Source organism: Brevundimonas nasdae (genome assembly GCF_016654005.1).
GTDB classification, from domain to species: Bacteria; Pseudomonadota; Alphaproteobacteria; order Caulobacterales; family Caulobacteraceae; genus Brevundimonas; species Brevundimonas nasdae.
This window is the reverse complement of the sequence record NZ_JAEPWN010000003.1, coordinates 226,841-283,732: the sequence shown is the minus strand read 5'-3', so window position 1 is coordinate 283,732 and position 56,892 is coordinate 226,841. Positions and strand designations below refer to the sequence as shown.

Here is a 56,892-nt window from a genome sequence, read left to right as displayed (position 1 = left end):
CACGGTCACGGCCATTTCGGCCACTTCATGAAGCGCGGCATGCGCGGCGGCGGCTTTGGCCGCGGCTGGGAACGCGGCGAGGGCGATGCACGGGGCCACGGCCGACGCGGCGGCGGCCGCCTGTTCGACCACGGAACCCTGCGCTGGCTGCTGCTGTCGCTGATCGCGGAAAAGCCCAGCCACGGCTATGAGCTGATCAAGGCTGTCGAAACCAAACTGGGCGGCGCCTATTCGCCCAGCCCCGGCGTCATCTACCCCAGCCTGACCCTGCTCGAGGAAATGGGCGCCTTGGTCTCCGTCACCGAGGGCGGCAAGAAACAGTATTCGATCACGGACGCCGGCCGGGTTCTGCTGACCGAGAACGCCGAGGCCATTGCTTCGGTCCAGGCGACGATGGCCAAATTCTCCGCCCACGCCCTGCGTCCGGAAGCCATCCAGACCGCCATCGGGCGGCTGCGCAACACCATTCAAGGCCGTCTGGCAGGTGAAACGGCCCTGACCGAGGCTCAGATCGAAGCCATGGCCGCCATTCTGAATGAGGCTGCAGATCGGATTGAAAAGGCATGACGGACGCTCTGCGCATACCCCGCCGTGTCCGCCACGACCTGAAGTTCCGCGCCCTGAAGGTCGTGTCGATCGAAGATCTGACGCCCAGCCTGCGCCGGATCGTGCTGGGCGGCGACGCCCTGGAAGGCTTCACCTCCCTGGGCTTCGACGACCATGTGAAGCTGTTTCCGCCCAAGCCGGGCAAGCCGCTGGCCCTGCCGACGGTCGGACCTGACGGACCGGTCTTTCCCGAGCCGCGCCCGGCGGCGCGCGACTACACCCCACGCGCCTACAATCCCGCGACAAGACAGCTGACGATTGATTTCGTCACCGGCCACGGCGGTCCGGCGACCGAGTGGGCCGAGATGGCCGGGCCGGGCGCCATCGTCGGGGTCGGCGGCCCGCGCGGCTCGCTGATCGTGCCGACAGCCTTCCAGAATCATCTATTGATTGGCGACGAGACCGCCCTGCCCGCCATCGCCCGGCGGCTGGAGGAGCTGCCTGCAACGGTGCGCGCCCTCGTCATCGTCGAGGTGGATGACGCCGCGTCGAAACTGCCCCTGACCAGCGCCGCCGACCTGACCCTGGTCTGGGTCGAACGCAATGGCCGCCCGCGCGCTCAGGCCGACGCGCTGATCGAGGCCGTGACCCAATCCGCCGCCGCCGTCGATCCGGCCGACGCCTATGTCTGGATCGCCGCAGAATCCCTGGTCGCCAAGGCGCTGCGGGCGCAGGTCGTGGCCATGGGCTTCAACCCCAAGACCATGAAGGCCGCAGGCTACTGGCGCAAAGGCGCGGTCGGGGCCCACGAAGTCATCGAGGACTAGATTCCAATCGACATTCGGTTGCTTCACCCCTCAACTCGTCATTCCGGGGCTGCGCGGAGCGAAGAACCCGGAACCCAGGAGGCGCGCATCCGGCGTCGAATGCATCCAGCGGTGCGATTGTGGCCCTGGGTTCCGGGTTCGCCCTTCGGACGCCCTGGAATGACGATTCTAGGGCGAATGTCGATTGAACCTAGCCAAGTCAAAAATCGGGAAAGAAAGCGTTCAGGCCGCGCGCGACCGCGTCGTGATCCTTAGCGCCTTCTTTCTCCATTGGGTGTCAGTGCCTAAAGACCCGCACGCCGGTGAAGGCCATGGCGATGCCCTTCTCGTCGGCGGCGGCGATCACCTCGGCGTCGCGCATCGAACCGCCCGGCTGGATCACCGCCGTGGCGCCTGCCGCGACCGCTTCCAGCAGGCCGTCGGCGAACGGGAAGAAGGCTTCCGACGCACAAGCCGAACCCTCGGCCAGCGATTGGGTCAGACCCTTGGCCTCACCCGCCTCCTTGGCGCGGATGGCGGCGATGCGGGCGCTATCGCGGCGGTTCATCTGGCCGGCGCCGATGCCCGCCGTCTGACCATCCTTGGCGTAGACGATGGCGTTGGACTTGACGTGCTTGGCCACGGTGAAGGCGAACAGCATGTCCTGGATCTCGGTCGGCGTCGGCTGACGCTTCGTAACGATCTTCAGGTCGCTGGGCTTGATCAGGGACCGGTCGCGCGACTGGACCAGGAAGCCCCCGGCGACCGAACGGAACACCTCGCCCGGACCATGCGGATCGGGCAGGCCGTTGGTGATCAACAGGCGCAGGTTCTTCTTGGCGGCGAAGACGGCCTTGGCCTCGTCGTCGGCGCCTGGCGCGATGACCACTTCGGTGAAGATGCCGGTTATGGCGCGGGCGTCATCGCCGTTCAGCGGACGGTTGACTGCGATCACGCCGCCGAAGGCCGAGACCGCATCGCATTCCAGCGCGCGGGCATAGGCCTCCGACAGATCCTTGCCGACCGCCACGCCGCACGGGTTGGCGTGTTTGACGATGACGACGGCGGGCTGCTCGAACTCGGCGACCAGCTCATAGGCGGCGTCGGCGTCGGCGATGTTGTTGTAGCCCAGCTCCTTGCCCTGCACCTGTTCGGCATAGGCCACGCCCGGACGACGTTCGCCCGTGCGGTAGAAGGCGCCCGTCTGGTGCGGGTTTTCGCCGTAGCGCAGGGTCTGGGCCAGCGAACCGGCGATGGACTTGCGCGCGGGGGCCGCATCTTCGACCTGACCGGCGAACCAGCCCGAGACGGCGGCGTCATAGGCGGCGGTGCGGGCGAAGGCGCGGGCGGCCAGACGCTTGCGCAGGGCCAGATCGGTCGAACCCTCGGCCTTCAGCGCCTCAAGGATCAAGTCGATGGAGACAGCATCCACAGCGACGGCGACATAGCCGTGGTTCTTGGAGCCGGAGCGGATCATGGCCGGGCCGCCGATGTCGATGTTCTCGACCGCCGCCTCGAACGAGCCGCCTGCATCAACCGTTGATTCAAACGGATAGAGGTCGATCCAGACGATGTCGATGGCGCCGATGCCGTGGTCGGTCATGGCCTTGGCGTGGTCGGCGGCGTCGCGCACGCCCAGCAGACCGCCGTGGACGATGGGGTGCAGGGTCTTGACCCGGCCGTCCATCATCTCGGGGAAGCCCGTCAGGTCCGCCACATCCTTGACCGGCAGGCCCAGCTTCTCGATGGCCGCGCGCGTGCCGCCGGTCGAGACCAGTTCGACGCCCAGATCATGCAGGGTGCGGGCCGCATCCTCCAACCCGGCCTTGTCGGACAGTGAGATCAGGGCGCGTTGCGGCTTGACCCGGTCAGGGGCGGGCGGAAAGTCGGGAGCGGCAGGCATGGCGGCGTCCGTGGATGCTGGAGGAGGATGGCGCGGCGTCTAGCACCATCAGCAAGCTACGTCAGCCGCACGAGTCTGCCGAAGCGCCCCTATTTCATCAGTCCAGGTCGAATTCCGCTGTCGCCTGCGTGCAGAAGAAGCCGTGATCGCCTATCCGGATCAGTAGCGCCGGAACCGCGCCGCCTCGTGGAAACGTGACGGAGTGAGGTACGCCCTGGTCGTTCAATTCATTGATAATCAGGTCAGCGATCGCGGGCGGGGCCGTCGCCAACTGATGCACAGGCGAACGTGCGATCTCCAGAAACCACGAGAGCCTGTCGCCGCCGTTCAAGAAATCTGAGGGCGAACGCAACGCAGAGACATCCAGGAGATAATTCTGGACACGTGTGTAAACCGCCAAAGGCATTGGGATCGCGCCATTACAGAAGATCGACACCGTCGATGGCTGAACCCAAGGGAGGTTTGATGTACGCTCAATATGGAACACGTCCAGCGCCTCGTCCCATTCGGGATCGACAAGCTCCGTCAGATCGATCGAACCGCAGGCGACGCCGTGGAACCGGAACCGTATTTCACCTTCGCTTTCCGGACGATCTTCTCTCCACCAAGCCGCACCCTCTAACGACAAGGTCACCACATCGCCGATCAGTTCGAATGAAGTGATACGGCTTGGGTGCATGATCGGCCGCGCCGCCATCAGATCCAACAGATCAATCGTCTGGCGCATCCTGTCAGCTCGGATCGCCGCTCGCGCCCGCCGGGCTCAGCTTCCAGCGGATCTTGGTTTCGCTGTCGGTGCGGGCCGAGCCGCGCACCACGATCTGCAGGGACCGTCGGGTCAGGCCTTCGTCGATATGGACGCTGGGTTCGATGGCGACGTCGGGACCGTCGGTCCTGAACCACCAGCCCCGGCCCGAGGCGCCGCGCAGCAGGATCGAACGGCGGTCGCGGGCCAGCGAGGCCTGCACCCCCGGCTCCAGATGGAAGCGGATGGCGTAGGGGGCGGCGATCTGACGGACGATCTCCTTGCGGCCCGGCGTCGGGAACAGCTTCTCCTCCGCCCGCAGTTCGTCCAGCTTCTGATCCAGATAAAGGCGACGCTGATGGTTCAGGCCGAACAGTTCGGTCCAACCGTCATGCTCCATCTCCAGCCAGACGGCGCCGTCTCCCTGACGCTGTTCAGACACGGAATGGATGGGCGGCCCGACCAGACGCGGGCCCAGAAGCTCGCTCTTCCAGCCGCCCAGCGGTTCGTTCAATGACCGTTCGCCCAGCGTCAGGGTCGAATGGCCCGGCGTCAGGCGCAGCGCCTGTCGATCCGTCGCCGCGGGCGTCCAGCCCGAACCCGTGACCAGACGGTCCTTGCCGCAGGCGATCTCCAGCGCCATCGGCTGGGCGCAGGCGGCAGAGCCCCATGCGCCTTTCGGCGGGGCGGCCGTGTCGGCGATGATGGTCAGCAGCGGGCTGGCGATGCGGGTCAGCCCGCCGACCGTCGCCTCAGCCGGAGCCGAGGCCTCGTCCGGCGTCTGCTCGTCATGGGCTCGGGCGACGGCGACGCGGGCCGCCGTGGACGGTCCACCGCCCTGGAAACCGGCCAGACGCCCGTCCGGCAGGGTCAGGGTGCGCAAACCCTTGGTCAGGCGGGCGATGGCGGAGGTGACGGCCTCGGGCGCCGGTTCGGACAACTGGGCCAGGGCGTCATCCAGCGTCAGCAGGTCCAGCAACAGCTCCAGCCCCGCCTCGGGACTGCGGGTGGCGTGCGATCCGTCCGCCAGAACCGTCGAACCCAGAGCGCCGCTGAGGCCCGACAGGGCGCGGCGGCGCAGGCCCTGACCGACATTGCCCGCCAGCACGCATCCGGCGATGGCGGCGGCGACGCAGCGCTCGGCCCGCGTGGCCAGCCCGCCGGGGGGGCGCAGCAACTGGCGCGTCTGGCGGGCCATACTGTCGGCCAGACGCAGTCGCTCGGCTTCGGTCGCCACGGCGCCCATCTTGCGCGCCGCGCAGGACAGATTGATCACCCGGCGCGGCAGAGTCTCGGTCCCCCAGGCGAAGGGCGACCAGCGGGCGAAGGCGTCCTGCCAGGCCAGGGTCAGCCGCAGGGCCTCGCGGGCGCCGCGCTCCCCTTGCGCCATCAGGCCCGGCAGCCAGGCGAAGGCGTGAAGCTGCACCGCGAACGGACGCGACGGACTGGGCCGGTTCCACGGATCGGCGGGCGGTTCGACCTCCATCGAGGCCCCTGCCAGAATGAAGCGCCCGACCAGCACGCCCTTGCCCGGCGCGGGATCATGCGGGCGGAAGTCGCGGGGCGTGGCGGCGAAGCTGGTCACCTTGCCGCCGCCCAGCGTCAGCCCATAGCCCGGCAGGCCGTACAGCTCGATCCAGACCTGACGCGTCACCAGCCGCCCGGCGATGGCGGGCCACAGGGCGGCGCCGGCCTTGGAATCGCCCGCGCGCACCGGCGTGCGCACAGGCACGCCCGGCAGGCCGGGGATGTGGCCCGTCGACACATCAGGCCCGCCGTCGCGGGGCGCGAAAGGACCCAGCGGGCTCACGCGGCGTCCGGGGCGGCCTTGAGGGCGGCGATGTTGGCCGCATAGTCGCCCTTGAACACGAACGATCCGGCGACCAGCGCGTCGGCGCCCGCCGCCACACAGGCCGCCGCATTGGCCGAGGTCACGCCGCCGTCCACCTGCAGGTGGGCCGAGGATCCGGCCCGGTCCAGAATGGCGCGCGCCGCCCCGATCTTGCGCAGCGAACTGTCGATAAATTTCTGCCCGCCGAAGCCGGGATTGACCGACATGATCAGAACCAGATCAACCAGATCGACCACTTCCTCAAGGATCGACAGGGGCGTGCCCGGATTGAACACCAGCCCGGCCTTGGCGCCCAGCTGGCGGATGCGCCCCAGGGTGCGGTGGACATGCGGGCCGCTTTCGGGGTGGACCGACAGCACGTCGGCGCCCGCCTCACGGAAGGCCTCCAGCCACGGATCGACGGGCGCGACCATCAGATGCACGTCGAACGGCAGGCTGGTGTGGGGCCGCAGCGACTTCATGATGTCGGGGCCCAGGGTGATGTTGGGCACGAAATGGCCGTCCATCACATCGACATGAACCCAGTCGGCGCCCGCCGCCTCCAGCGCACGGACTTCTTCACCCAGCCGCGAAAAATCGCTGGCGAGGATGGACGGACAGATCAGGGGAGTAACGGCCATGACCTTCGGATAAGGCGGGTTGCGGGCGGGAGCAAGGCGCTCCCTGTCAGGAAACCCGCTCCAGCTTCGCGGCGAAGAAGCCGTCCAGCCCGCCGTGTTCGGCCCACATGGACGGCAGGATGCGCAGCCAGCCCTCTGGCGTCAGGGCTTCGGCCGGCGCGCCAAGGGCGGCGGGATCGGCTGCGACCGTGCGGAAAGCGGGGTTGCGGCGCAGGAAGGCGATGATCTGGGTCTCGCCCTCCTCGCGCTCCAGCGAGCAGGTGCAATAGACCAGACGCCCGCCCGGCTTCACCCGTTCGGCGGCGGCGTCCAGCAGGCGGTGCTGCACATCGGCCAGCTTGGCGACCTCGGCGGGCTTGGTGGCGCGCAGGACTTCCGGGTTGCGGCGGAAGGTGCCGGTGGCGGTGCAGGGTGCGTCCAGCAGGACGGCGTCGAAGGTGCGGGCGTCCTCCCAATCCTCGGCCGGGATGGCGACGACCTCAGCCGTCAGGCCGGTGCGTTCCAGATTCTGGGTCAGGCGCTTCAGGCGCGGGGCCGAACGGTCCAGGGCGACCACCTGACCACCGGCGGCGGCCAGCTGCAGGGTCTTGCCGCCGGGCGCGGCGCACATGTCCAGCACGGTCTCGCCCGGTTTCACGTGAAGCAGGCGGCCCGGCACGGCGGCGGCGGCGTCCTGCACCCACCAGTCGCCGTCCTCGAAGGTCGGCCAGGACGCGACATCCCCTCGACGGCCCGTGCGGACCGTGCCGCCCGGCAGGACTTCGCCCTCGACCGCATCGGCGATGGCGGCCGGATCGACGCCGGGCTTCAAGCTGAGATCGGTCGCGGGCTCCTCGCGCGCGGCCAGGGCCAGACCGGTCAGGGCCGTCTCTCCATAGGTCGCCTTCCAGCGAGCGGCGATCCAGTCGGGCAGATTGCTCTCGGCCGTGGTCAGGCCGGGGCCTTCGCGACCGATGCCGCGCAGCACCGCGTTGACCAGGTTCTTGTAGGGCCGGGTCTTGGGATCGCGCTCGGCCAGTTTCACGGCTGTGGAGACGGCGGCGAAGGCGGGCGTCTCCAGCACCAGGGTCTGAGCCAGGGCCACGCGCATCAGGGTGCGCACAGCCTCAGGCGGGGACTTCTTCAGGCGGCGGTCCAGAATCTGGTCGATCTCGCCCAGGCGGCGCAGGGCCGCCATGGCCACGGCGCGGGCGAAGGCGCGGTCCACCGGCTCCAGCGCGCGGGCGGCGGGTTGCGACAGGGCCTCATCCAGACCGTTGCGTTTCTCCAGCGCGGCGTTCAGCAGGATGCCGGCGACGACCCGGGCCTCGACGCCGATGTCGTCCTGAGACGGAGCGGCAGCGTCCACGACGGCGGCGGGACGCGGGCGTCCCTTGGTGGCCATGCGACGGCCGCGCGCCTGGGAGCTTTGTCCGCCCCGTGCATCATTACTCATACAGCCACCTGCGCGCCCAGCTCGACCACACGGCCGGGCGGGATATGGAAGAAGTCAGTCGGATTGGCCGCATTGCGCATCAGGAAGATGAACAACCGGTCCTGCCACAGGGGCATGCCCTGCCGCGCCGAAGGGATCAAGGAACGCCGTCCCAGGAAGAAGCTGGTCGACATGATGTCGAACTTCAGCCCCTGCTTGCGGCACAGGCCAAGCGCACGCGGCACGTTCGGCGTCTCCATGAAGCCGTAGGTGACGGTCAGCTTTTTGAAGTCGTCATTGATCGGCTCCATCTTGACCCGGTCGGAATCCTTTACGCGCGGGCGTTCCGAAGTGCGCACGGTCAGGATGACGTTCTTCTCGTGCAGCACCTTGTTGTGCTTGAGATTGTGCATCAGGGCGACCGGGGCGACGTCAGGGTCCGAGGTCAGGAAGATGGCGGTGCCGGGCGCGCGATGCGGCGGCCGGGCGTGCAGCATCTCGATCAGGTCGGCCAGCGGCAGACTGTCCTTGCGCGTCTTGGTCGTCAGGATCTGGGTGCCGCGCACCCAGGTCCACATGATCACGATCAGGATGGCGCCCAGCACCAGCGGCATCCAGGCCCCGTCAGGGATCTTCAGCAGGTTGGAGGTCAGGAAGACGCTGTCGATGAAGGCGAACGGGATAAGCGTGCCCGCCACCGCCCACATGGGCCATTTCCAGCCCTTGCGGATCACCGAATAGGCCATCAGCGTATTGACCAGCATGGTGCCCGTCACCGCCACGCCATAGGCTGCGGTCAGGTTATGCGAGCTCTGGAACACGACCAGCAGGGTCAGAACCCCGATCATCAGGAAGGTGTTGACCGCCGGGACATAGATCTGTCCGGCCTGAGTCTCTGAAGTGTTGCGGATGTCGATGCGCGGCAACAGGCCGAGTTGCACCGCCTGTTGGGTCACCGAGAAGGCACCGGTGATCACGGCCTGCGAGGCCACGACGGTCGCCACCGTCGCCAGGATCAGCATGGGCCAGTAGGCGAAGCCCGGAACCATGTTCCAGAACGGATTGCTGGCGGCGCTGGGGTTGTCCAGGATGAAGGCGCCCTGCCCCAGATAGTTCAGGGTCAGGCACGGCAGGGCGAAATAGAGCCAGCCCGCGCGGATCGGCGCCTTTCCGAAATGGCCCATGTCGGCATACAGGGCCTCGGCCCCCGTCACCGCCAGAAACACGCTGCCCAGGATGATGAAGCCCAGGAAGCCGTCGTGCAGCAGCAGGCTGACGCCATAGTACGGCGACAGGGCGCGCAGGATCGACGGGTCATCGCCGATGTGCAGCAGGCCAAGCGCCCCCAGGCTCAGGAACCAGACGGCCATGATCGGCCCGAAATATTTGGCCAGACGGGCCGTGCCGCGCGACTGGGCCATGAACAGGACGATCAGGATGCCCGCCGAAATCGGCACGATGAAGGGGTCCAGCTTGCCCGACAGGCCCGGCGCGTCCTGCAGGCCCTCGACCGCCGACAGAACGGAGATGGCCGGGGTGATGATCCCGTCGCCATAGAACAGGGCCGCGCCGCAGACGCCCAGGATGAAGATCCAGGCGCTGCGCCGTCCGACCGCGAACTGGGCCAGGGCCATCAGCGACAGGGTGCCGCCCTCGCCCTTGTTGTCGGCGCGCATCAGGAAGAAGACGTATTTGAACGTCACCACCACCATCAGCGCCCAGAAGGCCAGCGACACCACGCCGACGATCGCCAGGTCGCCGCCCACGCCCTTCTGGGCATGGCCGATGGCCTCGCGCAGCGCATACAGGGGGCTGGTGCCGATATCGCCGAACACCACGCCGATCGCACCCAGCGTCAGAGCCATGAAGCCAGTACGTTTGGCTGTCAGACCGCCGGGGGCGTGGGACTCGTGTCCCGTGGGGTGTTTGGCGTTTTCCGGCGTGTTCGATGCGGGCTGGGGAGCACCTGCATCGTGGGGAGCATCCCCGGCCATGTGTATCCTCCGGGCGTGCGACGACAGGTCGAGCCCTTCAAAGCGGCGAGCCTTTAGGCCTAATCCGCGTACGCTTCAATCGTGCCCTTTCGGATTCAATTTCACTGTTCCGCGCGCCGATTTGTGATTCGGGCCCGGAGCGCCTATTTTCAATGCTGGAAAAGATCATGTCAGACAGCCAGCGTTTCCCCGTCGCCGCCCACGTCCTCGCCTATATGGCGCACAAGGACGCCTATGGCCCTGCGCAAGCCGCGCCCAGCGCCCTGCTGGCGTCGTCCGTCCCGACCAATCCGGTTGTGGTGCGCCGCGTCACCGCCCTGCTGGCCAAGGCGGGCCTGATCGCGACGCGTCCGGGCGCGACCGGCGGCTCGTGGCTGCTGCGCCGCCCTGAGGACATCCGGCTGGATGAGGTGCTGCGCGCCGTCAACGGCTGCGCCCATCTGGGTTCGACGCCTGCGGGCGCCAAGGGCTGTCCCGTCGGCGAACATATTCCGCGCCAGGTGGCCAAGGCCCTGACCGCCGCCGATCAGGCCGCATCCGAAGCCCTGTCCAAGATCACCATCGCCGATCTGCTGGACAAGGACCCGGCGTCCCTGGCCGCCTTCGCCCCGCACAAGTCCTGCCCGCTGGCCGCCTGAACCGGGTGTCGCGTACGGTTCTCATCACCGGGGCGTCCGCAGGCATAGGCGCGGCGCTGGCGCGAACATACGCCGCCCAGGGCTGGAACCTGATCCTGACGGCCCGGCGTGAAGGCCCGCTTCAGGCCCTGGCCGACGAACTGGCGGCCGCCCATCCGGTGAGCGCGACGGTCATTTGCGAAGACTTGTCCGATCCCGCAGCGCCTGAGCGACTGGTCGCCGCCATCGCGGCAAGGAGCGTGAGCGTCGACGGTCTGGTCAACAACGCCGGTTTCAGCCGGGTCACGGGCTTTCTCGCCACCGACCTGACCGCGCACCGGGCCATGATCCAGGTCATGCTGACCGCGCCGATCGAACTGTCGCGCCTGTTGCTGCCGGGCATGGTCGAGCGTGGCTTCGGGCGCGTCCTGAACGTGGCGTCTCTGGCGGGCCAGATGCCTGCGACGGGCGGCGACACTCTTTACGGGCCGATCAAAAGCTTCCTGATCAAGGCCTCACAGGGCCTGCATCTTGAGACGCGCGGAACCGGCGTCCACGTCACCGTGCTGAACCCGGGCTACACCCTGACCGAGTTCCATGACGTCAACGGCTCGCGCGATCAGGTGTCCAAGGCCTATCCGGCCTGGATGTGGATGGACGCTGGCCGTGTGGCCCGGATCGGCTATCAGGCCTGCGAGGCCAACCGCCCCAGCGTCACGCCGGGCGTCATGAACAATGTCATGGCCGGTCTGGCGCGCTTCCTGCCCGACAGCATGGCCCTGAACATGGTCGCCAACCACGCCAGACGGCTGGACCGAATCTAAGGCCCTATCCAGCCGCCGGATAGGGCGTGGTCACCGCGCCCGAGATCATGCCGGGAATGGCCTCGCCCAGACCCAGCAGTATGAACTGGATCGCCAGCGCACACAGGATCAGGCCCAGAACCTTGACGATGATCGCCATTCCGACCTCGCCCAGCAGGCGGCTCAGCGAGCCGGTCAGGGCGAAACAGACGAAGGAGACGGCGCAGGCGGCGGCGATGGCCGCCAGAGAGCCCATGGTTCCGGCATAGCCCAGCTTGGCCGCCTCGCCCGCCTGGATGATGACCGCCGAGATGGCGCCCGGCCCGATCATCAGCGGAATGGCGAAGGGCACGACCAGACGCTGGAACCGCCGACGGGCATAGCCGCGCACATCCTTGGCGTCGGTGAGGGCGTCCTTGTCGGCGAACATGGCCAGGAAGTCGCCGCGCGCCATGTCCAGACCCAGGAACAGCAGCAGGATGCCCCCCGCGATGCGGAAGGCCGCCAGCGAAATGCCGAAGAACTGCAGCAGGCCCAGGCCCGTGAACAGGAAGAAGGCCAGGAAGATGGCCGCAAAGGCGCAGATCAGCGCCGAGACCGAAATCCGCTGGCGCAGCGTGGCCCCCGCCGTCGCGGCGGCGAAGATCGGCAGATTGCCGATCGGATCCAGCAGAGCAAACAGGGTCACGAACAGGTTGACACCCAGATCGACCGCGTTCATCGCCTCACCTCGCCCATTAATCGTTACGCCGCTCCGCCGACGCACCCCAAGTGTTCCGGCATAGCCGCTCAGCGCGAGTCCGTCGATGACCCAACCCAATCGCAAGCCCGATGAACGGATCATCTGCGCGCTGGACGTGCCGACGACAGCCCAGGCTGTGGCCCTGGTCAGCCAGATTCAGGATGCGGTCGGCTTCTACAAGATCGGCCTGCAGCTGTTCGCCACGGGCGGCATGGAATTGGCCCGCGACCTGAAGGCCGAGGGCTGCAAGGTCTTCCTAGACTGGAAGCTGCACGACATCGGCGCGACGGTCGAGAAGGCGGCGGCCAGTCTGGCCGATGCGGGATGCGACCTGCTGACCGTCCATGCCCGGCCCCAGGTCATGGCGGCGGCGGCGCGCGGCGTGGCGGGCTCGAACCTGAAGGTTCTGGGCGTCACCGTCCTGACCAGCCTGACGGCGGATGATCTGGCCGCCGACGACCATAGCCTGTCCCCCGCCGAACTGGTGGAGCTGCGCGTACGCCAGGCGCTGGAGGCCGGGATCGACGGCGTCGTCTCCAGCCCCCACGAGGCGGCGCGGGTAAAGGAAATCGCGACCCTGGCGGGCCGCGATGACTTTCTTATCGTGACCCCCGGCGTGCGCCCCTCGGGCGCGGCGCTGGATGATCAGGCGCGGGCCGCCACGCCGGAGACGGCGCTTCTGGCGGGGGCGACCCATCTGGTGATCGGCCGCCCGATCACGGCGGCGGCCGATCCGCGCGCGGCGGCCCTGGCGGTCGCCGAGAGCATTGCGCTGATCTGATCGATCAGCCGCGTTCGCCCGGCTCCTGGGCATAGCCGTGGCGTGGGCGCGGAGCCTGCGGCGCGACATGGTCCGGCGGCGGCAGGTCGCCGTAATAGCCCTGCGGCTCCTGGTGCTGATACTGGGGCGGCGCCGTGTTCACCTGCGGCGGGGCCACATAGATCTGCGAAGGGGCGACATTGACGTCCGACGACTGCACATAGACCGGGGCCTGACCGACATAGGTCGGCGGGGCCACGTCCACCTGCGGCGGGGCCAGGTTCACGCGACCGGGCGCGACCTGAACCCGTTGCGGACCGACATTGACGTCTGACGACTGCACATAGACCGGCGCCTGGTCGACATAGACCGGCGGGGCCACATCCACCTGCGGGGCGGACAGGTTCACGCGGCCGGGCGCGACCTGGACCCGTTGCGGGCCGACGTTGACGTCAGGCGACTGCACATAGACCGGGGCCTGATCGACAAAGACCGGCGGCGCCACATCGACCTGAGGCGCGGACAGGTTCACGCGGCCACCTGCGACCTGAACCCGCTGCGGACCGATATTGACCGACGGAGCCTGAATATAGATCGGCGGCTGTTCGATATAGGCGGGCGGGGCCATCTCGATCTGCGGCGGGGCGAAGTTCACCTGCGACGGCGCCACATAGATGCGTTGCGGCGCGACCTGAACCGGCGCGGCCTGCACATAACGGTCAGGATAGGGCGCAGGGCGCGGGCCGCAGTTGCAGTCGACCGGGCGCTGCGGGGCGTAGGGACGCCAGCCGATGTAGTCGCGGCCCAGGCCATAGACCGGATAGCCCATCGGCGCGCTGACCGGAGCCGGTCCGACGAAGTTCACCGGCGCGGACACATAGTTGGCGCCGCCGCCCCAATAGCCGTCGGAATATCCGCCGCCGCCCGAATAGACGGTTCCGCCGCCGACATAGCCGCGCTGGAAGCTGGAGGTGTTGGAATAGCCGCGGACATTGATCGCCGAATAGCTGCGCGAATAGTTGCTCGCAGCATTGTGGTTCACATTGACGTTGTGATTGGCGTTGTAGTTGCGGTTGTAGTTGCCGCCGCCGTGGTGACCGCCGCCGCAGCCGCCGCCGCAACCGCCGCCTCCTCCGCCAGGGCCGCCGGCCAGGGCAGGCGCGGCTGAGAGCAATAGCGCCGCCGACGCGGCCATGATCATAGACTGTATCGTCACGGGACAGACTCCTCTGAGTTGTCCCCTCACTGGCAAGACCGGCGCCTGTCGGTCATCTTTTGTTAGGATTTGGCCGCCGCAGCGGTCTTTTCAACATCCGGCCTCAAAAATCGACCGCCAGACCCTTCTTCTCCCAGTCGCCGTAGCGCGTGGGCTCCGGCCCGGTCGGCCCGCCGTATTCGGGATCAGACTGCAGGGCCGTCTCAGCCGCGCGCCGCTCCGCCGCCTCCAGCAAGGCCTGGCGCGCGACATCGCTCAGCGGACGCTCAGGCGTGGCGTGCGGCACATCGGCGTTGAATGCCGCTGCCGGTTCGATATCGGCCTCTGTCGAGGCGGCGTGGGGGGCGTGATCTTCGGTCACAGGGCGGCTCTCTTGAGGGCTGGGCATCGTGAGATCAAATAGGCGATGCAATGAACCATCTGAAGACCTTCATTCTCCTGGCCGTCATGACCGCCCTGTTTATGGGGATCGGTTACCTGATCGGCGGCCCGACCGGCATGGGCGTCGCCCTGCTGTTCGCGGGGGGCATGAACCTGTTCAGCTACTGGAACGCCGACAAGATCGTGCTGAAAATGTACAAGGCCCAGCCGGTGGACGAGCAGCATCCCAATGCCGTCGTCAGGAACTATGTCGCTGATGTGCGCCAGATGGCCAATGACGCCGGAATGCCCCAGCCCCAGGTCGCCATCATCCCCAGCGACCAGCCCAACGCCTTCGCCACCGGCCGCAACCCTCAGAACGCCGCCGTCTGCGCCACTACCGGCCTGCTGGACATGCTGACGCGTGAAGAGGTGCGCGGCGTGATGGCCCACGAACTGGCCCATGTGAAGAACCGCGACACCCTGACCATGACGGTGACGGCGACCATCGCGGGCGCCATCGCGGCCCTGGCCAACTTCGCCCTGTTCTTTGGGGGCAACGACCGTGAGCGTCCGGGCGGCATGATCGGGACCCTGGCCCTGATGATCCTGGCGCCCATGGCGGCGGGTCTGGTGCAGATGGCCATCAGCCGCAGCCGCGAATATGAGGCCGACCGCGTCGGCGCAGAGATCGCGGGCGATCCGCAGGCCCTGGCCTCGGCGCTTCAGAAGATCGAGGCCTACGCCAAGCGGATCCACAATCCGACGGCGGAACGCAATCCGGCCTCGGGCCAGCTGTTCATCATCAACCCGCTGGCGGGACGCGGCGCGGACAATCTGTTCTCGACCCACCCGGCGACCGGCAACCGGGTGCGCGCCCTGATGGAGCTGGGCGCCAAGATGGGGATGCGGCCCCGCGCAACCCAGCCTGCGCCGGAGCCGATCCAGCCGCGCCCTGCCGCCGGGTTCGCGACGGGCGTGCCGACCACGCCCCCGTCATCCACATCTCGCAAGGGGCCGTGGGGCTGACGCCAAACTTGGCGCTGGGAACCTATCTCCCGACTCGTCATTCCGGCGGTGAGCGAAGCGAAGAACCCGGGACCCAGGGCCGCATTCGCTCGGCTGGACGCATTCGACACCGGATGCACGCCTTCTGTGTTCCGGGTTCGTCCTTCGGACGCCCCGGAATGACGGCTCTGCACGGGTGCTTATCGGCTCTGGATTTAAGCTCGCAACAGATTGACCATCCGACCGGGGCGGTTCGCCACACCTGACAGGTTTGCGAAAACCTGCGTCATCGCGTCAGATGCCGCCCATCTGAATCATGGGGTCTGTTTTCTGAATGTCGCGCCTGCTCGCCTTTGTCTCCGCCGCCGCCCTGCTGGCCACGCCGGTCATGGCCCAATCCGTTGACCGGGTCGCCGTCAACAACATCATCGACCAGGGACTGAACCACAGCCAGGTGATGCAGAACGCCGCCTATCTGACCGACCGGATCGGCGGGCGCATGACCAACTCGCCCCAGATGCGTCAGGCCGAACAGTGGGCGCAGGCGCAGTTCCGCAGCTATGGCCTGTCCAATGTCCGGGCTGAGGGTTTCGAGTTCGGCCGCGGCTGGTCCATCGTCCGCGCCAGCGCCCGGATGACGGCGCCCCGACCGCTGGACCTGCGGGTCATTCCCGTGGCCTGGACGCCATCGACCAACGGGACCATCAGCGCAGGCGTCGTCGTGGCCCCCCTGTCCAAGGTCGAGGACTTCGACAAATGGCGCGGCAAGCTGTCGGGCAAGATCGTCATGGTGTCCCTGCCCGGCACAGGCTCCGAGCCGACGGAACCGGCCTTCCGCCGCCTGACCGCCGCCGAACTGGCCGACCGCAACACCTACGTCCAGCCCCAGTATTCACCCGACGCCATCCGCAAGTCGCTGGAGACCGCCGACTTCGCCGCCAAGCTGGACGCCTTCCTGGTCGAACAGGGCGCACTGGCCTGGGTCCGCATCTCACAACGTGACGGCGGCCTGCTGCACGGCACGGGCTACACCTATCAGGTCGGCGCCACGCCCAAGCTGGCGGGTCTGGAGCTGGCGGCTGAGGACTATCGCCGTCTGGCGCGTCTGGCCCTGACCGACACTCCGCCGACGCTGGAGCTGAACAGCGAAGTCCAGTTCCATGACGAGGACGTCAACGCCTACAACATCCTGGCCGATATTCCCGGCACGGCGCGCGGCACGGAATACGTCATGGCCGGCGCCCACCTGGACAGCTGGGTCGCCTCCGACGGCGCGGTGGACAATGCGGCGGGCAGCGCCGTGGTCATGGAGGCCGCGCGCATCCTGAAGGCCCTGGGCGTACAGCCCAAGCGCACCATCCGCTTCGCCCTGTGGAACGGCGAGGAGCAGGGCATCCTGGGCTCTCTGGCCTATGTCGATCAGCATCTGGCGACGCGCGCGCCGTCCAATGATCCGGCCCTGGCCAATCTGCCGAACAACCGCACATGGCGCACGCGCTGGCCGGTCCAGCCCCGCGCAGGCCACAAGGATCTGGTGGCCTATTTCAATCTGGACAACGGCTCGGGCAAGATCCGGGGCATCAACGCCGAGGGCAATGTGGCCGCCGCTCCGATCTTCCAGGAATGGCTGGCGCCCTTCGCCAGCATGGGCGCGACCACCGTGTCGCTGCGTCCGGCGGGCGGCACCGACCACGTCTATATGCAGACGGTGGGCATTCCCGGATATCAGTTCATCCAGGATCCGCTCGACTATTCCAGCCGCCTGCACCACACCAGCATCGACAGCTATGACCACCTGAAGGCCGAAGACCTGCGTCAGGCGGCCATCATCCTGGCCAGCTTCCTGCTGAACGCCGCCAACCGCGACGCCCCCCTCCCGCGCATGCCGCTGCCGACCGAGCCGACCCCGACCGATCCGTTCGAATATCGGGCGGACTGAGGCGTAGCCGCCCTGAACGTCATTCCGGGGCGCCCATCGGGCGAACCCGGAACCCAGGAGGATGGCGTCGCCCTGGACGCGGTTCAGAGCGAGCGGGCGGTCCTGGGTTCCGGGTTCCTCGCTTCGCTCGGCCCCGGAATGACGACTTGGTTTTTAGGCCCGCTCCACGCACATCGCCACGCCCATGCCGCCGCCGATGCACAGGGTCGCCAGACCCTTTTTGGAGCCCGACCGCTTCATTTCGAACAGCAAGGTCGTCAGGATGCGCGCGCCCGAGGCGCCGATGGGGTGGCCGATGGCGATGGCGCCGCCGTTGACGTTCACCTTGGCCGGGTCGAGGCCCAGCTCCTTGACCACGCACAGGCTCTGGGCGGCGAAGGCTTCGTTGGATTCGACCAGATCGAGGTCGGCGACGGTCCAGCCCGCCTTCTCCAGCGCCTTCTTCGACGCCGGGATCGGTCCCGTGCCCATGATCGACGGGTCGACGCCCGCCGTGGCGTAGGAGGCGATGCGGGCCAGCGGCTCCAGGCCGCGCGCCGTGGCTTCATCGGCGCTCATCAGCACCAGGGCCGCCGCGCCGTCGTTCAGGCCGGACGCATTGGCGGCGGTGACGCTGCCGTCCTTGGTGAAGGCCGGACGCAGCTTCTGCATGGCCTCTAGGGTCGCCCCGTGGCGGATGTATTCGTCCTGATCGACCGTCACGTCGCCCTTCTTGCCGGGGATGACGACAGGCGTGATCTCATCGGCGAACCGGCCCGCCTTCTGCGCGGCCTCGGCCTTGTGCTGGCTGGCGACGGCGAACGCGTCCTGGGCTTCGCGGCTGATCGACCATTTGTCGGCGATGTTCTCGGCCGTCTGGCCCATGTGATAGCCGTTGAAGGCGTCCCACAGACCGTCCTTGATCATGGTGTCGGTGAAGCTGACGTCGCCCATCTTGTGACCGGCGCGCAGCTGTTGCGCGTGCGGCGCCTGGCTCATGCTTTCCTGACCGCCTGCAACCACGATCTTCGCATCGCCCAGGGCGATCTGCTGGGCGGCGATGGCCACCGCGCGCAGACCCGAGCCGCAGATCTGGTTGATGCTCCAGGCGGCGGCCTCCTTGCGTACGCCCGCGCCGACGGCGGCCTGACGCGCCGGTCCCTGACCAGCGGCGGCCTGCAGCACATGGCCCAGGATCACCTCATCGACGTCATCGCCGGATAGGCTGGCGCGCTCCAGCGCCGCCTTGATGGCGATCTCGCCCAACTTGGACGCCGGCAGCGACGCCAGGCCGCCCAGGAAGGAGCCGACCGGCGTGCGGGCGGCGGAGACGATGACAACTTCGGTCATGGGATTTCACTCTCTGACGAATAACTCTGCGTGGCCGTTTTGCCGCATTGCGAAGACTTCGTCACCTGCGGCGATGTCGGCAAGGGCGGATTCAGTCATTTGACACCCTCTCGGCGCCTTGTGACGGGAACGATTGAGGTGGTCCAAGGATTGAAACGGCCATGCTTGGCACGTTGAAACGCATCGTCACCCACGTCTGCACGCCGGACGAGCTGGACATGATCGAGCATTACCAGACGCGCGCCGAACGCCTGGCCGATCTGTGGGTCCATGGGGTGGGCCTGATGCTGGCGGCGGTCGGCGGCGTCATCCTGGCCGGGCTTGCGGGCGTGTACGCGGGCGTCGGCGGCGTGCTGTCCACGGCCATCTACGCCCTGTGTCTGGTCGGGATGCTGACGGCCTCGACCATCTACAACTGGACCAATCCGTGCGCGGCGCGACCCGTGCTGCGGCGGCTGGACGAGGCGGCCATCTTCCTGATGATCGCAGGCAGCTACACCCCCTTCACGACCCAGAGGTTCGAGGGTCTGTGGTCGGTCGGCTTCACCGCCCTGATCTGGACCCTGGCCTTCACCGGCGCCGCCGTGAAGCTGTTCGCGCCGCGCATCTCCGACCGGTTCTGGAGCGGCGTCTATATCGTCTTCGGCTGGCTGGCGGTCGCGGCCCTGAAACCGATGGTCGAGACGGTTCACCCCATCGCCCTGGCCCTCTTGGTCATCGGCGGCCTGATCTATACGGCGGGCGTCTTCGTCTTCATCAGCCCACGGGTGAAATACCGCCGCGCCATCTGGCACGGGTTCGTCGTCACCGGGGCCAGCGTCCACTGGGCGGCGGTGCTGGTCGGCGTGGTCCTGGCCCCCGCGATGAGCCACTAAGCGGGTTTCAGTCACATCCCCTTGTGCGCACTGGCGCTTCTGTCCGCATAGGGGGATAGTGATGCGTTGCAACATCGCGAGAACAAGCGTGGCTGACGAAAAGACCAAGGGTGGAAAACCAGGCGATCCAGACGTGATCGTCATCAAGAAGTATGCGAACCGCAGGCTCTACAACACGCGCACCAGCGCTTACGTGACGCTTGAGGACCTCGCCACAATGGTGCGGGAAGGCGCCGAGTTTGTTGTCTATGACGCCAAGTCCAACGATGATCTGACCCGTCAGATCCTGACCCAGATCATCTTCGAGGAAGAAAGCCGGGGCGAGGCCCTGCTGCCGGTGCAGTTCCTGCGCCAGCTGATCGGTTTCTACGGCGGCCAGATGCAGGGGGTCCTGCCCTCCTATCTGGAGATGTCGCTGGCCAACTTCAGCAAACAGCAGGAACAGTTCGCCAGCCAGATCGGCCGCGCCTTCGGCACAGGCTCCGGCGCGACCCTGATGGAGGAGGCGGCGCGCGCGAACATGGCCATGTTCGAACGCGCCCTGCAGATGTTCCCCGGCTTCGGCTTCACTCGGGCGGAGCCTACAGCGGCGCCCGCCCCGGCCTCTGCTGAACCCGAACCGGCGGCGAAGAGGCCCGAAGCCTCTGACGGGCTTGACGAGATGCGGCGTCAGATGGACGAGATGCGCGCACAGATCGAGAAACTGGCGGGCGCAAAGCCCGAAACGAAATGACGGACCCCATCCGAGCTGTCGGCGGCATGGAGGGCGTGGACCGTCGCGAAGGCGAACGGCGTGAGCGCGAACGCCGCAAGGCCGCCGCCTCAGTCGTCAGCGACACGCCCGCCAACCCCTCCGACAGCCCGGATGCGGACGCCGCGCCGGACATGAAAAGCCCGGCAAGAGCTGCCGTCCATCCGGCGGTCGAACCCGGCGCCGCCGCCTTCGTCGCCCAGCAGATGGGTCAGGCGGGCCAGAAGCGCGGCCTGCGCGGCGGGGCGCCCGTGCTGGACGCCGCCCGCTCCGCCTATCTGGAGACCGAATATTCCGGGGCCGCCGAACGTCGCCCGCGCGCCGGCCGCACGACCCGCACCGAAATCTGATCCTGCGGCACGGAGTTTGCTGGTGAAGGGCCAAGACGCCTTTCCCGGATCAGCCCATGCCCGCCGCACTCAGCATCGCCGCCAAGGTTTTCGACGTCGCCGTCGTGGCCCTGATCTTCACGGCCTTTTCGTAAGGGCGCCTCAATGACCGCCGAAGTCGAAGTCCTTGCGCGATGAGATGATGGTCACGATGAACCCGGCCAGCACATCCAGCAGGATCATCATCACGATCAGGAAGAAGGTCGAGGTGGCGAAGCCGCGCAGCAGTAGGAACTCCACCAGCACCACGATGAACAGGATCATGGACAGGGCGTGATTGATGATGGCGACCCTCTGGCTGGAGGTCGACTTGATCAGTTCGAAGAACAGCAGCACCAGGCCCAGCAGCAGGATCAGGTCCCCCGACCCCACATTCCACAGGGCGCCCGAGGTCATGGGGATCGAGAACAACGGATCACGCAGGATGGCGTCCGCCTCGGCCATGCCGCCCGTGCTGGACCCGCCGAACAGCACGACGATGTTGTAGAGCACCACCGGGATCAACAGCAGGGGAATGGCGATCAGCATAATGGGTCCTTCTCAGGCCGGATGACGCCGCATCCCGCCTGTGGTTTTAGATAGCGCCGTTTGGTTCAGTCCGCCAAGCACGGGCGGAAATCGGCGTCAGACTTTGGGAAATCCGCCTGCCCGGCTCAGCGCCGAGGGGGCAGGTCGGCCGATGGCCTCGCCGATCCAGCGCGCCGTTGCGATCAGGGCGTCCAGATCATAGCCCGTCTGATACCCGCCGCGCTCCAGCATATAGACCAGGTCTTCGGTGGCGATATTGCCCGTGGCGCCGGGCGCGAACGGACAGCCGCCGATGCCGCCGACCGAGGCGTCCAGCACGCTGATCCCCGCCTGGACGCCCGCATAGGCGTTGGCCAGTCCAGTGTTGCGCGTATCGTGGAAATGCAGCCGCAGAACCGCATCGGGCGCCGCCTTCTTCGCCGCCTCGACCACACGTGTCACGGCCCATGGATCAGCCACGCCAATGGTGTCCGCCAGCCCGATCTCACGGACGCCCAGTTCGCCCAGAACCCCGACCTGTTCGGCGATCAGATCGACCGAGACCTCGCCATCGAACGGGCAGCCCCAGACGCACGAGATCATGGCCGTCAGGGACGGCGTCCCCTCTGAGGTCTCTGCGTTGTGCCGCCGGGCGATGATGTCGGCCAGCATCTCCTGCTGCTGTTTCGCCGTCAGGCCGGTGTTCTTCAGGCCGAAGCCGTCTGTCGCCGAGATCGAGACATTGACCTCGTCCACCCCGGTCGCCAGCGCGCGGTCGTAACCCCTGGCGTTCAGCACCAGGCCGATGCGGCTGCGCCCACCCTGATGCGGCAGGGCGGCCATCACCTCTTCGGCGCCCGCCATCTGCGGCACATATTTCGGGTGGACGAAGGAGACGGCCTCGATACGCTTGGCGCCCGCGTCTTCAAGTCGATGGACCAGATCGGCGCGGACGGCAGGCGCCAGCACGGCCTTTTCGTTCTGCAGCCCGTCCCGCGGGCCGACTTCGACGATCTGGATGAACCGGCTCATTGTTCTGACGCCTCCGGGACAGCCGCCGTGCGGGGCGGCGGCGCATAGACGGTCAGGCTGACATCATCGCCCGACGAATAGTTGTGGCCGTTGACCACGCCGACCGCACGGCCCGACACCCCCAGCCGACCAGCGGCGGCGCGGAAGGCGTCGGCGTCATGCGCCTCGACGATGGCGGGACGGCCCTCAGCCAGAGCCTCCGCCGCGCCCTGGGCGTCGGTCAGTTCGGTGTCACGCCCGGTCAGGAAGACGAAGCTGGGCTCATGGAAGCCGGTGATGGCGACCGGCCCCGGCGTGCGGCCCTGCCTGGGATGAAGATCGGCGGCCTCCAGCGTCCGCTCCAGTTGAGGCGCGATGGCCAACGGACGCAGCTGACGGATCGTGCCCGCCAGCGACGCGTGACCGACGACGCCGAAGGCCAGGGACAGGATCAGGGCCGCGACCGGCGCCTTGTTCAACAGCAGGAAGGCGCCGATGGCCGCCGCCGCCAGCGTCGTCACCACGGTCACCGCCGCCCAGGTCTGGGCCGTCGAAGTGCCATAGACCGTCAGCCCGTAGATGGTGATGCCGATCACCAGCACGGCGGCGAACACCGCCAGGACGGCGCCGGTGATGCGCGAAACCCTGCCGATGGGCCGGGCCAGGGCCGCCGCCGCCAGCAGGGCCAGGGCCCCAAAGGTCGGCAAGGTGTAGTGCCACAGCTTGGTCGGGGCCAGTTCGAACATCAGCCATCCGGGAACCAGCCAGCAGACCAGGAAGCGGATCGCCGGTTCCGCCCGGCGGCTCCATCCCGTCGAGACGGCGGCGGGCAACAGGAGCGTGGACGGGAAGAACAGCAGGGGCGCCAGCAACAGGTACATGCCGGGGAAACCCGAATGACTTTCATGGGCGCCCGCAATCTTGGGCGCCAGGTCGCCGCCGATGGCCTCGCGCCAGAAACCGCCGTCCGTGGCGATGGTGATGGCGATGGCCCAGGGCCCGACCATCAACGCAACCAGCGGCAGCCCCCAGCCCCAGCCCAGGCGCCCCAGCCATTTGATGTTTCGATCCCAGATCGACAGGGCGATGACAGCCAGGGCGATGACCAGAAACCCGATCGGCCCCTTGATCAGGATCGACAGGCCCAGGCCAGCCCAGAACAGGAACTTGTGCAAGCGGACAGGTCTCTCGCCTGCTCTCGTCGCCATATAGATGCGCGCCAGCGCCGCCATCGCCAGGGTCGTGGCCCCGCACAGCATGGCGTCGGTCTTTGCGATCCCCGCCTCGGACGACAGCAGGAAGGTGGTCCCCATGATGGCCCCGCCCAGGAAGCCGGCACGCGACCCAAACAAGGCCGCACCCGCCCAGGCCACGGCCCAGGCGGCCAGCATGGCGCCCAGCAGCGACGGAATTCGATAGGGGGCTATCTCGCGATCCTCGACATCCGAGGTCAGGGAGACGGCGGCGGCCTGCAGCCAATAGATGCCGACCGGCTTCTTCCAGCGCGGTTCGTCCTGGAAGCGGATGTCCACATAGTCGTGGCTCTCCAGCATCTGGGCTGTGGCCTGGGCGAATCGGCTCTCATCGCGGTCCAGCGGCGGCATCAGCAGCAGACTGGGCAGTCCGGCGACAAGCGTCAGCAGGGCCGCAAACAAGGGCCCGCGCCAACCGGCGACATGGCGATCAAGATCAAACGTCTTCATCCTGCTTCCTTACACGCCGCCTGCACAGTCGTCAGCCGTCTCCCCTAAGCGACGCATCTCGGCTATGGAGCGGCCATGACCGTTGAATCTGCGCCCGACATCTCCGTCGTCGTCCCCGTCCATGACGAATCCGGGGCCGCCGTGCCTCTGGCGCGGGAAATCGCCGAAGCCTTCGCAGGCCGCTCTTTCGAGATGATCTTCGTCGATGACGCCAGCCGCGACGCGACCCTGGCCGAACTGCAGGCCGTCATGCCGGAACTGCCCATGCTGCGGGTGCTGGCCCACGGCTCCAACGCCGGTCAGAGCCGCGCCGTACGCACCGGCGTGCTCGCTGCGCGCGGCGCCATCATCGTCACCCTGGACGGGGACGGACAGAACCCGCCGATCGACGCGCCCCGTCTCGTCGACGCCCTGATCGCCGCTCCTGCCGACGTCGCTCTGATCGGCGGCCGCCGCGCCAAACGCCAGGACAGCGCTGCGAAACGTCAGGCCTCCCTCTGGGCGAACCGCATCCGCAAGCGCCTGCTGGACGATGACGCCGACGACACCGGCTGCGGCCTGAAGGCCTTCCGCCGCGACGTCTTCCTGCGCCTTCCCTATTTCGACCATATCCACCGCTACCTGCCCGCCTTGGTGATCCGTGAAGGCTATCGGAACCAGTATCTCGACGTCGGGCATCGCCACCGCGAAACGGGGCGGTCGAAATACACCAACTGGGGACGGCTGCGCGCCTCCCTGTCGGACCTGATGGGGGTGATCTGGCTCAAGTCGCGCTCTCGACGACCGGGGGCTGTGTCCGAATTTTGACGCCGCCTCACGCGACAGATCTCCTAAACACAACGTTAAAGAGAATCTCCAAACGCGCGACACATCGTCGTTTTTGAGATTTTCCCTGTAGCATCAAGGCCACGGTTGCAATTTCAGAGTGTTCAGCAACCCCGTTTGCGGCTCGACCTCCCACAGCTTCGCTGATATGAGCCACTATTAGGCGGTTTTCCCGTCGCATTTTTATCAACAAGGCGGAGGGATACCCCCAATGCGTATGAAGACTCTTGTGCTGGCTTCCAGCGCAGCAGCCGCCATGGCCCTTTCGGCCGGCGCCGCTTCGGCGGAGCCCAACGGCTGGTACGGCGCGATCGACGCCGGCTACAAATTCGACCACGACATCAAGGCTGAATCGTCGGTCACCGGCGCGACCTGGAAGTATGAAGTCAATCCGGGCTGGGCGGCCTTCGCCCGTCTCGGCTACCGCTTCAACCCCAACTGGCGCGTTGAACTGGAAGGCGGCTACCGTTCGGGCGACATCGGCACGATCCGCGCCTCCTCGGGCACCCAGGGCCTCTGCAACCTGACGCCCGCCACCGGCGCGTGCCACTCGCCGGAAGGCGACATCGAGTCGACCACCCTGATGGCCAATGTCATCTATGACTTTGGCTCCTCGGCCTGGGGCGTGCGTCCCTTCGTCGGCCTCGGCGCCGGTGTGAACCGCGTCTCGATCGACACGATCGGCAAACAACGCGCCAACCGCGGCGCCACCTTCACCGCTGACGACACCTCGACCAAGTTCGCCGCTCAGGCGATCGCCGGGCTGTCGTACGCCGTGGGCGACCGCGCCAACATCGACCTGACCTACCGTTATCTGACGGGCGACGCCTCGTGGGATTCCACCTCGGTCGGCGGCACCCAGTTCGGCACCTGGGACGGCGACTACAACAAGGTCCACACCGTAACCCTGGGGCTGCGCTACAGCTTCGGCGCTGACGAAGCAGCACCGGTTGCTCCTCCCCCGCCGCCGCCCCCGCCCCCGCCGCCGCCTCCGCCGCCCCCGCCGCCTCCGCCGCCTCCGGCTAAGCCGGCTGCGCGTCAGTTCGTGGTCTACTTCGACTGGGATCGCTCGGACCTGACGGCTGAAGCCCGCTCGGTCGTGACGCAAGCCGCCAACTACGCCAAGTCGGGCGCTCCGACCCGCGTGCTGGTCGTCGGCTACACCGACACCTCGGGTTCGGCCGCCTATAACCTGGGCCTGTCCAACCGTCGTTCGCGCACCGTCGCCGACGCTCTGGTTGCTCAAGGCGTCAACGGCGGCGTCATCGCCCTCGACGGCAAGGGTGAAACCAACCTGGCCAAGGCCACGGCTGACGGCGTGCGTGAGCCGCTCAACCGTCGCGCCACGGTCGACATCAACTTCTAAGTCGGTAAGGGCTCGCTCCGCGAAAGCGGTGCGAGCCCCAACCGCACTTCGAAGTCCGTCGTACAAAGACAGAGCCGCCGACTTCCCAGTGAAGTCGGCGGTTTCTTTTTGCCGATTGGCCAGATCGCCTAATACAGTTCCGCCGTCATCGATGACTGCTGCCCGCCGCCGTCGTGTCGCGCGGGGGTTTGGTCGGAACGAAGCACAGCGCCGCCGATGCCGATGACCAGCGTCGCGGTGAACAGGGCGCAGACTATGGCGATCACCGCCAGCTTCACCGCATCCAAGATCTCGCGCCCCTGTGGCGTCACGGCAGCCCCGTTGAATCTCGCTCTCAACCCGCTCAAGCTGAACCGAGTTGGCCGGCGGGTGCAACCCGGTGACGGAGCACCAACACCCTAAAGCCAAAAGAAAAGGGCGGGCCCCTGCGGTCCCGCCCTCCCTATCGCTCATACGTCCGTAATCAGCCGGTGAAGGGGCGGATCAGGATTTCGACGCGGCGGTTCTGCGCCTTGCCTTCCGGCGTCGCGTTCGTTGCAACCGGATTGCGTGAGCTGTTGCCCGCCACATAGAGGCGTTGCGCGATCACGCCGCGACGCACGAGCTCCGAAGCCACGCTGCTGGCGCGGCGCTCGGACAGGGGCTGGTTGATGGCGTCGCCGCCCGACGAATCGGTGTGGCCGATGATGTCGATGGTCGAGCGGTCATATTCCTGCAGAACCCGCGCCACGTCATCGAGCACCGGCAGGAAGCGCGGGTCGATCGAGGACTGGTTGGTGGCGAAGGTCACGTCCGACGGCATGCGCAGGACCAGGTTGTCGCCCTGACGCGCGACGCCGACGCCTGAACCGGACAGCTGGGCCTCCATGGCGCGCTGCTGGCGGTCCATGTACTGGCCGACGGCTGCGCCGCCCAGAGCGCCGATGCCCGCGCCGATCAGGGCGTTCTTGCGGCCCTGTTCGCCGTTCGAGGTGTTGGTCAGATAACCGAGCACCGCACCGCCCAGAGCGCCGGCGAGGACGCCCGTGCCGGTGTTGTTGCGTGTCGGGGTGGAGCTGTACGGATCGGTCGTGGTGCAGGCGGCGGCGCCCAGCAGGGCGGCGATGGAGACACCGACGACGATAATCTTGGCGCGCATGGATTGGTCCTTCCGATTGGCGGTCTGGCGCGGAAACGCACGCTTACTGTGGAGGTTCCAAGCTGTACCTTAGGTGAACAAGGACGACCATGGTTCATCGTCATGGCGCGCGCCCATGAACTGACAAGGTTGCGGATTAGGCGTATGGGAACCGCCGCACACAGCTACAGTGAGGACGACGCCGATGAGCGCGACCCCGACCGAAACCCCGTCGACCGACGACCGCGCCATCAAGCCCGTGTCGATGACCGGCTATGACGCCGATTTTCAGGCCTTCAGCGACGCCCTGGGCGCCTCCTTCACCCGCTACGGCTTTGCGGTGATCGCCGATCACGGTCTGGACCAGCAACGGATCGACGCCGCCATCAATGACGCCAAGGCCTTCTTCGCCCTGCCCGAAGACGTGAAGCGCCAGTACCACCAGCCGGGAACCGGCGGGGCGCGCGGCCTGACCCCCTTCGGCGTCGAAGCCGCCAAGGGCGCCGCGACCGTGGACCTGAAGGAGTTCTGGCACGTCGGCCGCGAACTGCCTGCCGACCACCCCTATCGCAAATACATGCGTGACAACCTGTGGCCGACCGAGGTCGAGGGCTTCCAACCCCATCTGTACGGCATGTTCGAGGACCTGGACGCTTTGGGCCGCAAGATCCTGCGCGCCATCGCCCGGTATCTGGAGCTGGGCGACGACTATTTCGAAGACAAGGTCGAGATGGGCAACAGCGTGCTGCGCATGCTGCACTATCCGCCGGTTCCCGCCGACGCCCCTGGCGTCCGCGCCGGCGCCCATGAGGACATCAATGTCATCACCCTGCTGCTGGGCGCCGAAGAAGCCGGTCTTCAGCTGAAGGAAAAGGACGGCAGCTGGCTGGACATCGCCCCGCCGCCCGGCGCCCTGGTCGTCAATATCGGCGACATGCTGCAGCGCCTGACCAACCACGTCCTGCCGTCGACCACGCACCGGGTGGTCAATCCGGCGCCGGAACGTCGCGGGTTCGCCCGCTATTCGACGCCCTTTTTCCTGCACTTCAACCCGGACTTCCCGATCGAGACCCTGCCCAGCGCCGTCACGCCGGACAATCCCGACCGCTATGCAGGCAAGACCATCCTGGCCGAGGACTATCTGACCGAACGTCTGCGCGAAATCCGCCTCCTCTGAGGCGGATCAGCGCGTGATGCGCAGGCGGGTGATATCGCGGCCGATGGCCTTGAAGGCTTCGCTCAGGTCAGTGCTGGACGTCGGCAGATAGGCGTAGTCCGGGCTGGTCGCGCAGTTCTTCATCAGATCCGCCGCCGCCCCGGTCGTGCCGACCTGGAAGCCCACGGTGTAGACCGTGATCCCCTGGGCCTTCATGGCCGTGCACAGTTTCAACGCCTGACTGGTGGAGCTGCCGTTGGGGGCGTTCTGGTTGATGTGATCCGGTGTCGATCCCGAGCCGGTGCCGGCGTCCGAGGAAATGACGCCGTTCGAATAGGGGGTATTGAACTCGCCGTCCGTCATCAGGATCACCGACTTCAGCACATTCATGTCGCGGTACGGCCCGGCGCCGTTCGAAGGCCAGAGCGAGTTGAAGTTGGGCGACACAGTGTACCAGCCCCAGGCCGCCCCGATATGGCCAGCCGTCGATCCGCCGATCGTCAGGGCGTTGATCGCGGACTTGAGCCCCGGCTTGTCGCTGGACAGCGGGCGCAGCGGCGCATTGAGGCAGGGATTCAGCCCATTGTTCAGATTGTCGGCGGGATAGTTGAAGCCGAGGCGGGCCGAAGACGGAGACGCATCCGTATAGGCCTGATTGCCCGCCCGTTCACTGACGCAATCGCTGTTCTTCAGCGCACGCAATGAACCGGATGCACTGGTGAAGACCCGCCAGGCGCAGCCGTTCTCACCACAGGCCGTCGTGCCGCCGCGCGTATAGGTCTGTCCGCCCACGACATCGACGATGAAGTCATTGGTGTTCACTTCCGACACCGTAAGGGGGCGTGTGTTCAGATAGTCCATGCCTTGGACGCCTTCGAACACCACAGTGCCGTTTCGTGTCAGCAGGCCATGATTGCTGGCGGTCACCTTGGGCTTGCAATCCGTCCGCAGGCATTTTGCGACATAGGCGGGTTTTGACGCGCTGCCGGTGAAGGTGCTGTAATTCCGGCTGTCGATAACAGCGCCGTTGCCGCCGATCAGCTGGAACGTCCTGGCGCTGGCGTTGACGTTGGTCACTGTGAAGGCGACGCCGTTCAACTGCGTCATGCCGCTGGCGTTCCAGATCGCCACCCGATCGCCGTTGACGAATCCATGAGCGGCTGTGGTGGTGAGCACGGCGGGATTGGCCTTGGTCACGGCGCTGATCGAGGCGATGTTTCCCGTCGACCAGACGATATTGGTGACATTGGCCGTCGCCGTCGGCACGCCGCGCGCATTATTGGCGTAACCGCCCAGGTTCACGCCCATCGAATAGGGGACCAGGGACATCTTGGTGTAATAGGGCGTCTGGACATCCTGAACCACGATATCCACCAGTTGATTGGCGGCGCTCTTCAGGGATTCGATCTTGCCGTTGTTCATCGAGCCGGTGACATCGAGCACCAGGGCGACTTCAATGTTCTTGGACGAGCGCTGCACGTCCGAAGACGAGGCGACCGGAAGCGTGTCGTCCAGCAGCTTGCCATAGGGGGGCAGGATGATGTTGGCGACCAGGGTCTTGACCTGGATCTTCGCCGCCCCCTTCACGACCTGATTGGCGTCGACCGTAAAGCTGATGTCGCTGTCATTGAAGCTCACGCCGTCTGTAGCCCGCAGGTTCGCCTTCAGCGCCGTCAGGCCCACGGCGTTCAACTCCTTGGTCTGATCGGAGGTGTAGGGCGAGCGCGCCGCGGCCAGGGTGGCGGCGTCCAGCGCATCCTGCAGATTGGCTTTCGCGGTCGAGACACGGTTGATGTCGATGCCGCCGAAGACCAGCATCAACAGCACCGGCAGACTGAGGCCGAACATCATGGCGACATTGCCGCGCTGATCGGCGCCCAGCCGCGCCAGGAAGCGGTTCAGTTTGGGCCATGCCCCGATGTTCAGCCGTTGAGGCGCCAAGATCGTGCTTCCGCGACCGGACGCAAACTCGCCCGCTGGTCGTCACCATGGCGCCCGCCGGTTAAGGGAAGGCCCAAACCTCAGGGTTAACCGCGATTAAGCTTCAGACCATCCGCATCTGTGACCCTGGTTCTGTTGGGTCAGCCAGGTGTTCAAAGGGGCGAAATAGTCGGCGATGGCCGAGGCGTCATTGCCTTCGTCGCCGGTGAAGGCCTTCATCGCCTCCTGCCAGGGGCGGGACTGACCCATTTCCAGCATGGCGTTGAATCGGGCGCCGACCGCCGTGTCTCCATAGGTGGAGCAGCGGTGCAGAGGCCCGGTCCATCCCGCCTGGCGGCAGGCCGCGCGCTGGAACTGGAACTGATAAATGTGCGCCAGGAAGTAGCGGGTGTAGGGCGTGTTGCCGGGCACATGGTATTTCGCCCCGGGATCAAAAGCGTCGGCCGGGCGTGCGCCGGGCGGGACCAGCCCCTGATATTTCAGCATGTCGGCGGTCCAGGCGGCGTTGTACTGGACCGGCGTCGTCTCGCCCGAGAACACGTCCCAGCGCCAGCGGTCCACCATCAGGCCGAAGGGCAGGAAGGCGATCTTGTCCAGCGCCATCTTCAGCAGGAAGGGAATATCCTCGTCCTCGCCCGGCACCTGATCCAGCAGCCCGATCTGGTGCAGATAGGTCGGCGTCAGGGCCGACAGGCCGATGAAGTCGCCGATGGCCTCGTGGAAGCCGTCGTTGGCGCCATTGCGGAACAGCATCGGCTGGTCCTTGTAGGCCCGCTGATAATAGTTGTGCCCCAGTTCGTGGTGCACCGTATAGAAGTCGTCGGCGTTGACGTTGGTGCACATCTTGATGCGGATGTCGTCGGCGTTGTCCAGGTCCCAGGCCGAGGCGTGGCAGACCACCTCGCGGTCGCGCGGACGTACGATCTGGCTGCGCTCCCAGAAGGTCTGCGGCAGGGGCGCCAGACCCAGAGAGGTGTAGAAACCCTCGCCCGTGCGCACCATCCTGGTCGGGTCATAGCCCGCCTTCACCAGCAGGTCGGTCAGGTCATAGCTGGACGCGCCGCCCGTCGCGGGGGCGACGATGTCGTAGATATTGCCCCACTGCTGGGACCACATATTGCCCAGCAGGTCAGCGCGGATCGGGCCGTGATCCGGCTGGACCGCATCGCCGTATCTGGCGTTCAGTCGCGCGCGGACATAGCAGTGCAGGTTCTCGTAGAAGGGCTTCACCTGGGCCCACAGCCGGTCCGTCTCGGCGGCGAAATCATCGGCGGGCATGTCATAGCCCGAGCGCCACAGGGCGCCGGTGTCGGCGAAGCCCAGCTCGCGCGAGCCTTCATTGGCGATTTCCACCATGCGCGCATAATCGACCTTCATGGCCGGTGAGATCGTGCGCCAGCCCTCGTAAAGCGCCTTGGTCTCCTGCGGATCGCGGCTGTCCGCCAGGATCAGCGACGCCTCGTCCAGCGTGATCTGGCGACCCTTGTAGTCGAACTTGCCGGTCGAATAGGCCGAGTCCAGACGGGTGGTGATCTGGGCCAGTTCGTCGGCCGCGCCCGGTCGGTCGGGCGCGGGCAGGACAAGGCCAAGACGCAGCAGATCCAGCTTGCGGCGCACGTCCGGGGCGACCGTCACCGTGTTGAACTTGGCCGCCTGATTGGCCAGCTGCACCTGAAGCTCGGTCACCTCGGCGTTGACCTTGGATTCCAGCCACATGGTGTCGAAGGTGATGTTCGTCGCCCGCGACCACTGCACGCGCGCGGCGTATTCGGTGATCTCGGCCCAGCGGACCTCGGCGTCGGCGATGAAGGCGTTCGCGCCTGCGGTGGTGGCCGGATAGTCCGCCTTCAGCCCGGAACCGGCCTGGATCTGCCCCTGGCCCTGCCCCTGGGTCGAGGCCGCGTCGGGATTATGGGCCGACGTCGAGGCGCAGCCTGCGGTGAAGGCAAGCACGCAGACCGCAGCGGCGGTCATCAACTGACGCTTCATCATGGATCTCCTGAACAGCCCGCGCAGGAGAGGCGACGACCATCACCCCGTCAAGCGCTGCGGCTTCAGCGCAGAACGCAGGCGCTGAGCCCCTGCCCCCGCACCGTGCCCATGGCCGCCTGGACGCGGGCGCCCCTGCGGCGGACATAGGGACCGGGATCGGCGGCCTGATACCGGCGCGGCGCAGGCAGGATGGCGGCCAGACGCGCCGCCTCGCGCGGGGTCAGATCACGGGCGTTCTTGTTGAACCAGTGCTGCGACGCGGCCTGGGCGCCATAGACGCCCGGCGCCCATTCGACCACGTTCAGATAAACCTCCATGATCCGGCGCTTGCCCCAGAAGGTCTCGATCAGGACGGTGTAGCCCGCCTCCAGCCCCTTCCTGATCCAGTCGCGCGACGGCCACAGGAAGACGTTCTTGGCCGTCTGCTGGCTGATGGTCGAACCGCCCCGCATACGCCCGCCGTCAGCATTGTGGTCCAGCGCCTTCTGGATGGCGTCCATGTCGAAGCCATTGTGGCTGCAGAACCGCGCGTCCTCAGAGGCGATGACGGCGTTGACCAGATTCGGCGATATGTCGTTCAGCCCGCGCCACTGGTAGTCCAGGCCCTCGCCCCGCACGACCTGACGCAGCATCAGGATGGTGGGCGTCGGCGGGACAATGGCGAACAGGGCCACGCCGACAAACGGAAACAGCGCCAGAACCAGGATCAGCGTCAGCCAGAACCGGCGCTTGCGGGGCTTCTTGGACTTGGTCATCGCGATATTCTGGTCAAGCTTGGGCGGGACGCAAGCGGCCTAGAGGATCAGGACGCCCGCGGCGCCGTCCTCGTCGGCCCAGGCCACCTTGTCGGCGGCGGGGCTCAGCGTCAGGGCGACGATGGACGCCCCCTTCTCGGCCTTGATGAAATTCAGGCCCTGCGCCGCCGGATGGGCGACCCAGACGCGGCCGTCGGCCAGACCGGCCGCCATCAGCCCGTGCTCAGGCCGCGCCGACACCAGATTGACCAGGGTCGTGTCGTCATAGCCGATCTCGGTCGCCTCTCGCCCCATCGGGCCGTTGGAGCCGATGAAGGGCCACAGCACCACGCCCTGCGCGCCCGAGGTGGCCATCAGCTGACCATTGGCCAGGAAGGCCATGGACCGGACCTTGCCGGGATAGCCCCCCATGCGCAGGCTCTTGGAATCCTTCAGCCGCCAGCCGTGCAGCTGGTTGTCCTGCATGGTGGTGACGACGAAGGCGCCGTCGGGCGAGAAGGCCACGCCGGTGTGCGACCCGGCCCAGGCCAGCTTGACCGGCTGCTGTTTTTCGATCCGGGCGTACCACAGGGCGGCGCCGCCATAGGTCGAGGTGGCGATGCGACGGCCCTTCGGCTCGAAGGCCACGCCCGAGACGGTGCGTTCATGCGCGTAGTCGCGGCGGAAACCGATATCCTTGGGATCAATGACCGACAGGGTGCGGCCATAGGAGAAGGCGATCAGGCCCGAGGCGGGCGAGGCGTCGATGGCGTCGATCCACTGGCCCTTGGCGGTGGCCAGGACCACCGCATCCTCGTCGCGACGCGTCCAGACCACCTTGCCGTCGTCGCCGCCCGTGACCACGCCTTCGCCGGACGGATGGACCACCACACACAGGATGGCGCCGTCGTGCGCCTCGACCCGCGTGCGATCCTCGAACCGCACCGAACCATCGCCCAGGGCGAAGACGGCGCCGGTGTTGTCAAACAGGGCTGCGGTGACCTGGGCGTCGAAATCGAAAGTCATGGAGGCAGGCGTTATCCGTTTAGGCGGCGGTCTGCAATTGGAGCCGTGGGATCGATGCAATCAGGCCGCAAGCGTCGCCTTGCGGCTATCGTCTCATGCGAGGCTATGCCAAGCTCGCTGCAGGGCTTTTGAGGGGTCAAATCGATGCGATGGGCGCGTTTGAGTCTCGTCGTCACGATCGTCGGACTGCTCGGGGTCATGATGACGCGACAGACTTCGCATCCCGCTGATCCCGATGCGCGCCTGATGATCTTCGGCCCTGACGGGCAGAAGGTTTCGGGACGTCTGTTCAGCACTGCACGGGTCAGCGACCATCCGCGCCTTGTCGTGGTGATCCATGGGGACGCTCCGGGCCATGATCCGGTCTACCAATACCACTTCGCCCGGACGCTGGCCGCCGACCTCGACGACACGCTGGTGCTGGCGGTCCTCAGGCCGGGCTATAACGACGGCATGGGCGCGAAGTCGAACGGGTACAGGGGCCTGGCGGTCGGCGACAATTACACCGAGGATGCGGCCGATCGGCTGGGCGCAGCCGTGGCAGAGGCGGCCGCGCGCCTGCATGCCCGGGATGTGCGCGTGATCGGCCACTCCGGCGGTGCGGCCCTGTCGTTGATCATGCTCGCGCAGCGCCCGGGTCTGGCTTCGGGCGCCTTGGTCGCTGCGTGTCCCTGTGATCTTGGGCCTTGGCGACGGCACATGGCGCGGCGCAACCTCAACCCCTTCTTTCTGTTTCCGGTGCGCAGCGTCTCACCGTTGGCCAAGGTTGATCGACTGCCGACCGGGCTCGACATTCGCATCATGATCGGCCAACAGGACTCGATCGCGCCGGTCTGGCTCAGCGAGCGTCTGCTGCGAGCAGCCAGGGCGCGTGGTCTCCACGCCCGGCTGACCATCATCCCGGGCGCGGGCCATGAGATACTGGAAAATCCAGCCGTGATCGCCGCGGCTCGCGATCTGGCCGTGTCGGAACACTAGAGAGGTCGCGCGAACTCCAGCGACCGCTTAGCAAAGCCGCCATAGACGATGCGTGCGAAGGCGAACGCAGCCGCCTCCAGTCGATCGTCGTCATATCCCTCCCGGGACGGGGAGGGGAAGATCGTCGTCGCCTATTCCGGCAGGGGAATGAACTCCAGATCGTCTTCGCTGGGCAGCGCCATGCGTCCGGCCTTCCAGTCGGCCTTGGCCTGGTCGATCCGCGCCTGGCTGGAGGCGACGAAATTCCACCAGATCAGGCGCTGGCCCACCGGCTCGCCGCCCAGCACCATCACCGTGGCGGCGGTGATCGCCGTGATCGTCGGTTCCGCCGTCGGCTCCAGCACGATCATCTGGCCTTCGTGGAAGGTGCGGTCGCCGACCTCGATCGAGCCCTTGGCGACAAACAGCGCCCGCTCGCTCATGCCGCCCGCGCCTGCACCGGCGGGCGGGGTGGTGCGCACGCCGGGCTGAAGCTCCCAGTGCACATAGAAGAGCGGTGACGACACTGGCGCGCTGGCCCGGGCGCCGTAAGCTTCGCCCGCCACCAGACGCGCGAACAGGCCGCCGTTCTCATAGGCGGGCTGGGCGTCCTCGCCCAGGTGATGGAAGGACGGGTCGATATCCTCGGCCTCTTCCGGCAGGGCGACCCAGGCCTGCATCCCGTGCATCCTGCCGCCCAGGCTGCGTTTCAGCGGGTCGGTGCGTTCAGAATGGACGATGCCCTTGCCGGCCGTCATCCAGTTGACCTCGCCGGGGCGGATAACCTGATTATAGCCGAGGTTGTCGTGGTGCATGATCTCACCCTCGAACAGATAGGTCAGGGTCGACAGGCCGATGTGCGGATGCGGCCGCACATTGATGGCGTCGGCGCCCGGCGCGAACTCGGCCGGGCCCATCTGGTCCAGAAAGATGAAAGGCCCCACCATCCGGTGCGAATGGAAGGGCAGGACACGGCCGACCTCGAACCCGCCAAGGTCCTTGCGACGCGCGTCGATCACCAGTTCGATCATGGTCTTCTCGTCCTCGGGCGAAAATCCGCCGCCTGAACGAGTTTATCCGACGTGAGGCGTCACAATGCCAAGTGGCAAGGCGGTCACATTCTTCACGCCGCGGGTCACGATATGGCTTTCGCAGTCCGAGACGATGCCCAGGGCCAGCAGTTTCTCGCGCAGGAAACGGTCGAAGGCGTGCATGTCCGAAGTGATGATGCGCAGCACATAATCCTCGCGCCCCGTGATGGTGGCGCACTGGACCACTTCCGGCCACTTGGCGACGGCGGCCTCGAACAGATCGAGATTCTCGGCCGAGGGCAGCGACAGCTTGACGATGGCGTAAACCTCGAAATCCAGCCCCAGAAGCTGTGCATTAAGAAGCGTGACGCGCTTGGTGATCAGGCCGGAATCTTCCAGCCGTTTGATCCGCCGCCAACAGGGCGAGGCCGAAAGACCGACGCGATCCGCGACTTCCGCGACCGACAACCCGGCGTCTTGTTGAAGGATATCCAGGATACGGGCGTCGATGGGATCGAGTTCGTCCGCCAATGCGTTTCTCCGATTGTGGTTATGGCGAAATAAAATACCCGAAATCGGGATTTAGCAAGGTCAAATTGAGCGAGCACCTGCTTAGGCGCCGTGATATCAAACGTCCAGAGGAAACACGGACGGACCCCCGAACGGACTTGGACGCCCGCATGAACGATAAAATCATGAAAAAGAACAGTCACGCCTTGTCATTACGCGTGCCGGAACCCTCTGGCCGACCGGGTGACACGCCGGATTTCAGCCACCTGCAATTTGATGCTGCAGGCGCCGTCGAACGGCCTGAAGTCGGCGCGACGGCCTATGAAATGCGCGATCTGGCCTTCCGCCTGATTCGGGTGCTGGACGACGAGGGTCACGCCGTCGGTCCGTGGAACCCGCGCCTGGACCCTGAGACGCTGCGTCGCGGCCTCAAGGCCATGATCCTGACGCGCGCCTTCGACGACCGGATGCACCGCGCCCACCGCCAGGGCAAGACCAGCTTCTATATGAAGTGCACCGGCGAAGAGGCCATCGCCGTGGCTCAGGGCATGGTGCTCAGCCGCGAGGACATGGGCTTCCCCACCTATCGCCAGCAGGGGCTTCTGATCGCGCGCGGCTATCCGCTGGTCGAGATGATGAACCAGATCTATTCGAACGCGGCGGACCCGATCAAAGGCCGCCAGCTGCCGATCATGTATTCGTCCAAGGACTACGGCTTCTTCACCATCAGCGGCAATCTGGGCACCCAGGTGCCGCAGGCGGTGGGCTGGGCCATGGCCAGCGCCTACAAGGGCGACGACAAGATCGCCATCAGCTGGATCGGCGACGGGGCGACGGCGGAAGGCGACTTCCACAACGCCCTGACCTTCGCCTCGGTCTATCGCGCCCCGGTCATCCTGAACGTGGTCAACAACCAGTGGGCCATTTCGTCCTTCATGGGCATCGCGGGGGGGCTTGAGACCACCTTCGCCTCCAAGGCCATCGGTTACGGCCTGCCGGCCCTGCGTGTGGACGGCAACGACTTCCTGGCGGTCTGGGCTGCGACCCAGTGGGCCGAGGAGCGCGCGCGGACCAACCAGGGCGCGACGGTGATCGAGCTGTTCACCTATCGCGGCGCCCCGCACTCGACCTCCGACGACCCCAGCCGCTACCGCCCCGGCGACGAGCACGAGAAATGGCCGCTGGGCGATCCGCTGGAGCGTCTGCGCCAGCACCTGACCGTCATCGGCGAATGGGACGACGCGCAACACGCCCAAGCCCTGAAGGACGCCGTCGAACAGGTTCGCGCCGCGGGCAAGGAATCCGAGGCCATCGGCACCCTGGGCCAGTCGCGTCCCAGCGTGAAGACCATGTTCGAAGAGGTCTATGCGACCGAGGACTGGCGCCTGGTCGAACAACGTCGCGAAGTCGGGGTCTGATCATGAGCGAGCAAACCACCTTCACCGAAGCCGACCGCAACGACAGAGTCGAACCCGACATGGTCGACCAGAACGCGGCGCCCGCCTCGCAGGCGAGCGGTTCCGGCGTCGTGCCGATGAACATGATCCAGGCCCTGAACTCGGCCATCGACGTCAAGATGAGCGAGGACGAGAACGTCCTGTCGTTCGGTGAGGACGCGGGCTATTTCGGCGGCGTCTTCCGCGTCACCGACAAGCTGCAGCAGAAGCACGGCCTGACCCGCAGCTTCGACGCTCCGATCAGCGAATGCGGCATCGTCGCCGCCGCCATCGGCATGGGCGCCTATGGCCTGCGCCCGGTCGTGGAGATCCAGTTCGCCGACTACATCTATCCGGCCTATGACCAGATCGTCTCCGAGGCGGCCAAGATGCGCTACCGCTCGGGCGGCCAGTTCACCAGCCCGATCACGATCCGCAGCCCCTACGGCGGCGGCATCTTCGGCGGCCAGACCCACAGCCAGTCGCCGGAAAGCCTGTTCACCCATATTGCAGGCCTGAAGGTCGTCGTTCCGTCCAACCCCTATGACGCCAAGGGCCTGCTGATCGCCGCTATCGAGGACGACGATCCGGTGATCTTCTTCGAGCCGAAGCGCCTGTACAACGGCCCCTTCGACGGCTGGCACGAGAAGCCGGTCAGCCCGTGGAAGACGCAGGATCTGGCCCAGGTTCCGACCGGCAAATACGTCGAACCGATCGGCAAGGCCCGCGTGATGCGCGAAGGCAATGACGTGACCATCCTGGCCTATGGCACCATGGTCTGGGTCGCGCTGGCGGGCGCCGAACATGCGGGCGTGGACGCCGAGGTCATCGACCTGCGCACCCTGGTCCCACTGGACATCGAGACCATCGAGGCCAGCGTCAGGAAGACCGGCCGCTGCGTCATCGTGCATGAGGCGCCGAAAACCTCGGGCTTCGGCGGCGAACTGTCGGCCCTGGTCCAGGAACGCTGCTTCTATCATCTGGAAGCGCCAATCGCGCGGGTGACCGGCTGGGACACCCCCTACCCCCACGCCTTCGAGTGGGAATATTTCCCCGGACCGCAACGGGTTTCAGACGCCTTGAAGAGCGTCATGACTGGCCAAGCTCTAGGGAAGGGTCGTTAAGATGGGTCGTTTCGTCTTCAAACTGCCCGACGTGGGCGAAGGCACCGCCGAGGCCGAACTGGTCGGCTGGCACGTCAAGGTCGGCGACCAGGTCGAGGAAGACCAGATCGTCGCCGATGTCATGACCGACAAGGCTACGGTCGAGATCACCGCCCCCGTCTCGGGCAAGGTCGTCGCCATCCACGGCGAACCCGGCCAGATGATCCCTGTGCGCGGCCCCCTGGTCGAGTTCGAGGTCGAGGGTGCGGGCAACGCCGCCGACGCGCCCGCAGAAACCCCTGCGCCAAAACCCGCCGCAGAAGCCGCGCCCAAGCCTGCATCCCAGCCTGCATCCAAGGCAGCGACTGTCGCCCCGGCGCCTGCCGTCGAAGTCGCTGGCAACTATGTCTTCAAACTGCCCGACGTCGGCGAAGGCACCGCCGAGGCCGAACTGGTCGGCTGGCACGTCAAGGTCGGCGACGCTGTCGAGGAAGACCAGATCATCGCCGACATCATGACTGACAAGGCCACGGTCGAGATCACCTCGCCCGTCGCTGGAACCGTCGTGGTCCTGCACGGCGGAGCGGGTCAGCAGGTGCCGGTCGGCGGCCCGCTGGTGTCGTTCAATGTCGAGGGCAAGGGCAATGTCTCCGCTGCCTCCGCGAGCATCCCCGCCGCCGCGCCCAAGGTCGATGCGCCCGCCCCGGCGCCGGTCGTCAAGAGCGCGCCTGCTGCAACGGCTCAGTACGCAAAGCCCGTCCCCGCCCTGACCGGCCGTGCGCCGGGCGAGCGCCCGTCCGCCTCGCCCGCCGTGCGCCACCGCGCGCGTGATCTGGGCGTCGATCTGACCTTCGTGCCGGGATCCGGTCCTGCGGGACGAATCACCCACGAGGATCTGGACGGCTTCATCGCGCGCGGCGGATCGGTCCCCGCGTCCGCCCCCGCAGCAGGCGGTTCAACCTACGCCAAGGCGGAGGGCGCCACCGAGGTCCGCATCATCGGCCTGCGCCGCAAGATCGCGGAGAAGATTGCCGAAAGCGTGCGCCGCATCCCCCACATCACCTATGTGGAAGAGATCGACGTCACGGCGCTGGAGGAGCTTCGCGCCCATTTGAACACCACCAGGGCCAAGGACCAGCCCAAGCTGAACCTCCTGCCCTTCATCGCCCGCGCCATCGTGGTCGCCCTGCGCGACCAGCCGCAGATCAACGCCACCTATGACGACGAGGCGGGCGTCCTGACCCAGCACGCCGCCGTGCATCTGGGCATCGCCGCCCAGACGCCGAACGGGCTGATGGTGCCGGTGGTGCGCCACGCCGAGGCGCTGGACCCCTACGCCACCGCTCTCGAGATCGCCCGCGTCTCCGGCGCGGCCAAGGACGGCTCGGCCAAGCGTGAGGAGTTGAGCGGCTCGACCATCACCATCACCTCGTTGGGCACCCTGGGCGGGGTGGTGCACACCCCGATCATCAACCACCCCGAGGTCGCCATCATCGGCCCCAACAAGATCGCCGAACGGGTCGTGGTCAAGGACGGGCAGATGGTCGTGCGCAAGATGATGAACCTGTCCTCCAGCTTCGATCACCGCATCGTCGACGGCCATGACGCGGCGGTCTTCGTCCAGCGGATCAAGGGGCTGCTGGAGAACCCGGCGACCTTGTGGATGGGGTGAACCGCTTCCTTCTCCCGCAGGGAGAAGGTGGCTCGCGCAGCGAGACGGATGAGGGTTCGGTTTAAACGATCAGACACCGGCCCCTTACCCTTTCGCGACAGGACGACGGCAGACGCCGCCGTGCGCTCAAGCCCTCTCCCATGGGGAGAGGGAGACAAACGGAACGAACGATGCAGCAGATCAAAACCAAAGTCCTGATCATCGGCGCGGGCACCGGCGGCTATGTCGCGGGCATCCGCTGCGGCCAGCTCGGGCTGGAGACCGTGCTGGTGGATGGCGGAGACGGGCTGGGCGGCACCTGTCTGAACGTCGGCTGCATCCCGTCGAAGGCCATCATCCATGCGGCGGGCAAGTTCGAAACGGTGGCCAAGGCGGCCAGCGGCGGGACGCTGGGCATTACGGCGGCGGCGCCCGGCATCGACCTGAAACAGACGGTCGAATGGAAGGACGGGATCGTCCGTAAACTGAACAATGGGGTCGCGGCCCTGCTGAAGAAGGCCAAGGTCAAGGTCATCAAGGGCTGGGCGAACTTCGAGGACGCCAAGACCTGCGTGGTCACGACCGACGATGGCGAGGTGAAGATCACCGCCGAACACGTCATCCTGGCGACGGGGTCCGAGCCGGTCGAACTGCCCTTCCTGCCCTTCGGCGGCGACGTCATCTCGTCCACCGAGGCGCTCAGCCTGCCCGAGGTTCCCAAGAAGCTGGTCGTCGTCGGCGGCGGCTATATCGGGCTGGAGCTGGGCATCGCCTTCCGCAAACTGGGCGCCGAGGTGGCCATCGTCGAAATGGCCGACCGCCTGCTGCCCCTCTATGACAAGGCCCTGACCGATCCGGTCGCCAAGTGGCTGAGCAGCCATGGCGTCGAGCTGCATCTGGGCGCCCGCGCGGGCGGCTTCGGCCCTTCTGAGCAGGGAGGGGGCAAACTGAACGTCACCACCAGGGACGGCGCGCCGCTGCAGCTGGACGCCGACAAGGTTCTGGTCACCGTGGGCCGCAAGCCCCGCACCCAGGGCTGGGGTCTGGAGAATATGGGCGTGGCCATGGCCGGGCCGTTCGTGAAGATCGACCAGCGCTGCGCCACCTCCATGAAGAACGTCTGGGCCGTCGGCGACCTGACCGGCGAACCCATGCTGGCGCACAAGGGCTCGGCCCAGGGCGAGGTCGTCGCCGAAATCATTGCGGGTCATGACCGCATCTTCGATCCCGTCACCATCGCCGCCGTCTGTTTCACCGAGCCGGAGATCGTCTCCGCAGGCGTGGGACCGCAGGACGTCGAGGGCCGCGACGACGTGATCCAGGCCGTCTTCCCCTTCGCCGCCATCGGCCGCGCCCTGGCCATCGAGGCAGGCGAGGACGGCGGCTTCGTGCGGGTCATCGCGTCCAGGGCCGATCACCGAATCCTGGGCATCCAGGCGGTGGGCCAGCATGTGTCGGAACTGTCGAACAGCTTCGCCCAGATGCTGGAGATGGGCGCGGTGCTGGAGGATGTGGCGGGCGTGATCCACGTCCATCCGACCCTGGGCGAAGCCTTCCACGAGGCGTCCCTGCGCGCCCTGGGCCACGCGATCCACATCTAGCCGCGGCTGACCTAAGACCAGATTTTCCGCACGGGCGTTGAAGTCGAGTTTCAACGCCCGTCGATCAAGATCAAAGCCCAGCTTGATATCGGCTGGATCAAAACGATCTGTCCGCCCCCGTCAGTCGCGGGCGCGGCCTTGGCTTGTCGTGACCAGTTTCGCGCACGTCGCCTCTGCCGACACATCACGAAGATGAACCTTTGTTCATGTTGATTACGCCACGTTGCCTAAGGAACAGGGGTCGCTAAGGTCGGGGTCACCTGAAATTTTAGGAGACGCCCATGCGTTTCGCCCCTCTCGTCGCCATCGCCGCCTTGACGGCCGTGGCCACTCCGGTTCTGGCCCTGACGCCTCCGACCGCATCCGCCCAGGCCGCCGCGCCCGCCCTGCGCGCCGCGCCGGTGTCGGAACTGGTCCGCGAAGTGGACATCCCCTACACTAAGTTCACCCTGCCCAACGGCCTGACCGTTCTGGTGCATGAGGATCACAAGGCCCCGGTGGTGGCGGTGTCGGTGTGGTACAACGTCGGCTCCAAGGACGAACCGGCCGGCAAGACCGGCTTCGCCCACCTGTTCGAGCATCTGATGTTCGGCGGCTCCGAGAATGCGCCCGGCAGCTATTTCACCCCGATGCGCAACATGGGCGCGACGGACATGAACGGCACGACCTGGTTCGACCGCACCAACTATTTCGAGACCGTCCCCACCCCGGCGCTGGAACAGGCCCTGTTCCTGGAAAGCGACCGCATGGGCTACATGCTGGGCGCCATCAGCCAGGAGACGCTCGATCTGCAGCGCGGCGTCGTCCAGAACGAGAAACGCCAGGGCGACAACCAGCCCTATGGCCTGTTCGAATACGCCCAGCTGGAAGCCCTCTTCCCCGACGGCCATCCCTATCGCCACTCGACCATCGGTTCGATGGCCGATCTGGACGCCGCCTCGATGCAGACGGTGCGCGACTGGTTCCGCTCCAACTACGGCCCCAACAACTCGATCCTGGTGCTGGCGGGCGACATCACGCCCGAAAAGGCGCGCGAGCTGACGCAGAAGTATTTCGGCCCCATTCCTGCGGGTCCGGTCAACAATCCGGCCCAGGCCGCCGTGCCGACCCTGCCCGCGCCGGTGCGCCAGACCATGCATGACCGGGTATCCAACACCCGCATCAACATCAGCTGGGCCGTGCCCGGCCTGACCGACCCCGATCTGGTGCCGCTGAGCGTCGGCGCATCGGTTCTGGGCGGCCTGGCCAGCTCGCGTCTGGACAACGAACTGGTGCGCGGCGACCAGACCGCCGTCGCGGTCAGCTCCAGCGTCTCCGACTTCCAGCGCGTCAGCATCTTCGACATCCAGGCCGATGTGAAGCCGGGCGAAGACCCCGCCGCCGTCGAACAGCGCATCCTGGGCATCCTGAACGGCCTGATCGCCAACGGTCCGACCCAGGACGAGATCAACCGCGTCGCGACCCAGTATCTCGCCAACCGCATCAAGGGCCTGGAGCAGGTCGGCGGCTTCGGCGGCAAGGCCGTCGCCCTGGCCGAAGGTCAGCTCTACGCAGGCGATCCAGAGTTCTACAAGAAGACCCTGGCGGCCTACGCCTCGGTCACCCCGGCCCAGGTCCAGGCCGCGCTGCAGAAATGGCTGACCCGTCCGTCCTTCACCGCCGTGACCCTGCCGGGCGAGCGTGAAGCCTATGTCGAGGCCGCCGCGGCGCCGTCAGGCGCCAACCACACGCCCGCCCCACCCATCGAGCGGGTGGCGCGCATGGCCAAGCCTGAAATCGGCCAGGTCGCCAACATCGACTTCCCCGCCGTACAGCGCACCGAACTGGTGAACGGCACGGAGGTGATCTACGCCCAGCGCGCCGCCGTGCCGACGACCAAGATCGCCGTGGAGTTCGATGCGGGTCTGGCCGCCGACGCCCCCTCCAAGCTGGGCCTGCAAAGCCTGATGCTGGACCTGATGGACGAGGGCACCCGCACCCTGAACGCCACCCAGCTGGCCGAGGCCCAGGAAGCCCTGGGCGCCCGCATCTCGACCGGCGCCAGCATGGACCGTTCGGTGATCTCCCTGGACGCCCTGTCGCCCAACCTGGACGCCTCGGTCGCCCTGCTGGCCGATGTGATCCGCCGCCCGGCCCTGGCCCCGGCGGAGCTGGAGCGGCTGCGCGCCACCCGTCTGGCCCAGATCGCGGCGGAACGCACCCAGCCCGCCGCCCTGGCCAACCGCGCCCTGCCTGAACTGATCTATGGCGCGGCCAGCCCCTATGGCCGTCCGTTCAGCGGCAATGGCGACGAGGCCAGCATCCGCTCGATCACCGAGGCCGACATCCGCACCGAATACGCCAAGTGGATCCGCCCGGACAGCGCCAAGATCTTCGTGGTTTCGGACAAGCCGCTGGCGGATATCCTGCCGGTCCTAAACGCCCAGCTGGGCCAGTGGGTCCCGCCCGCATCGGCCAAGCCGGTCAAGGACTTCTCGGCCCCGATCCCGGCGACCACGGCGCGTATCGTGCTGATCGACCGTCCGCAGTCGCCCCAGTCCTATATCCTGGGCGGCGAGGTTCTTGCGGCCTCGGGCACCGACGACCTGCTGGTCCTGAACGCGGCCAACAATGTGCTGGGCAACGACTTCCTGTCCCGCATCAACACGGACCTGCGTGAGACCAAGAGCTGGTCGTACGGCGTTAACGCCTCGGTCGCAGGCTTCCGCGGCCGCGTGCCCTATCTGGTCACCGCCCCGGTGCAGGCCGACAAGACCGGGCCCGCCATTGAAGCCTTGAACCAGCAGTTCAACGACTTCCTGAAGGGCGGAAAGGGCGTCACCCCAGACGAACTGCAGCGCACGATCAACGGCAATACGCGTCGTCTGGCGGGCAGCTATGAGACCTCCGGCGCGGTGCTGAGCGCCCTGCGCTCCAACGACCTGCTGGGCCGCCCGGACAACTATCCGGAAACGGTGGCGGCGCGCACCAACGCCCTGACGACGGCCCAGCTGGACGCCGCCGCCAAGGCCGCGATCGATCCGTCGCGCTTCGTCTGGGTGGTCGTGGGCGACGCCTCGGTGGTCAAGCCTCAGCTGGACGCCCTGGGCATCCCGGTCGAGGTGCGGGCCGCAGCGACGCAATAAGACCGCTCACAACCAGAACGACGAAGGCCCGGAGATCGCTCTCCGGGCCTTTTTCGTATTCCCGCCTGTCCTCTTCGGGACGACCCCGAGGATGACGAAATCAGTCCAGCGTCGCGCCGGTGGTGCGCATGATCTCGGCGCGCAGTTCGGGAAGGCCCAGCCCTTTCTCGGATGAGGTCAGGGCCACCACCGGGAAGGCGGCGGGGCGTTTGGAGATGGCCTTCAGCGTGGCCTCCTGAACCTTTTCGCCCTCGCCCTTCTTCAGCTTATCGGCCTTGGTCAGGACGATCTGATAGCTGACGGCGGCCAGGTCCAGCGCGTCCAGCGCCTCGGCGTCGACGCTCTTGAGGCCGTGACGGCTGTCGATCAGCAGATAGACGCGCTTCAGCGTCACCCGGCCGCGCAAATAGTCGCGGCCCAGGTCCTGGAACTTCTTGACCGTGGTCTTGGACGCCTTGGCCCAGCCATAGCCGGGCAGGTCGACCAGACGCAGCCTTCCGTCCAGATCGAAGAAGTTGACCTCGCGCGTGCGGCCCGGCTCGTTGGAGGCGCGGGCCAGCTTGTGCATGCCCACCAGACCGTTGATCAGGCTGGATTTGCCCACGTTGGAACGGCCCGCAAAGGCGATTTCCGGCAGGTCGGGATCAGGCAGCTGCTCGATCTTGGCCGCGCCCATGATGAAGGTCGCGGGCCGCGCGAACAGGATGCGCGCGGCCTCGATGTCTTCGGGCGTGAAGTCGGTTTCGTCGGTCACGCGGGCTTCGGTTTCTTGAACCGGGCGATGAAGCTGTCGATGGGGTTTTCTGCCTTGTAGCGGTGCATGATGACGTACTGCTGCAGGATGGTCAGGATGTTCGACCAGGCCCAGTAGACCAGCAGGCCCGCCGCGAACGGCGCCATGATGAAGGTGAAGATCAGCGGCATGAACTGGAAGATCTGGCGCTGGACCGGATCGGCCGCCGGCGGGTTCATCGCCGTCTGCAGCCACATGGTCAGACCATAGGCGATGGCCAGCAGGCCCAGGTGCAGCGGACCGGCCAGCAGGCCGCCGATCAGGGGCGCCGCCGCCGGATCCCACGGGATCAGGCCGAACAGGTTCCAGATCGACGACGGGTCACGCGCCGAAAGGTCGTGGATGAAGCCCAGGAACGGCTGGTGACGCATTTCGATGGTCACCGTCAGCACCTTGTACAGAGCGTAGAAGACCGGGATCTGCAGCAGGAGCGGAAGACAACCGGCGACCGGGTTGATCTTCTCGTTCTTGTACAGGGCCATCGTCTCCTGTTGCTGCTTCTGCGGATCGTCTTTGAAGCGCTTCTTGATCTCCTCCATCTTGGGCTGGAGGTTCCGCATCTTGGACATGCTGGCGTAGGCGTTGTTGGCCAGCGGGAACATGACCAGCTTGACGATGACCGTCAGGGCCAGAATCGCGATGCCGAAGCTGCCGACCACCGCATAGACGTTCTCCAGGATCCAGAAGATCGGACGCGTCAGGAACCAGAACATGCCCCAGTCGATCGCATAGACGAAGCGCGGCAGGTGCAGGCTGTCCTCATAGGTCTTCAGGACCTCGGCGCGCTTGACCCCGGCGAACAGGCGCTGGGTCTCGGTCGCGGTCGCGCCCGGCTGGATGGTGCGGGTCGCGCCAAGCACATTGGCTTCCAGCTGCTGGCCGCCATTGACGTCACGGACGCGGAATTCGGTTTCGACCGCCTCGTCCTGCTGAGGCAGCAGGGCCGCCAGCCAGTATTTGTCGGTGATGCCCAGCCAGCCGCCCGTCGAGGCGTTGGCGATGCGCGGCTCTTTCAGCCAGTCCTTGTACTTCTTCTGCTCGGTGCGATAGGCGCCGGGCTTGCCGAAGGTGCCGATCGCGCCCTCGTGGACGATGTGCGACGAACCAGCTGCGGGCGGCACGCCCTGACGCTGGACGCTGCCGTACGGGGCGATGGTGATGGCCTGGGTTCCCAGGTTCTGAACCGTGTCCTGGATCGAGAAGACGTATTTGTCGTCAACCGACACCACGCGGGTGAAGCGCAGACCCTGCTCATTATCCCAGGTCAGGGTGACCGGGGTGGTCGGCGTCAGGGTGGCGCCATTGGTCAGACGCCAGACCGTGTTGGGGCCGGGGACGCCGCCCGCGACATTGGGGCCGGTCCAGCCGAACTGGGCGAAATAGGCGTTCTGCATCCCTTGCGGGCGGAACAGCTCGACCGGCTCGGGCTTGTCCTGGGTTTCTTTGTAGTCGGTCAGGAACAGGTCATCGATGCGCGCGCCCTGCAGCGACAGCGAACCCTTCAGGGTGCCCGACTGGATCGGCACGCGCGCCGCCGTCGCCAGGGCCTGGCCCCGGTCGGCGACATAGGTCGAGCCTACGGGGCTCTGGCTGGTCTGACCGGCGTTGATGTCGGTCTGGGTCTTCTGCTCGGCCTGCGCCTGCTGAATGACAGCGCGGCGTTCGGCCTGCGGGCGCAGGACGGTCAGCCAGTAGATCCCCAGGATCAATACCGAGCACACGATGAAGATGATCGTGTTGCGCGAATTCTCGTTTTTCATGGATTCTGGCGGTCCTGGCCGGAAGGGGCGCGGGCGTTGGAAGGCCGATCAGCCTTAGGTGTCGCCAGCCTTGTAAGCGTCGTTTTCACGTCGTCAAGCAAACGGTCCCACGCACGCTCCGTCGTGCCCATGCGGGCGATGAAGACATAGTCGCTTCCGGGCACGCCGTGGGCGGCGAGCATGGCGCGCGCAGCCTCGCGCAGACGGCGTTTGGCGCGGTTGCGAACCACGGCCCCGCCGACCTTGCGGGTGGCGGTGAACCCCAGGCCGATGTGCGACGAACCGTCGCCGCGCTCCAGCCTCTGGATCACCACGGCGCCGCGCGCCTCGGAAACGCCTTTGGCGGCCGCCAGAAACTGGGGCCGCCGCAACAGACGTTTGATCTGTAAAGGGTCGCTCATGCGTCCAGATGTGCGGACGCGGAGCCGCTTACGCCGTCAGGCGCTTGCGGCCCTTGGCGCGACGGCGCGCAACAATCTTCTGGCCGTTCTTGGTGGCCATCCGGCTGCGGAAGCCGTGACGGCGCTTGCGCACGAGTCGCGACGGCTGATAGGTCCGCTTCACGGTCGGCTCCTGACGTTAAAGGGTTGGGCGGCGGGGCAAGAGGCGTCCGTCGCAGGAAGGGCGGGCGTATAAGTCGCCTGTCCGGATGAGTCAACGCTCTGTGGATAGACATTTCGAGGATGACGGCCTGATGGCGAAAAGAACGGCGAAGGAATGGGGCCTGCGGCTGGCGCCGCTCGTGGCCATCGCCGCGCTTGTGGTCCTGTTCTTCGCCATGGGCTGGAACCGCTATCTGTCGATGGAGATGATCCGCGAGCACGGCCTGGGCCTGCAGGCCTATGCCCGCGACCACTGGTGGATCGCCCTGATCGGCTTTATCGCCGTCTATGCCCTGGCCACCGCCTCGACCATTCCAGGGCCTGTCTTCCTGACCCTGCTGGGCGGCATGATGTTCGGCCCCTATGTCGGGGCGTTGGCGCAATCGACGGGCGCCACCATCGGGTCGGTCGTCATCTACTGCATCTACCGCACCTCGATCGGAACCTGGCTGCGGGCCAAGTTTGCAGCGGACGCGGGCTTCATGGACCGGCTGGCCAAGGGCATCGACCGCAACGCCTTCACCACCCTGTTCACCCTGCGCGTCATTCCCAGCGTGCCCTTTGTGCTGGTCAACGCCACGGCGGGCATGATGGCGGTGCCGCTGCGGCCCTATGTCATCGCCACCTTCATCGGCCTATTGCCGTCGACCTTCATCTACACCTGGATCGGATCGCAGCTGGGCGACCTGTTGCGCGCGGGCGTGCGCCCTGACCTGCCCATGCTGGTGCATGAGTTCTTCTGGCCTCTGATGGGCGTGGTCTTCCTGTCCCTGCTGCTGCCCATCGGCATCAAACTGTTTCAGATGGCCCGCGCGCGCCGTGCGACAGACGCGGCGGCCGCATGAGCGCCCTGTTCGACAGATTGGCGGCGCGGCTGAAGCTTTCGCCCGAGACGACCGAGGCCTGGCGCGAGCGGCTGCGCCCCCGCGCGCCCGACGGCCTGTCGGCGCGGCTGCTTTTGCTGACCGTGGCCTTCACCTTTGCGGTCGAAGGACTGATCATGGCCCCCAACCTGGCGGCCTTCCACGAGCGTTGGCTGCAGGATCGTCTGCAGGCCGCCGAACTGGCCTCGGTCGGGGTCGAGGCCCTGCCCTATTCTGCGGTCGAGGACGACACCGCCGCCGAGCTGATGCGGATCGGCGGGGTCCAGGCCGTGGCCCTGACGGAACAGGGGGTGCGGCGCCTGCTGCTGCAGGCCCCCAACCTGCCCCGCGCGCCCGAACTGATCGACCTGAGGCGCGAGAACACCTGGTCGCGCCTGATCGACCCGTGGCGCACCCTGTTCGGCCACCCGGACCGCTCGCTGCGGGTGCAGGCCAAGCCGCGCTATCGCTCCGGCGACTTCATCGAGATCGTGACCCCGGCCCAGCCGCTGAAACTGGAGCTGAAGGCCTTTCTGCTGAACAGTCTTCTGGTGTCCCTGCTGATTTCGGCGACGGCGGGCGCCCTGTTGTACGGCGGCCTGACCCTGCTGGTGCTGCGCCCCTTACGCCGCGTGACCCGGTCGATGGAGCGGTTCGCCGTCGATCCTGAAAGCGCGGGCGAAACCCCGTCCGACCGCCACGACGAGATCGGCCGGGTCGAACGCGAACTGGCGCGGATGCAGGAAGAGGTGCGCCAGTCCCTGCGCTCACGCGCCCGTCTGGTCGCCCTGGGCGAGGCGGTGGCCAAGATCAATCACGACCTGCGCAACATGCTGACTTCGGCCCAGATGGCGTCCGAGCGTCTGGCGACCTCCGCCGACCCGCAGGTGGCCAAGGCCCTGCCGCGTCTGGAGCGCGCCCTGAGCCGCGCCGCCAACCTGTCGCGCAATGTGCTGGAGTACGGCAAGAGCGAAGAGCCCCCGGCGCAGAAGACCCGCGTGCCCCTGAACGCCGCCCTGACCCTGGCCGCCGAGGATGCAGGCCTGGCTCCCGACGGGGTGAAGCTGGTCAAGCAACTGGCCCCGCGTTTCGCCGTCGAGGCCGACCCGGACCAGCTCTATCGCATTCTGGTCAATCTGATGCGCAACGCCCGTCAGGCCATTGAGGCCGATCCGGCGCGCGCGCCCGAGCAGCGCGGCAAGGGCGTCATCACCGTCAGCGCCTTCGCCGAGGACGGCTTCTGGGTGATCCGCATCGCCGATGACGGCCCCGGCATTCCGCCGCGGCTGGCGCAGCGCCTGTTCGAACCCTTCGTCAGTTCGAAGGCGTCAGACGGCACCGGCCTGGGCCTGACCATCTCACGCGAGCTGGCGGCCCTGCACGGCGGCGATCTGCGGCTGGTGAACAGCGATGGGGCCGGCGCGGTCTTTGAGCTGCGCCTGCCGCCTGAGGCCTATTCCAGGCCGTCTTCCGACACCACGAAGGGCGCGCCGGTCTTCTTGGCCGCCGCCGCCAGTTCATCCTGCACCAGATGCCAGCGCCGCAGCCGCTCATAGTTGATGACGTGTTCCGGCGACGCGTCCAGCCAGTGGCGGAAATCTTCGATCTGCAGCCGGGCGTTCGGCGCATTCGGGTCCGGCATGGCAGGCACGTTCGGCAACTGGCGCGCGACATCGGCGGGGATCGGATAGTCGCCGGACGAGGTGGCTAGGATCATGGCTCTGCTCAGGTGCGGATGGCGTCAGGGGGCGACCATGCCGCGAACCTGGGCCGTGCGCCACCTTTTCGTCAGACAGACGTTGTTGCAGTCAAAGCGGCTTATGGCCAAGGTCGGCCAGCCTCGCCTCGATCCCCGGAGAGTCAGATGATGCTCAACTTCCTGCCCGCCCTGACCCTGGCCGCCGCCCTGACAGCCGGTCCGGCCCTGGCCCAGACCTCGCCCCAGACCTCACAGGCTCCACAACCTGCGCCCTATGTTTCGCCTGACGGCTATCGCGACCAGCGCCCCCTGCCGACGCTCGATCCCAATGATCCGAAATCGCGTGACGCCTGGCTGCAGGCGCGAGGCGAGGCTTATCGCCGGGCGCCGGATTCAGCCCAGACCGAGCAGGAGCTGCGCACCACCCAGGCCCTGAACGACGAGATCGCCGCCCAGAACGCCCTGGCCGACAAGGCGGACGAAGCCGCGCGCCTGGACCACGACGCCGCCGTCGCCCGCTATCAGGTCGAACTGCGCCAGACCCAGGAGCGCGCCCGCGCCGAGGCCGAGGCCACCCGCGCCGCCCAGAACCAGTATGACCGCGACTACGCCGCCTGGCGGGATCAGGTTCAACGCTGCCAGTCCGGCGACCGCTCGGCCTGCGCGGCGCCTGCGCCGCGCCCGCGTTAGGCGCTCTTGCCCTTCATCTCCGCGATCAGGGCGTCATCGATCTCGCGCGCCCGGATGGCGGCGGGACGGCTGCTCAGGCGCGCGGCATAGGCCTGGAACGACGGGCGTTCCGGCAGGGTCTTGAACATCAGGCCCCAGACGATCTGGCTGCCGACATAGACATCGGCGGCGGTGAACTGCTCGCCCAGCAGCCACGGGCCGTCGCCCAAGGCCGTCTCCAGCCCGTCCACCATATGATCGAAGGTGCCATAGCCCACGGCCCGCGCCTTCTCCTCGGGCGGCAAAAGCCCCATCGAACGCGCCGTCACCGCCGCCTCGACCGGACCGGCGGCGAAGAACATCCAGCGATAATAGGGGCCGCGCAGAGGATCGGTGGGCGCAGGCGCCAAACCCGCTTCAGGAAAGGCGTCGGCCAGATAGGCGCAGACGGCGGCGCATTCAGTCACCGTGACGCCGCGATGGGTGAGCGTCGGCACCTTGCCCATCGGATTGAGCGCCAGATAGTCCGGCGCCTTCATCGTGGTGGCGAAGTCCAGCACCACCGTGCGGTAGGGTTGGCCCACCTCCTCCAGCATCCAGCGGGCGATGCGCCCGCGCGACATGGGGTTGGTGTAGAAGACGATCTCTTCGCTCATGGCGCGCTCTCTCTTTGCAGGGAGAGCTTACGCCTGAATGCAGATCAAGGTCAGCCCGCGACCAGGCTCATGTCGCGACGGGCCATCATGCGGTCGAACTCGGTCCAGACGCCGTCGGCGCCGTGCCAGCTGCCTTGCGTCGCCGCCTTGGAATATTCGGTGGCGCGCGCCTCGAAGAAGTTGGCGTGTTCGACGCCCGACAGCAGCGACTGCAGCCACGGCAGCGGGTTTTCCGTCACGCCATAGACTTCCGGCAGCTTCAGCTGACGCAGGCGCCAGTCGGCGATGAAGCGGATGTACTGTTTGATGTCCTCGGGCGTCATGCCCTGGACCGAGCCCATCTCGAAGGCCAGGTCGATGAACTTGTCCTCCATGTTCACCACGGTCTTGCAGCAGTCGACGATGTCATCCGCCACCGAGGGGGTCACCGCGCCCGTCTCCTGATTGAAGGCGTGGTACAGCTTGATGATGCCCTCGCAGTGCAGGCTTTCGTCGCGCACCGACCAGGACACGATCTGGCCCATGCCCTTCATCTTGTTCTGACGCGGGAAGTTCATCAGCATGGCGAAGCTGGCGAACAGCTGAACCCCTTCCGAGAAGCCGCCGAACATGGCCAGGGTCCGGCAGATGTCGGCGTCGCTGTCGACCCCGAACTGGCCCATGTAGTCGTGCTTGTCCCGCATGGCCTCGTATTCCATGAAGGCGCCGAACTCGCTTTCCGGCATGCCGATGGTTTCCAGCAGCAGGGCGTAGGCTGCGATATGGATGGTCTCCATATTGCCGAAGGCGGCCAGCATCATCTTCACTTCGGTCGGTTTGAACACCCGACCGTAACGTTCCATGTAGTTGTCCTGAACCTCGATGTCCGCCTGGGTGAAGAAGCGGAAGATCTGGGTCAGCAGGTTGCGTTCGCCGTCGTTCAGGGTCGAGGCCCAGTCCTTGACGTCCTCGCCCAGCGGCACCTCTTCGGGCATCCAGTGGACCTGCTGCTGCTTCTTCCACATGTCGAACGCCCACGGATAGCGGAACGGCTTGTAGGCGGCGGACGGGGTCAGAAGACCGGCGCGTTCGGGAAGGATGATCGAAGAGGGAGCGTTCATCGGACGGGGACCTGAAAGCATTACCGGAGAGGCGCCAACAATGCGGCGCATCGCCCCCGGCGCCAAGCCGTAAATCACCTATGTTGCGATCACATTTTTCATGACCGCTATATGTAGTGGTTCCGCCTCAGGAAATTGGGGAGGGAGCTGGGGATGGATTTTCGTCCAAAAGCCAGGCTGGCCGCAACTCGTCTCGTCATTCCGGGGCTGAGCGAAGCGAAGAACCCGGAACCCAGGACCACATTCACACCGCTGAATGCATTCGACGCCGGATGCATGCCTCCTGGGTTCCGGGTTCGTCCTGCGGACGCCCCGGAATGACGACTCCAACTGAATGTCGATTGAACCTAGTCCAGATGCGCCCAGGACCAGTCGCCGCGCTTCTCCACCGTCGTGGGCATTCCGAACAGGTCCGACAGGACCGGGCCGGTCAGCAGGTCCGATTTGGGCCCGTCGCTCAGCACCTGTGCGTCGCGCAGCAGGACCAGATGATCGATCTCGGGCAGGATCTCCTCGACGTGGTGGGTGACCAGCACCAGGGTCACGCCCGAGCGGGCCACGTCGCGCAAAGCCTCCAGGAACTGGCGGCGGGTGGCGGGGTCCAGACCGGCGCAGGGTTCGTCCAGCAGCAGGGCGCGCGGACGGTGGACCAGGGCGCGGGCGATCAGGACGCGGCGCGCCTCGCCCGTCGACAGGGTCGCCATCTGGCGCCCGATCAGATGGGTGACGCCCATCCGCTCCAGCGCCTCGCGCGACGCCTGGCGCATGGCCTCGGTGACGGCGTGGTTCCAGACCCCCCGCGCGGCGAAGAAGCCGGACACTACCGCGTCGAACACCTCCAGCGCCTCTTCGCCGGCATAGTCGGTCTGGATGGCGGGAGAGACGACGCCCAGCAGGCTGCGCAGCTCGAACACATTCCACTGGGTCTGGCCGAAAATGCGCACGGCGCCCTGCCCGCCCGTCGGATACAGCTGGCGCGTGATCAGCTTGACCAGCGTGGACTTGCCCGCGCCGTTGCGGCCAAGAATGGCGGTGTGACGCCCCTCGGGAATGGTTAGGCTGATGTCGTCCAGCATGGGACGACCGTCGCGCACGACACTGACATGATCGATGGACAACAGGGGTTCGGTCATGACCTGAGGCCATATCCAAAAACCGTGCGGCATAAAACCGCAACGCTTGGATTTCGGCCTTAAATCAAGCCCTGTTCGGCGGCCGACCGGGTCAGCTCATCGCGGAACTGCGGCGCCGCCAGTCCGATCAGGGCGCGGGCGCGCTGGTCGGTGGACAGGCCTTTCAGGTTCACCCAGCCGTGTTCTGTGGCGACGATGTGGGTGTCGTTGCGCGGGGTGGTCACCGGCCCGTCCAGTCGGGCGACGATGCGTGAGGCCGCGCCCTTCGCCGCCGTCGAATGACAGGCGATGATCGACTTGCCCCCGTCAGAGGCATGGGCGCCGCGCACGAAATCCAGCTGGCCGCCCGCCGCCGTGAACTGTCGCCCGTTCAGGAACTCCGAACAGCAGGCGCCGGTCAGGTCGATCTGCAGGGTGGCGTTGACAGACACCATCTTGGCGTTGCGGGCGATCACCGCCGGGTCGTTCACATAGGAGACGGGATGCGCCTCCATCCCGCGATTGCCGTCCAGAAAGTCATAGGTGTTGCGGTCGCCCATGGCGAAGGTGAAGACCCCCACGCCGGGGTGCAGCGTCTTGCGGCTGTGGTCCGCCACCCCCGCCTGCATCAGCTCCACCAGCCCCGGCGTCAGCATCTCGGTATGGACGCCCAGATGTTTATGACCGCGCAAGGCGTCGCATACGGCGTCGGGCAGGGCGCCGATGCCCATCTGCAATGTGGCGCCGTCCTCGATCAGACCGGCGATGATACCGCCGATGATCAGGTCGTTGGGCTGGGGCTCGGCTTTGGGAACCTCCACCAAAGGCGCCGCGTGCTCGACCACCGCCGCGACCTTCGAGACATGGATCGTGCAGTCGCCGAACACGCGCGGCATGTTCGGATTGACCTCGACGATCACCGTGCGAGCCGTCTGCGACACCGGCTTGGCGTAGTCGGTGTTGGTGCCGAAGGAGAAGAAGCCGTCCTCATCCATTGGCGACACGGTGCAGACCAGGGCGTCCATCCCGACCTCGTCGCACAACAGGCGCGGCGACTGCTGGAAGCCGGTGGGGATGAAACGGACCGGGTTCGGCCTGCCCTCCTCGAAGGCGCGCTGCTCCAGCTTTCGCTCGATGGCGCTGTGAAACAGGCTCCACGGACGGATGCGGTCCATCAGTTCGTAGCGCAGCACCGTGTCCGCCGCGATCCGGCACGACAGCAGGTAATACAGATTGACGTCCTCGACCTCGCCCCGCTCGGCCCGGTCGGCGATGGCCTTCAGCACTGCAGGCGGCTGGGACACGCCCAGCCCCATGGCCACCTTGGCGCCCGATCGGATCAGGGCGGCGGCCTCATCGGCGCGCTTCAGCCGTTCGGCATAGAGGGCGGCGTGGGTCATGGCGTGTCTCTCCCGTCTGCGCCTTTGCGGCGTCTGATGGCCGACTATCCCGCGTCAGAGGCCATGACGGGGCCTAGACATTGGTCGGAGCCCTGACGGTCACGGTCCGCTCGTCCTGCAGCGCCGCGCCGTGGCCCCTCTGCACCCGCTCGACCGCATAGGCGATCAGCCACAGGACCATGGCCCAGGCGGCGCCGACGGCCCAGCCGGCGAACACGTCCGATGCCCAGTGGGCGCCCAGATAGATGCGGGTCGCCCCGACCAGCAGGGCCATCAGAATGCCCACCCCCATCACAAAGATCTTGAACCGATGACGCGGGAAGGCGCGCGTCAGCATGACGGCGACCGTCAGATAGAAGACGGTGGACAGCAGGGCGTGGCCGGAGGGGAAGCTGGCGTTGATCGTCTCCACCGCCTGCATGACGGCGGGCGGGCGTTCACGCTCGAACACCTTCTTGAGGCCTTCGCTCAGGCCCACGCCGCCCACCAGACCCAGCGGCAGCAGCAGGGACGACAGCCATTTCTTCTGGATCAGCAGGAAGACAATGACGATCAGGGCGAACAGGCCCAGCACCGATATGCCGCCCAGAGAGGTGATGTCGGCCGCCGCCTCCTTCAGCCACCACGGCCCCCAGGGACGGCCGGGATCATCGGCATAGGGCCGCATCAGCGACAGGACATGCTGATCGAACGCCTGGCCGCCAGGCTCGCGCACCTCGTCGGCGATCTGGATGAAGGCGAAGACGCCGACAGCCGCCACCAGAAAAGCGCTCAAGG

Annotated in this window: 53 protein-coding genes (2 of these 53 only partly in view); 22 read left to right on the top strand and 31 right to left on the bottom strand. The window is 66.6% G+C overall.

The features are described 5' to 3' along the window. Both JKF87_RS07025 and JKF87_RS07020 read left to right on the top strand, forming a co-directional pair. Positions 1-567, top strand: partial view of a PadR family transcriptional regulator gene (locus tag JKF87_RS07025; protein WP_201098711.1) — the 3' portion only. 54 nt of this gene lie to the left of the window's left edge; only the last 567 of its 621 coding nucleotides appear in the window; its start codon lies beyond the left edge, outside the window; the stop codon is at positions 565-567. Further along, positions 564-1,373, top strand: coding sequence for a siderophore-interacting protein (locus JKF87_RS07020; RefSeq protein WP_201098709.1), 810 nt, complete (start codon positions 564-566; stop codon positions 1,371-1,373). Before JKF87_RS07025 ends, JKF87_RS07020 begins: the two co-directional genes overlap by 4 nt. Positions 1,374-1,650: 277 nt before the next feature. Here the strand turns inward: JKF87_RS07020 and purH are convergent, their stop codons facing one another. The 6 genes from purH to JKF87_RS06990 form a co-directional block, all read right to left on the bottom strand. Beyond that, positions 1,651-3,255, bottom strand: coding sequence for a bifunctional phosphoribosylaminoimidazolecarboxamide formyltransferase/IMP cyclohydrolase (gene purH / locus JKF87_RS07015; protein WP_201098706.1), 1,605 nt, complete (start codon positions 3,253-3,255; stop codon positions 1,651-1,653). Positions 3,256-3,352: 97 nt separating this feature from the next. Further along, positions 3,353-3,982, bottom strand: coding sequence for a hypothetical protein (locus JKF87_RS07010; RefSeq protein WP_201098704.1), 630 nt, complete (start codon positions 3,980-3,982; stop codon positions 3,353-3,355). Between the two features lie 4 nt (positions 3,983-3,986). Further along, positions 3,987-5,810, bottom strand: coding sequence for a heparinase II/III family protein (locus JKF87_RS07005; RefSeq protein WP_201098702.1), 1,824 nt, complete (start codon positions 5,808-5,810; stop codon positions 3,987-3,989). Continuing rightward, positions 5,807-6,472, bottom strand: a complete 666-nt coding sequence (gene rpe / locus JKF87_RS07000) for a ribulose-phosphate 3-epimerase (RefSeq protein WP_201098700.1) — start codon at positions 6,470-6,472, stop codon at positions 5,807-5,809. The genes JKF87_RS07005 and rpe overlap by 4 nt, the downstream gene beginning before the upstream one ends. A gap of 46 nt (positions 6,473-6,518) precedes the next feature. After that, positions 6,519-7,907, bottom strand: coding sequence for an RsmB/NOP family class I SAM-dependent RNA methyltransferase (locus JKF87_RS06995; protein ID WP_370874301.1), 1,389 nt, complete (start codon positions 7,905-7,907; stop codon positions 6,519-6,521). After that, positions 7,904-9,880, bottom strand: a complete 1,977-nt coding sequence (locus tag JKF87_RS06990; protein WP_201098698.1) for a potassium transporter Kup — start codon at positions 9,878-9,880, stop codon at positions 7,904-7,906. The genes JKF87_RS06995 and JKF87_RS06990 overlap by 4 nt, the downstream gene beginning before the upstream one ends. A gap of 167 nt (positions 9,881-10,047) precedes the next feature. Between JKF87_RS06990 and JKF87_RS06985 the strand changes: the two genes are divergently transcribed. Both JKF87_RS06985 and JKF87_RS06980 read left to right on the top strand, forming a co-directional pair. Then, positions 10,048-10,518 (top strand): Rrf2 family transcriptional regulator, encoded by a 471-nt coding sequence (locus tag JKF87_RS06985; RefSeq protein ID WP_201098696.1) that lies wholly within the window; start codon positions 10,048-10,050, stop codon positions 10,516-10,518. A 5-nt stretch (positions 10,519-10,523) separates the two neighbouring features. Beyond that, positions 10,524-11,321 (top strand): SDR family NAD(P)-dependent oxidoreductase, encoded by a 798-nt coding sequence (locus JKF87_RS06980; protein WP_201098694.1) that lies wholly within the window; start codon positions 10,524-10,526, stop codon positions 11,319-11,321. A 4-nt stretch (positions 11,322-11,325) separates the two neighbouring features. Here JKF87_RS06980 and JKF87_RS06975 read toward each other — a convergent pair whose 3' ends face one another. Further along, complete coding sequence (locus JKF87_RS06975; RefSeq protein WP_201098692.1) at positions 11,326-12,021, bottom strand: MarC family protein; 696 nt, start codon at positions 12,019-12,021, stop codon at positions 11,326-11,328. Positions 12,022-12,106: 85 nt separating this feature from the next. On the opposite strand from JKF87_RS06975, the gene pyrF reads away from it, so the two are divergent. Continuing rightward, on the top strand, positions 12,107-12,823 hold the full coding sequence (gene pyrF, locus JKF87_RS06970) for an orotidine-5'-phosphate decarboxylase (RefSeq protein ID WP_201098690.1): 717 nt from the start codon (positions 12,107-12,109) through the stop codon (positions 12,821-12,823). A 4-nt stretch (positions 12,824-12,827) separates the two neighbouring features. Here pyrF and JKF87_RS06965 read toward each other — a convergent pair whose 3' ends face one another. Both JKF87_RS06965 and JKF87_RS06960 read right to left on the bottom strand, forming a co-directional pair. Continuing rightward, a complete protein-coding gene (locus JKF87_RS06965) occupies positions 12,828-14,018 on the bottom strand; it encodes a hypothetical protein (protein WP_201098688.1) in 1,191 nt (396 codons plus the stop codon). A 103-nt stretch (positions 14,019-14,121) separates the two neighbouring features. Then, positions 14,122-14,379, bottom strand: a complete 258-nt coding sequence (locus JKF87_RS06960) for a DUF1674 domain-containing protein (protein WP_370874302.1) — start codon at positions 14,377-14,379, stop codon at positions 14,122-14,124. 50 nt (positions 14,380-14,429) lie between these two features. Between JKF87_RS06960 and htpX the strand changes: the two genes are divergently transcribed. Further along, on the top strand, positions 14,430-15,407 hold the full coding sequence (gene htpX, locus JKF87_RS06955) for a zinc metalloprotease HtpX (protein ID WP_201098684.1): 978 nt from the start codon (positions 14,430-14,432) through the stop codon (positions 15,405-15,407). A 313-nt stretch (positions 15,408-15,720) separates the two neighbouring features. Then, a complete protein-coding gene (locus JKF87_RS06950; protein ID WP_201098682.1) occupies positions 15,721-17,325 on the top strand; it encodes a M20/M25/M40 family metallo-hydrolase in 1,605 nt (534 codons plus the stop codon). A 153-nt stretch (positions 17,326-17,478) separates the two neighbouring features. On the opposite strand, the gene JKF87_RS06945 is transcribed toward JKF87_RS06950, so the two are convergent. Continuing rightward, positions 17,479-18,654 (bottom strand): acetyl-CoA C-acetyltransferase, encoded by a 1,176-nt coding sequence (locus JKF87_RS06945; protein ID WP_201098680.1) that lies wholly within the window; start codon positions 18,652-18,654, stop codon positions 17,479-17,481. Between the two features lie 161 nt (positions 18,655-18,815). On the opposite strand from JKF87_RS06945, the gene trhA reads away from it, so the two are divergent. The 3 genes from trhA (at position 18,816) to JKF87_RS06930 (ending at position 20,630) form a co-directional block, all read left to right on the top strand. Further along, entirely contained in the window at positions 18,816-19,529 is a 714-nt protein-coding gene (gene trhA / locus JKF87_RS06940; protein WP_201098678.1) for a PAQR family membrane homeostasis protein TrhA, read from the top strand. 88 nt (positions 19,530-19,617) lie between these two features. After that, positions 19,618-20,262 (top strand): polyhydroxyalkanoate synthesis repressor PhaR, encoded by a 645-nt coding sequence (gene phaR / locus JKF87_RS06935; protein ID WP_307417545.1) that lies wholly within the window; start codon positions 19,618-19,620, stop codon positions 20,260-20,262. After that, positions 20,259-20,630, top strand: coding sequence for a hypothetical protein (locus JKF87_RS06930; protein WP_236261174.1), 372 nt, complete (start codon positions 20,259-20,261; stop codon positions 20,628-20,630). Before phaR ends, JKF87_RS06930 begins: the two co-directional genes overlap by 4 nt. A gap of 141 nt (positions 20,631-20,771) precedes the next feature. Here the strand turns inward: JKF87_RS06930 and JKF87_RS06925 are convergent, their stop codons facing one another. The 3 genes from JKF87_RS06925 to JKF87_RS06915 all read right to left on the bottom strand — a co-directional run bounded on the left by JKF87_RS06925 (position 20,772) and on the right by JKF87_RS06915 (position 23,890). Then, positions 20,772-21,197, bottom strand: coding sequence for a hypothetical protein (locus JKF87_RS06925; protein ID WP_201098661.1), 426 nt, complete (start codon positions 21,195-21,197; stop codon positions 20,772-20,774). A 96-nt stretch (positions 21,198-21,293) separates the two neighbouring features. After that, positions 21,294-22,208, bottom strand: a complete 915-nt coding sequence (locus JKF87_RS06920) for a hydroxymethylglutaryl-CoA lyase (RefSeq protein ID WP_201098659.1) — start codon at positions 22,206-22,208, stop codon at positions 21,294-21,296. After that, positions 22,205-23,890, bottom strand: coding sequence for an ArnT family glycosyltransferase (locus JKF87_RS06915; protein ID WP_201098657.1), 1,686 nt, complete (start codon positions 23,888-23,890; stop codon positions 22,205-22,207). Before JKF87_RS06915 ends, JKF87_RS06920 begins: the two co-directional genes overlap by 4 nt. A 75-nt stretch (positions 23,891-23,965) precedes the next feature. Here JKF87_RS06915 and JKF87_RS06910 point away from each other — a divergent pair, with 75 nt between their 5' ends. Beyond that, positions 23,966-24,697, top strand: coding sequence for a glycosyltransferase family 2 protein (locus tag JKF87_RS06910; RefSeq protein ID WP_201098655.1), 732 nt, complete (start codon positions 23,966-23,968; stop codon positions 24,695-24,697). A gap of 235 nt (positions 24,698-24,932) precedes the next feature. Next, positions 24,933-26,081: an outer membrane beta-barrel protein gene (locus JKF87_RS06905; RefSeq protein ID WP_201098911.1), complete on the top strand. Its 1,149-nt coding sequence runs from the start codon at positions 24,933-24,935 to the stop codon at positions 26,079-26,081. A 128-nt stretch (positions 26,082-26,209) separates the two neighbouring features. On the opposite strand, the gene JKF87_RS06900 is transcribed toward JKF87_RS06905, so the two are convergent. Together JKF87_RS06900 and JKF87_RS06895 are read right to left on the bottom strand one after the other, a co-directional pair. Further along, positions 26,210-26,392 (bottom strand): hypothetical protein, encoded by a 183-nt coding sequence (locus JKF87_RS06900; protein ID WP_201098653.1) that lies wholly within the window; start codon positions 26,390-26,392, stop codon positions 26,210-26,212. Between the two features lie 152 nt (positions 26,393-26,544). Next, positions 26,545-27,219, bottom strand: coding sequence for an OmpA family protein (locus JKF87_RS06895; protein WP_201098651.1), 675 nt, complete (start codon positions 27,217-27,219; stop codon positions 26,545-26,547). 184 nt (positions 27,220-27,403) lie between these two features. On the opposite strand from JKF87_RS06895, the gene JKF87_RS06890 reads away from it, so the two are divergent. After that, positions 27,404-28,375, top strand: a complete 972-nt coding sequence (locus JKF87_RS06890; protein ID WP_201098649.1) for an isopenicillin N synthase family dioxygenase — start codon at positions 27,404-27,406, stop codon at positions 28,373-28,375. Positions 28,376-28,381: 6 nt separating this feature from the next. Here the strand turns inward: JKF87_RS06890 and JKF87_RS06885 are convergent, their stop codons facing one another. From JKF87_RS06885 to JKF87_RS06870, 4 genes are all read right to left on the bottom strand, one after another. Beyond that, positions 28,382-30,295 (bottom strand): pilus assembly protein TadG-related protein, encoded by a 1,914-nt coding sequence (locus JKF87_RS06885; protein WP_201098647.1) that lies wholly within the window; start codon positions 30,293-30,295, stop codon positions 28,382-28,384. Positions 30,296-30,391: 96 nt separating this feature from the next. Further along, on the bottom strand, positions 30,392-32,284 hold the full coding sequence (locus JKF87_RS06880; protein WP_201098645.1) for a M2 family metallopeptidase: 1,893 nt from the start codon (positions 32,282-32,284) through the stop codon (positions 30,392-30,394). Between the two features lie 65 nt (positions 32,285-32,349). Continuing rightward, the gene (gene mtgA / locus JKF87_RS06875) at positions 32,350-33,042 is read right to left on the bottom strand and encodes a monofunctional biosynthetic peptidoglycan transglycosylase (RefSeq protein ID WP_201098643.1); all 693 of its coding nucleotides are present in this window, start codon (positions 33,040-33,042) and stop codon (positions 32,350-32,352) included. 39 nt (positions 33,043-33,081) lie between these two features. After that, positions 33,082-34,047 (bottom strand): WD40 repeat domain-containing protein, encoded by a 966-nt coding sequence (locus JKF87_RS06870; RefSeq protein ID WP_201098641.1) that lies wholly within the window; start codon positions 34,045-34,047, stop codon positions 33,082-33,084. A 159-nt stretch (positions 34,048-34,206) separates the two neighbouring features. Between JKF87_RS06870 and JKF87_RS06865 the strand changes: the two genes are divergently transcribed. Next, on the top strand, positions 34,207-35,025 hold the full coding sequence (locus JKF87_RS06865) for an alpha/beta hydrolase family protein (RefSeq protein WP_201098640.1): 819 nt from the start codon (positions 34,207-34,209) through the stop codon (positions 35,023-35,025). A gap of 131 nt (positions 35,026-35,156) precedes the next feature. On the opposite strand, the gene JKF87_RS06860 is transcribed toward JKF87_RS06865, so the two are convergent. Both JKF87_RS06860 and JKF87_RS06855 read right to left on the bottom strand, forming a co-directional pair. After that, positions 35,157-36,035, bottom strand: a complete 879-nt coding sequence (locus JKF87_RS06860; RefSeq protein ID WP_201098639.1) for a pirin family protein — start codon at positions 36,033-36,035, stop codon at positions 35,157-35,159. 42 nt (positions 36,036-36,077) lie between these two features. Beyond that, a complete protein-coding gene (locus tag JKF87_RS06855; RefSeq protein ID WP_201098638.1) occupies positions 36,078-36,566 on the bottom strand; it encodes an Lrp/AsnC family transcriptional regulator in 489 nt (162 codons plus the stop codon). A 149-nt stretch (positions 36,567-36,715) separates the two neighbouring features. On the opposite strand from JKF87_RS06855, the gene JKF87_RS06850 reads away from it, so the two are divergent. The 5 genes from JKF87_RS06850 (at position 36,716) to JKF87_RS06830 (ending at position 45,461) form a co-directional block, all read left to right on the top strand. After that, positions 36,716-37,963 (top strand): thiamine pyrophosphate-dependent enzyme, encoded by a 1,248-nt coding sequence (locus JKF87_RS06850; RefSeq protein WP_236261173.1) that lies wholly within the window; start codon positions 36,716-36,718, stop codon positions 37,961-37,963. A 2-nt stretch (positions 37,964-37,965) separates the two neighbouring features. Further along, positions 37,966-39,105: an alpha-ketoacid dehydrogenase subunit beta gene (locus tag JKF87_RS06845; protein WP_201098637.1), complete on the top strand. Its 1,140-nt coding sequence runs from the start codon at positions 37,966-37,968 to the stop codon at positions 39,103-39,105. A 1-nt stretch (position 39,106) separates the two neighbouring features. Next, complete coding sequence (locus JKF87_RS06840) at positions 39,107-40,756, top strand: 2-oxo acid dehydrogenase subunit E2 (RefSeq protein WP_201098636.1); 1,650 nt, start codon at positions 39,107-39,109, stop codon at positions 40,754-40,756. Positions 40,757-40,926: 170 nt separating this feature from the next. After that, complete coding sequence (lpdA, locus tag JKF87_RS06835; protein WP_201098635.1) at positions 40,927-42,336, top strand: dihydrolipoyl dehydrogenase; 1,410 nt, start codon at positions 40,927-40,929, stop codon at positions 42,334-42,336. 281 nt (positions 42,337-42,617) lie between these two features. Then, positions 42,618-45,461, top strand: a complete 2,844-nt coding sequence (locus JKF87_RS06830) for a M16 family metallopeptidase (protein WP_201098634.1) — start codon at positions 42,618-42,620, stop codon at positions 45,459-45,461. A gap of 100 nt (positions 45,462-45,561) precedes the next feature. Here the strand turns inward: JKF87_RS06830 and yihA are convergent, their stop codons facing one another. From yihA to rpmH, 4 genes are read right to left on the bottom strand one after another with little or no spacing between them, the layout of a single operon-like run. Continuing rightward, complete coding sequence (gene yihA, locus JKF87_RS06825) at positions 45,562-46,215, bottom strand: ribosome biogenesis GTP-binding protein YihA/YsxC (protein WP_201098633.1); 654 nt, start codon at positions 46,213-46,215, stop codon at positions 45,562-45,564. Next, positions 46,212-48,014, bottom strand: a complete 1,803-nt coding sequence (gene yidC, locus JKF87_RS06820) for a membrane protein insertase YidC (protein ID WP_201098632.1) — start codon at positions 48,012-48,014, stop codon at positions 46,212-46,214. Before yidC ends, yihA begins: the two co-directional genes overlap by 4 nt. Beyond that, positions 48,011-48,415, bottom strand: coding sequence for a ribonuclease P protein component (rnpA, locus tag JKF87_RS06815; RefSeq protein WP_201098631.1), 405 nt, complete (start codon positions 48,413-48,415; stop codon positions 48,011-48,013). The genes yidC and rnpA overlap by 4 nt, the downstream gene beginning before the upstream one ends. A gap of 28 nt (positions 48,416-48,443) precedes the next feature. After that, positions 48,444-48,578 (bottom strand): 50S ribosomal protein L34, encoded by a 135-nt coding sequence (rpmH, locus tag JKF87_RS06810; RefSeq protein WP_003164000.1) that lies wholly within the window; start codon positions 48,576-48,578, stop codon positions 48,444-48,446. Between the two features lie 130 nt (positions 48,579-48,708). Here rpmH and JKF87_RS06805 point away from each other — a divergent pair, with 130 nt between their 5' ends. Both JKF87_RS06805 and JKF87_RS06800 read left to right on the top strand, forming a co-directional pair. Beyond that, positions 48,709-49,461 carry a TVP38/TMEM64 family protein gene (locus JKF87_RS06805; RefSeq protein ID WP_201098630.1) on the top strand — a complete coding sequence of 251 codons (753 nt, stop codon included), beginning with the start codon at positions 48,709-48,711 and terminating at the stop codon, positions 49,459-49,461. Further along, positions 49,458-51,035: a sensor histidine kinase gene (locus JKF87_RS06800; protein WP_201098629.1), complete on the top strand. Its 1,578-nt coding sequence runs from the start codon at positions 49,458-49,460 to the stop codon at positions 51,033-51,035. Before JKF87_RS06805 ends, JKF87_RS06800 begins: the two co-directional genes overlap by 4 nt. Here JKF87_RS06800 and JKF87_RS06795 read toward each other — a convergent pair. Continuing rightward, the gene (locus JKF87_RS06795) at positions 50,933-51,196 is read right to left on the bottom strand and encodes a hypothetical protein (RefSeq protein WP_201098627.1); all 264 of its coding nucleotides are present in this window, start codon (positions 51,194-51,196) and stop codon (positions 50,933-50,935) included. The two genes, JKF87_RS06800 and JKF87_RS06795, sit on opposite strands and share 103 nt — an antisense overlap. A gap of 147 nt (positions 51,197-51,343) precedes the next feature. On the opposite strand from JKF87_RS06795, the gene JKF87_RS06790 reads away from it, so the two are divergent. Beyond that, on the top strand, positions 51,344-51,868 hold the full coding sequence (locus tag JKF87_RS06790) for a hypothetical protein (protein WP_201098625.1): 525 nt from the start codon (positions 51,344-51,346) through the stop codon (positions 51,866-51,868). On the opposite strand, the gene JKF87_RS06785 is transcribed toward JKF87_RS06790, so the two are convergent. The 5 genes from JKF87_RS06785 to JKF87_RS06765 form a co-directional block, all read right to left on the bottom strand. Further along, on the bottom strand, positions 51,865-52,503 hold the full coding sequence (locus tag JKF87_RS06785) for a glutathione S-transferase family protein (protein ID WP_201098624.1): 639 nt from the start codon (positions 52,501-52,503) through the stop codon (positions 51,865-51,867). The genes JKF87_RS06790 and JKF87_RS06785 overlap by 4 nt on opposite strands. A 50-nt stretch (positions 52,504-52,553) precedes the next feature. Beyond that, positions 52,554-53,603, bottom strand: coding sequence for a ribonucleotide-diphosphate reductase subunit beta (locus JKF87_RS06780; RefSeq protein ID WP_201098622.1), 1,050 nt, complete (start codon positions 53,601-53,603; stop codon positions 52,554-52,556). 347 nt (positions 53,604-53,950) lie between these two features. Continuing rightward, positions 53,951-54,736, bottom strand: a complete 786-nt coding sequence (locus JKF87_RS06775; RefSeq protein WP_201098620.1) for an ABC transporter ATP-binding protein — start codon at positions 54,734-54,736, stop codon at positions 53,951-53,953. 59 nt (positions 54,737-54,795) lie between these two features. After that, positions 54,796-56,115: an acetyl-CoA hydrolase/transferase family protein gene (locus tag JKF87_RS06770; RefSeq protein ID WP_201098617.1), complete on the bottom strand. Its 1,320-nt coding sequence runs from the start codon at positions 56,113-56,115 to the stop codon at positions 54,796-54,798. A 73-nt stretch (positions 56,116-56,188) separates the two neighbouring features. Then, positions 56,189-56,892, bottom strand: the 3' portion of a protein-coding gene (locus JKF87_RS06765) for a phosphatase PAP2 family protein (protein WP_236261194.1). Its footprint extends 7 nt past the window's final position; 704 of the gene's 711 nt are visible here — the last part of the coding sequence; its start codon lies beyond the right edge, outside the window — the gene reads right to left on this strand; it ends in the stop codon at positions 56,189-56,191.

Bases quoted from the DNA above. Each gene is read 5' to 3' on its own strand.
- JKF87_RS07020 (WP_201098709.1), top strand. From the start codon at position 564: ATGACGGACGCTCTGCGCATACCCCGCCGTGTCCGCCACGACCTGAAG.
- purH (WP_201098706.1), bottom strand. From the start codon at position 3,255: ATGCCTGCCGCTCCCGACTTTCCGCCCGCCCCTGACCGGGTCAAGCCG.
- JKF87_RS07010 (WP_201098704.1), bottom strand. From the start codon at position 3,982: ATGCGCCAGACGATTGATCTGTTGGATCTGATGGCGGCGCGGCCGATC.
- rpe (WP_201098700.1), bottom strand. From the start codon at position 6,472: ATGGCCGTTACTCCCCTGATCTGTCCGTCCATCCTCGCCAGCGATTTT.
- JKF87_RS06995 (WP_370874301.1), bottom strand. From the start codon at position 7,907: ATGAGTAATGATGCACGGGGCGGACAAAGCTCCCAGGCGCGCGGCCGT.
- JKF87_RS06990 (WP_201098698.1), bottom strand. From the start codon at position 9,880: ATGGCCGGGGATGCTCCCCACGATGCAGGTGCTCCCCAGCCCGCATCG.
- JKF87_RS06985 (WP_201098696.1), top strand. From the start codon at position 10,048: ATGTCAGACAGCCAGCGTTTCCCCGTCGCCGCCCACGTCCTCGCCTAT.
- JKF87_RS06975 (WP_201098692.1), bottom strand. From the start codon at position 12,021: ATGAACGCGGTCGATCTGGGTGTCAACCTGTTCGTGACCCTGTTTGCT.
- pyrF (WP_201098690.1), top strand. From the start codon at position 12,107: ATGACCCAACCCAATCGCAAGCCCGATGAACGGATCATCTGCGCGCTG.
- htpX (WP_201098684.1), top strand. From the start codon at position 14,430: ATGAACCATCTGAAGACCTTCATTCTCCTGGCCGTCATGACCGCCCTG.
- JKF87_RS06950 (WP_201098682.1), top strand. From the start codon at position 15,721: ATGTCGCGCCTGCTCGCCTTTGTCTCCGCCGCCGCCCTGCTGGCCACG.
- JKF87_RS06945 (WP_201098680.1), bottom strand. From the start codon at position 18,654: ATGACCGAAGTTGTCATCGTCTCCGCCGCCCGCACGCCGGTCGGCTCC.
- trhA (WP_201098678.1), top strand. From the start codon at position 18,816: ATGCTTGGCACGTTGAAACGCATCGTCACCCACGTCTGCACGCCGGAC.
- JKF87_RS06930 (WP_236261174.1), top strand. From the start codon at position 20,259: ATGACGGACCCCATCCGAGCTGTCGGCGGCATGGAGGGCGTGGACCGT.
- JKF87_RS06925 (WP_201098661.1), bottom strand. From the start codon at position 21,197: ATGCTGATCGCCATTCCCCTGCTGTTGATCCCGGTGGTGCTCTACAAC.
- JKF87_RS06920 (WP_201098659.1), bottom strand. From the start codon at position 22,208: ATGAGCCGGTTCATCCAGATCGTCGAAGTCGGCCCGCGGGACGGGCTG.
- JKF87_RS06915 (WP_201098657.1), bottom strand. From the start codon at position 23,890: ATGAAGACGTTTGATCTTGATCGCCATGTCGCCGGTTGGCGCGGGCCC.
- JKF87_RS06910 (WP_201098655.1), top strand. From the start codon at position 23,966: ATGACCGTTGAATCTGCGCCCGACATCTCCGTCGTCGTCCCCGTCCAT.
- JKF87_RS06905 (WP_201098911.1), top strand. From the start codon at position 24,933: ATGAAGACTCTTGTGCTGGCTTCCAGCGCAGCAGCCGCCATGGCCCTT.
- JKF87_RS06895 (WP_201098651.1), bottom strand. From the start codon at position 27,219: ATGCGCGCCAAGATTATCGTCGTCGGTGTCTCCATCGCCGCCCTGCTG.
- JKF87_RS06890 (WP_201098649.1), top strand. From the start codon at position 27,404: ATGAGCGCGACCCCGACCGAAACCCCGTCGACCGACGACCGCGCCATC.
- JKF87_RS06880 (WP_201098645.1), bottom strand. From the start codon at position 32,284: ATGAAGCGTCAGTTGATGACCGCCGCTGCGGTCTGCGTGCTTGCCTTC.
- mtgA (WP_201098643.1), bottom strand. From the start codon at position 33,042: ATGACCAAGTCCAAGAAGCCCCGCAAGCGCCGGTTCTGGCTGACGCTG.
- JKF87_RS06870 (WP_201098641.1), bottom strand. From the start codon at position 34,047: ATGACTTTCGATTTCGACGCCCAGGTCACCGCAGCCCTGTTTGACAAC.
- JKF87_RS06860 (WP_201098639.1), bottom strand. From the start codon at position 36,035: ATGATCGAACTGGTGATCGACGCGCGTCGCAAGGACCTTGGCGGGTTC.
- JKF87_RS06850 (WP_236261173.1), top strand. From the start codon at position 36,716: ATGAACGATAAAATCATGAAAAAGAACAGTCACGCCTTGTCATTACGC.
- JKF87_RS06845 (WP_201098637.1), top strand. From the start codon at position 37,966: ATGAGCGAGCAAACCACCTTCACCGAAGCCGACCGCAACGACAGAGTC.
- JKF87_RS06840 (WP_201098636.1), top strand. From the start codon at position 39,107: ATGGGTCGTTTCGTCTTCAAACTGCCCGACGTGGGCGAAGGCACCGCC.
- lpdA (WP_201098635.1), top strand. From the start codon at position 40,927: ATGCAGCAGATCAAAACCAAAGTCCTGATCATCGGCGCGGGCACCGGC.
- JKF87_RS06830 (WP_201098634.1), top strand. From the start codon at position 42,618: ATGCGTTTCGCCCCTCTCGTCGCCATCGCCGCCTTGACGGCCGTGGCC.
- yidC (WP_201098632.1), bottom strand. From the start codon at position 48,014: ATGAAAAACGAGAATTCGCGCAACACGATCATCTTCATCGTGTGCTCG.
- rnpA (WP_201098631.1), bottom strand. From the start codon at position 48,415: ATGAGCGACCCTTTACAGATCAAACGTCTGTTGCGGCGGCCCCAGTTT.
- JKF87_RS06805 (WP_201098630.1), top strand. From the start codon at position 48,709: ATGGCGAAAAGAACGGCGAAGGAATGGGGCCTGCGGCTGGCGCCGCTC.
- JKF87_RS06800 (WP_201098629.1), top strand. From the start codon at position 49,458: ATGAGCGCCCTGTTCGACAGATTGGCGGCGCGGCTGAAGCTTTCGCCC.
- JKF87_RS06795 (WP_201098627.1), bottom strand. From the start codon at position 51,196: ATGATCCTAGCCACCTCGTCCGGCGACTATCCGATCCCCGCCGATGTC.
- JKF87_RS06790 (WP_201098625.1), top strand. From the start codon at position 51,344: ATGATGCTCAACTTCCTGCCCGCCCTGACCCTGGCCGCCGCCCTGACA.
- JKF87_RS06785 (WP_201098624.1), bottom strand. From the start codon at position 52,503: ATGAGCGAAGAGATCGTCTTCTACACCAACCCCATGTCGCGCGGGCGC.
- JKF87_RS06780 (WP_201098622.1), bottom strand. From the start codon at position 53,603: ATGAACGCTCCCTCTTCGATCATCCTTCCCGAACGCGCCGGTCTTCTG.
- JKF87_RS06775 (WP_201098620.1), bottom strand. From the start codon at position 54,736: ATGACCGAACCCCTGTTGTCCATCGATCATGTCAGTGTCGTGCGCGAC.
- JKF87_RS06770 (WP_201098617.1), bottom strand. From the start codon at position 56,115: ATGACCCACGCCGCCCTCTATGCCGAACGGCTGAAGCGCGCCGATGAG.